Raw genomic sequence first — 55,596 nt, forward strand, 5'->3', positions numbered from 1 at the left:
ACGCATTTCCATAGACGCCTCAGATTTGAGCGCCATCATAGCGCCCGATTGAGGTGTCCAGAATCATTAGGCCAGTTCAACTTGCCAGCGATGAGGACCACAAGCCATGCATCGCTTGAGCGGACGCCATCGCCGGCAAGCCGGCTCCTACAGGGGATTGTTGTTGTGCCTGCTAAATGGGGTTCGGGCAATCGATGAACAGGTGCTCCAGGGCAAACCGCCGCGCCAGGTAGTCGCCCAGGGCCTGGACACCATAACGCTCGGTGGCATGATGACCGGCGGCGATAAAGCTGATGTCGTTTTCCCGGGCACTGTGGAAGGTCTGCTCGGAGGCCTCGCCGCTCAGGTACAAGTCGACTCCGGCCAGTACCGCCTGGTCGATATAACCCTGGCCGCCACCGGTGCACCAGCCGACCCGTCGGATCATCTCGCTGCCTTCGATCAGCAGTGGCTCGCGTCCCAGGGCATCCTGGACCTTGCGAGCAAAATCCCGCGGAGTCATCGGCTCGTTCAGGGAGCCCACCAGGCCAACGATCTTCGGGTTATCGGGATCCAGCGGACCTTCGACGGTGATATCCAACTGGCGGGCCAGTTGCACGTTGTTGCCCACCTCCGCATGCAGGTCCAGCGGCAGATGATAGGCCAGGAGACTGATATCGTGCTTGAGCAGGGTTTTCAGCCGGCGCTGCTTCATGCCCACCACACACGGGTCCTCGCCCTTCCAGAAATAACCGTGATGCACCAGGATCAGGTCGGCTCCGGCCTCCACCGCCGCGTCGAGCAGCGCCTGGCTGGCGGTGACCCCGCTGATGATGCGCGTGACCTGTGGCCGACCTTCGACCTGCAGGCCATTGGGGCAATAATCGGCAATTCGCGAACTGCCGAGGAAGCGGTCCGCCTCCTCCACCAGGGTACTTAGTGCAACGGCCATAAAAACTCCTGAATATCCCGTTCAGAGGCGCTCGCAGCCTCGTATAATGCGCGACATTATGGGCCGTCCGACATGGCCTGCAACCTCCCAGGACTTGCTCAATGCTCAAGGCTCTGCGTTTTTTTGGCTGGCCGCTGCTGGCCGGCGTGCTGATCGCTTTGCTGATTATTCAGCGTTACCCACAGTGGGTCGGGCTACCGGACCTGGATGTGAACCTGCAGCAAGCCCCGCAGACCGCGACAATCCAGCAGGGCCCGGTGTCCTACGCCGACGCGGTGGACCTCGCGGCCCCGGCGGTCGCCAACCTGTACACCACGAAAATGGTCAACAAGAACAGCCATCCCTTGTTCGAGGACCCGCAATTCCGGCGTTTTTTCGGCGATAACCTGCCCAAGCAGAAACGCATGGAGTCGAGTCTGGGCTCGGCGGTGATCATGAGTTCGACCGGCTACCTGCTGACCAACAACCACGTGACCTCTGGCGCCGACCAGATAGTCGTGGCCCTCAAGGACGGTCGCGAAACCCTGGCACGGGTGATCGGCAGCGACCCGGAGACCGACCTCGCGGTGCTCAAGATCGATCTGCCGAACCTGCCCTCGATCACCATCGGCCGCTCGGACAAGATCCGCATCGGCGATATCGCCCTGGCCATCGGCAACCCGTTCGGGGTCGGCCAGACCACCACCATGGGCATCATCAGCGCTACCGGCCGCAACCAGTTGGGCCTGAACAACTACGAAGATTTCATCCAGACCGACGCCGCCATCAACCCCGGCAACTCCGGCGGTGCGCTGGTGGACGCCAACGGCAATCTGACCGGGATCAACACCGCGATCTTTTCCAAGTCCGGCGGCTCGCAAGGCATCGGCTTTGCCATTCCGATCAATCTGGCGGTCGAGGTGATGAAGGCGATCATCGAGCACGGCCAGGTAATTCGCGGCTGGCTGGGTATCGAAGTGCAGCCCTTGACCCAGGAACTGGCCGAGTCGTTCGGCTTGAGCGGGCGTCCAGGGATCGTGGTCGCGGGGATTTTCCGTGACGGTCCGGCACAGAAGGCCGGCCTGCAACTGGGTGACGTGATCCTGAGCATCAACGGCGAGCCGGCCAATGATGGTCGTCGCTCGATGAACCAGGTGGCGCGGATCAAACCGACCGACAAGGTGGCGATCCAGGTGCTGCGCAATGGCAAGGAGTTGAAGCTGACTGCGGAAATCGGCCTGCGTCCGCCACAGCAGACGCCACCGCAGGAAGAAGAATAAGGCAACATCGCAGGAGCAGCGTCTGGCCCGGTGAGCCGGCTCAGAACCGAGTTCAAGTCTGGCCGGGACTCGTGGCGAGCGGGCTTGCCCGCTCACCACAAGACCGCGTTGGGCGTCAGATCGACCGTCAGAGATCGCCCAGCGCGTCGATCAGTGCCTGGTTCTGCTCCGGGGCACCGATGGTGATCCGCAGGAACTGCGCAATGCGCTCCTGCTTGAAGTGACGAACGATCACCCCTTGCTCACGCACCTTGGCCGCCAGCGCCGCTGCATCGTGCTGCGGGTGCCGGGCGAAGATGAAGTTCGCCGCCGACGGCAATACGTCGAAGCCCTTGGCCTGCAACTGCGCTACCAGCCACTCGCGGCTGGCGATGACCTTGTTGCAGGTCTCCCGGAAATACTCCCGGTCTTCGAACGCCGCCGCCGCGCCGGCAATCGCCATGCGGTCCAGCGGATAGGAGTTGAAGCTGTTCTTGATCCGCTCCAGGGCTTCCACCAGGTCCGGATGCCCTACCGCCAGCCCGACCCGCAGGCCCGCCAGGGAGCGTGACTTGGACAGGGTCTGGGTCACCAGCAGGTTCGGGTAACGGTCAACCAGGCCGATGGCCGTTTCGCCGCCGAAATCGATGTAGGCCTCATCAACCACCACCACCGAATCGGGGCTGGCCTTGAGGATCCGCTCGACCGCTTCCAACGCCAGCAGGCAGCCGGTCGGCGCATTCGGGTTGGGGAAGATGATCCCGCCATTGGGCCGGGCATAGTCGGCGACGCGGATCTGGAACTGCTCATCCAGCGGCAGCGCGGCGAAGTCGATGCCGTACAGGCCACAGTAGACCGGATAGAAGCTGTAGCTGATATCCGGGAACAACAGCGGCTTATCCTGCTGGAACAGGCCGTGGAAGATGTGCGCCAGGACTTCGTCGGAACCGTTGCCGAGGAACACCTGGTTGGTCTGCACCCCGTAGTACTCGGCCACGGCGTGCTTGAGCAGGTCGCCGTTGGGGTCCGGGTACAGGCGCAGGTTGTCGTTGACCTCGGCCTTCATCGCCGCCAGGGCCTTGGGTGACGGCCCGTAGGGGTTTTCATTGGTGTTGAGCTTGACCAGCCTGGTCAGCTTCGGTTGCTCACCCGGCACATAGGGCACCAGGTCCTTGACGAATTTGCTCCAGAACTTGCTCATGCCTGTTTCCCCTGTTTGTTGTCATCGGCGACGATCCGGTATTCCGCGCTGCGGGCGTGGGCGGTCAAGGACTCGCCACGGGCCAGCACCGAAGCGGTCTTGCCCAGTTCGGACGCGCCCTGCTCGGAGCAGAAGATGATCGACGAACGCTTCTGGAAGTCATACACCCCCAGCGGCGACGAGAAGCGCGCGGTACCCGACGTCGGCAGGACGTGGTTGGGACCGGCGCAATAATCGCCCAGGGCTTCGCTGGTGTGGCGGCCCATGAAGATCGCACCGGCGTGGCGGATCTGCGGCAACCAGGCCTGCGGGTCGGCGACCGACAGCTCCAGGTGCTCCGGCGCGATGCGGTTGACCACCTCGATCGCCTGCTGCATGTCGCGTACCTGGATCAGCGCACCGCGACCGTTGATCGAGGTTTCGATGATGGCGGCCCGCTCCATGGTCGGCAGCAGCCTGGCGATGCTCGCCGCGACCTGATCGAGGAACGCGGCATCCGGGCTGACCAGGATCGCCTGGGCGTCTTCGTCGTGCTCGGCCTGGGAGAACAGGTCCATGGCGATCCAGTCCGGATCGGTCTGGCCGTCGCAGACCACGAGGATCTCCGACGGACCGGCGATCATGTCGATACCGACCTGGCCGAACACATGGCGCTTGGCGGTCGCCACGTAGATATTGCCCGGACCGACGACCTTGTCGACCTTCGGCACGCTTTCAGTGCCATAGGCCAAAGCGGCGACCGCTTGCGCGCCACCGATGGTGAACACGCGGTCGACGCCGGCAACACAGGCCGCCGCCAGTACCAGTTCGTTGATCTCGCCACGCGGGGTCGGCACCACCATCACCACCTCGGTGACACCGGCCACCTTGGCCGGAATCGCGTTCATCAGTACCGACGACGGGTAGGACGCCTTGCCGCCAGGGACATACAGACCGGCGCGATCCAGCGGCGTGACCTTCTGGCCCAGCACGGTGCCATCGGCTTCGGTGTAGCTCCAGGAGTCCTGCTTCTGCTTCTCGTGGTAGCTGCGCACGCGCTCGGCGGCCTTTTCCAGCGCTTCGCGCTGGGGCGCGGTGATCCGGGTCAGGGCCAGCTCCAGGCGCTCGCGCGGCAGGATCAGGTCGGCCATCGAGGCGACTTCCAGGCCGTCGAAGCGCTGGGTGAACTCGACCACCGCGGCATCGCCGCGCTCGCGCACTGCCTTGATGATGTCCAGCACCCGCTGGTTGACCGAGTCGTCGGACACGCTTTCCCAGCTCAGCAGATGATCCAGATGATGGGCGAAATCCGGGTCGGCAGCGTTGAGTCGGCGAATAGCGGTAGACGTAGTCATAGCGAGGGCCTCAATAATTGGCGAATGCTTGGGAACAGCAAATCTCAGGCGCCAGGGACGCGCTGACGTTCGATATTGAGCGTCAGCACGCCACAACCTACCAAGCCATCCGCGTGGGCACCTGAGAATTCTGGCTATGACACGGATAGATGGGCGCGACTCAAGGCCGCGCATGTGAATCAGCTGCGGTGTCGCGACTCCACTGCCTTGCGCAGGGTGTCGATCAGGGACTGGATGCGGGCGTGCTGCATTTTCATCGATGCCTTGTTCACCACCAGGCGGGAACTGATGGTCGCGATCAGCTCCTGGGGCTCCAGGCCGTTGGCCCGCAGGGTGTTGCCGGTGTCGACGACGTCGATGATCTTGTCGGCCAGGCCGATCAGCGGCGCCAGCTCCATCGAACCGTACAGCTTGATGATATCGACCTGACGACCCTGCTCGGCGTAGTAGCGCTTGGCGACATTGACGAACTTGGTGGCCACGCGCAGGCGGCCCTTGGGCTCCACCGCGCCGATGGCGCCGGCGGTCATCAGCTTGCATTGGGCAATCTGCAGGTCCAGCGGCTCGTACAGGCCCTGGCCGCCGTATTCCATCAGCACATCCTTGCCGGCGACACCGAGATCGGCGGCACCATGCTCGACATAGGTCGGCACATCGGTCGCGCGAACGATCAGCAGGCGCACGTCGGCCTGGGTCGTCGGAATGATCAGCTTGCGGCTCTTGTCCGGATTCTCGGTCGGCACGATACCCGCTTCCGCGAGCAGCGGCAGGGTATCGTCGAGGATGCGGCCCTTGGACAGTGCAATGGTCAGCATGGGAAAACCTAGGTCCTTAAATCAGGATATAGCAACACTCTAACAGACATATCCACGTCCCGTGGGAGCCGGCTTGCCGGCGATTGCGATCTGGCAGCCGACATGCTTGTCGCCCGATAAACCGCTATCGCCGGCAAGCCGGCTCCTACAAGGACGGTGCCAGTCCATCACCAGCAGTCGGCCCGCCAGGGCCGTGTCAATCCATCACCCGCAATCGGCCCGACAGGGCCGTGTGGGACTAGCCCGGAACGCGACGGATTTTGGCACCGAGCATCTGCAGTTTCTCTTCGATGCACTCGTAGCCACGGTCGATATGGTAGATGCGGTCGATCAGCGTGTCGCCTTCGGCGGCCAGCGCCGAAATCACCAGGCTGGCCGAAGCCCGCAGGTCGGTCGCCATGACCGGAGCGCCCTTGAGGGTCTCGGTGCCGGTGACGATCGCGGTATTGCCTTCGACCTGGATCTTGGCGCCCATGCGGTGCAGTTCGTACACGTGCATGAAACGGTTTTCGAAGATCGTCTCGATCACCGCGCCAGTGCCTTCGGCAATGGCGTTGAGGGAGATGAACTGGGCCTGCATGTCGGTCGGGAACGCCGGGTACGGCGCGGTGCGCACGTTGACCGCCTTCGGCCGCTTGCCGTGCATGTTCAACTCGATCCAGTCTTCGCCGGTGGTGATCACCGCGCCGGACTCCTTGAGTTTTTCCAGGACCGCTTCGAGGATGGTCGGATCGGTGTCCTTGACCTTGACCCGGCCGCCGGTGACGGCAGCGGCCACCAGGTAGGTGCCGGTCTCGATACGGTCCGGCATGACCTTGTAGGTCGCCGAATGCAGGCGCTCGACGCCATCGATGGTGATGGTGTCGGAACCGGCGCCGGAGATCTTCGCGCCCATGGCGATCAGGAAGTTCGCCAGGTCGACCACTTCCGGCTCGCGCGCGGCGTTCTGCAGCACGCTGCGACCACGGGCCAGGGCCGCGGCCATCATGATGTTCTCGGTACCGGTCACGGAGACGGTATCGAAGAAGAAGTTCGCCCCGCGCAGGCCGCCTTCCGGCGCCTTGGCCTTGATGTAGCCGCCTTCGACGTCGATCACCGCGCCCATGGCTTCGAGGCCGCGGATGTGCAGGTCGACCGGACGCGAGCCGATGGCGCAACCGCCAGGCAGGGCGACTTCGGCCTCACCGAAACGGGCAACCATCGGACCCAGCACGAGGATCGACGCTCGCATGGTTTTCACCAGCTCGTACGGTGCCACCAGGGTCTTGATGGTGCGCGGATCGATTTCCACGGAGAGCTTTTCGTCGATCACAGGCTCGATGCCCATGCGTCCGAACAGCTCGATCATGGTAGTGATGTCGTGCAGGTGCGGCAGGTTGGCCACGGTGACCGGGCCATCGCACAGCAGGGTGGCGGCCAGGATCGGCAGGGCAGAGTTCTTTGCCCCGGAGATGCGGATTTCGCCATCAAGACGAACGCCGCCAGTAATAATCAGTTTATCCATAGGAATCTCGACGCCAATTGAGGCTCAGGTGCGCTCGGCCCAGGCCGCGCGGCTGAAAAATTTCATAGTGACCGCATGGATGCTGCCATCGGCGATCCACGGGTTCAAATGGGCATAAACGCTCTGCTGACGCTTCACCGGGCTCAGGGCCACCAGTTCGTCGCTGATCAGATTCAGCTGAAAGTTGCAGCCTTCGCCCTCAACTTCAACCTGTATATGTGGAAGAGTGTCCGCCAGTTTTTCTTCAAGGAAACTCTTTACTTCGGTGGCCTGCATGCTCAACCTCGATCGGCGCCCAACGCGCGCGGGTCGGCCATCATACAAAAAAGCCCCGCGCCTGCGAACCCCGCATTGCAGGACTCTGACGGGGGGCTTGTCTGTTTGAGGCAATCAATGGACGGCCAACAGCTCCGTCAACTCGGAAACTTCGGCGATTTCACGCATGTCCAGGGGCATCGCACGGATGCTCAACGACTTGCCATCCTGCGCCGCGTCCCGCATGAACGCCAGCAGCAGGGCCAGGCCGACGCTGCTGGACTTCTCCACGGCCGAACAGTCAACCACCAGGGCCAGCGCCTCGCTGGCCTTGATCAACGCCTGGCCCTGCTTGCGCAAGGCCGGGCCGGTGCTGTAGTCGAGCACACCCGCCAGGTGCAATTCACCCGGCTCGCCGAGGCGAACGCTGGCCTCACTCACCGCCGCTATCCTTCTGCGGGTTCTTCTCGGACTCGGCCTTGGCCTTCTCCACTTCACCCGCCCAGCCGTCAATGGTCTTGTCCAGGTTGTTGCCGTTGCGCTGCATGGCATCGGCGAACTGGTCACGGAACAGCTTGCCGATGTTGATGCCGTTGATGATCACGTTGCGCAGTTTCCATTCACCGTTGATCTTCTCAAGGGTGTAGGACACCGGGTAGACCGCGCCGTTGTTGCCCTTGACGGTCATGCCGACGCTGGTCCGGTCGCCCGACTCATCCTTCGGCGCATCGACGGTGATGCCCTGGTTGTTGTATTCCAGCAAGGCGTTGCCGTAGAACTGGAACAGCCCGCGCTTGAAGTTCTCCTGGAAGCGAGTCATCTGCTCGGGCGTTGCCTTGCGCGAGTACTTGACCGTCATGATGCTCTTGGAAATGCCTTCGGCATCCACCACCGGGCCGACGATGGTGTTCAGCGAGTTGTAGAAGTCCGACGGGTTCTGCTTGTACTTTTCCTTGTTCGCCGACAGGTCGGCCAACATGCGGTTGGTGGTGTCCTGCACCAGGTCGTGGGCAGACGGCGCCGCCATGGCATTGCCCATCAGCGGCAGCGCCGCGAGCAACACCAGCAGGCTACGGCGCAAGGTAGAGATCATGGAAAAACTCCTCATTTGGCGTCTTTATTAACGGTATTGAGCAAGAATTTACCGATCAGATCTTCCAGTACCAGCGACGACTGGGTGTCATGAATGGTTCCACCATCCTTGAGCAGGGTGTCCTCCCCGCCCACGCTGATACCGATGTACTTCTCACCGAGCAAGCCCGCGGTGAGGATAGACGCGGTGGAGTCAGTCGGCAGGTTGTTCACGCGTTTTTCGACTTGCATGGTCACCCGGCCGGTGAAACTGTCGCGGTCCAGATCGATCGCCGTGACCTTGCCGATGGTTACACCGGCCATGGTCACTTTAGCTCTGACAGTCAAACCGGCGATATTGTCGAAGTAGGCGTAAAGTTTATAGGTTTCGGTATTCGCCGTCGGGGACAGTCCACTGACCCGCAACGCCAGCAACAGCAAAGCCAGGATGCCAGCCAGCAAGAAAAGGCCGACACCGATTTCCAGGGTGCGGTTTTGCATCAGAAATCTCCAAACATCAAGGCGGTCAGAATAAAGTCCAGGCCGAGGACTGCCAGGGAGGCATAGACCACGGTCTTGGTCGTGGCTCGGCTGATCCCTTCTGAAGTGGGTTCACAGTCGTAGCCTTGAAACACGGCAATCCAGGTCACCACGAAGGCGAACACGATACTTTTGATAATTCCGTTCAGCACGTCACCACTGAAGGTCACGCTGTTCTGCATATTGGCCCAGTACGAACCGTCGTAGACACCCAGCCAGTCCACCGCCACCCACGAACCGCCCCAGATCCCGACCACACTGAAGATCATCGCCAGCAGCGGCAGGGAAATGAAGCCGGCCCACAGCCGTGGCGCGACAATATACTTGAGTGGATCGACGCCGATCATCTCCAGGCTGGAAAGCTGCTCGGTGGATTTCATGTTGCCGATTTCCGCGGTCAACGCCGAACCGGCGCGACCGGCGAACAGCAGGGCGGTCACCACCGGCCCCAGTTCACGCAGCAACGTCAGGGCGACCATCTGCCCCACCGCCTGCTCGGAACCGTAGCTGGAGAGGATATTGAAGCCCTGCAGCGCCAGCACCATGCCGATGAACACCCCGGACACGACGATGATCACCAGGGACATCACCCCGACCGAATGCAGTTGCTTGACCAGCAGGCCGAAGCCGCCACCGATCCCGCCACGACCGAACAGCACATGAAACAGAAACAGCGTCGAACGCCCGAGCACCGCGAGCACATCGATGCCCGAACGGCCGAACAGGCGAATTCTCTCGATTAATGATTTCTTGCGCATCAGCGCTTCCCCAACAGGTCTGCGCGGTAATCCGACGCCGGATAATGGAACGGCACGGGCCCGTCCGGATCGCCGGTCATGAACTGGCGGATACGCGGGTTATCGGCGTTCATCAACTCTTCGGGCGTACCCTGCCCCAGCACCTGGCCGTCGCCCACCACATAGAGGTAGTCGGCGATGCTCGCGGTTTCCGCCAGGTCATGGGAAACGACGATGCTGGTAATCCCCAGCGCATCGTTGAGCAGGCGGATCAGGCGCACCAGCACGCCCATGGCGATCGGGTCCTGGCCCACGAAAGGCTCGTCGTACATGAGTATCTGCGGATCGAGGGCAATCGCCCGCGCCAGCGCCACGCGACGCTTCATGCCGCCGGACAGCTCATCGGGCATCAGGTCGACCGCACCGCGCAGGCCGACTGCCTGCAGCTTGAGCAGGACGATGTCGCGGATCATCTCTTCCGGCAGCTCGGTGTGGACCCGCAGCGGAAAGGCGACGTTTTCGAAGACATCGAGATCGGTGAACAGCGCGCCGCTCTGGAACAGGACGCCCATATGCTTGCGGGCGTCGAACAGGTCGCCGCGGGATAACGTCGGAAGGTTCTGGCCGTTGACCCACACCTCGCCGCTGCTCGGGCGCAATTGGGCACCCATCAACCGCAACAGGGTGGTCTTGCCACATCCGGAGGGTCCCATGATACCGGTGACCTTGCCCCGCGGAATGCGAATATCGACATTATTGAAGATGCTGCGCGCGCCGCGCTTGAAGGTGACACCCTTCAGCTCGACCGCGTAGGCGTTATCGGCGCTCATCTAAACTCCTTGCGATGCAGCCTCTGACTCGGACACCAGGCCTCTGTAAAAGAGGCGCGCACTTCCTGAGCGGGCCGAACTGGTCGCGAACTATATCATTGCTGATACGAGGCGCCCAAGGCCGAAGCCGTGCTTGTTCAGGATAGGTACAGCCGGTTTTGACACACTGCAGGGTGAAAACTGACAGCAGGGTCCTACACTCAATGAGCAAAGCGCAACGATCAAGCGTGAGGGAATCGTTCATTGCCGCTATAATCGCGCCTTTTCATCAGGCTAATACGATTTCTGACATGAGCCAATCCAGCGACCTGATTCAATCGGCACAACGCACCATCCGCCTCGAAGTAGAAGCCGTAGAAGGCTTGTTGGCCCATATCGACGCAGATTTCGTACGCGCTTGCGAGATGATTCTGGCCAGCAAAGGCCGCGTGGTCGTGGTCGGCATGGGCAAGTCCGGGCATATCGGCAACAAGATCGCCGCGACCCTGGCCAGCACCGGCACCACGGCTTTTTTTGTCCATCCGGCGGAAGCCAGCCACGGCGACATGGGCATGATCACCCGGGATGACATCATCCTGGCGCTGTCGAATTCCGGCTCGACCGCGGAAATCGTGACCTTGCTGCCGCTGATCAAGCGCCTGGGCATCCAGTTGATCAGCCTGACCGGCAACCCGGACTCGCCGCTGGCCAAGGCCGCCGAGGTCAACCTGAACGTGCATGTCGAGCATGAGGCCTGCCCGCTGAACCTGGCGCCCACGTCATCGACCACCGCCGCGCTGGTGATGGGCGATGCCCTCGCCGTCGCCCTGCTGGAAGCCCGTGGTTTCACCGCCGAAGACTTCGCCTTTTCCCACCCGGGTGGCGCCCTGGGCCGTCGCCTGTTGCTGAAAGTGGAAAATGTCATGCATGCCGGCGACGAGCTGCCACGGGTCCTGCGTGGCACGCTGCTAAAAAACGCACTAATGGAAATGACTCGCAAAGGCCTGGGCATGACCGTGGTCGTGGAAGCCGATGGCCGCCTCGCCGGGATCTTTACCGACGGCGACTTGCGCCGCACCCTGGATCGCACCATCGATATCCACAGCGCCCTGATCGAAGACGTCATGACCCCTCACGGCAAGACCGCACGGGCCGAGATGCTCGCCGCCGAAGCCCTGAAGATCATGGAAGACCATAAAATCAACGCACTGGTGGTGGTCGATGACGAGGATCGCCCGGTGGGCGCCTTGAACATGCACGACTTGCTGCGCGCGGGAGTGATGTAAATGAGCACCGATCTGCTGCAACGCGGCAAGCACATCAAGCTGGCGGTCTTCGACGTCGATGGCGTACTGACCGACGGTCGCCTGTACTTCCTCGAAGACGGCACCGAATTCAAGTCGTTCAGCACCCTGGACGGCCAGGGCATCAAGATGCTGATGGCCGCGGGCGTGCAAACCGCTATTATCAGCGGCCGCAAGACTGCATTGGTCGAGCGGCGCGCCAGGAACCTCGGTATCCCGCACGTATTCCAGGGTCGCGAAGACAAACTGGTGGTGCTGGACGCCCTGCTGGCCCAACTCGGCCTAAGCTATGAACAGGTTGCCTATCTGGGCGACGACCTGCCGGACCTGCCGGTGATCCGTCGCGTCGGGCTGGGCATGGCCGTGGCCAACGCCGCGGGTTTCGTCCGCGAGCACGCCCACGGCATTACCCAGGCCCGTGGTGGCGAAGGTGCCGCCCGCGAATTCTGCGAGCTGATCCTGCGCGCCCAGGACAGCCTTGAAGCGGCACACGCCGCCTACCTGTAGAGCTATTTATGCTGAGCAAGAAAATTCGCAATATTGTGCTGTTCGCAGTGATTGCCGCCCTGTTCGCGGCCGTCGGCTACTGGAACATCAGTCCGGAACGTTTCCTGGAGCAGACGACCGCGCCGGTCGACAATACGCTCGTCGACTACTATGCGATCAACGCCCACAGTATCCAGTACATGCCCGACGGCAAGGTGCAGTACGACATGACCGGCGACAAGGTCGAGCACCTCAAGGTATCCGACGTGACCCTGGTGACCAAGCCCGACCTGCAGCTCTATCGCGGTACGGCCTTCCCCTGGCATGTCCAGAGCGAGCGCGCCGAGGTCAATCCGGACGGCACCCAGGTCGAACTGATCGACTCGGTTCGCGTCGCGCGCACCGACGAGAAGAAGCGCAATATCATCATCACCAGTAGCCGAATGACAGTATTCCCGCAGAAGCAATATGCGCAGACCGAGCAAGCCGTTAGAATCGACGGCCCCAACGGCGTGACCACGGGCACAGGCATGAAAGCCTATTTGGAAGAAAGCAGGATGCACCTGCTATCGAACGTAAGAGGACAGTATGAGTCTCGTTAAAACCCTCCCGATTTTGCTCAGCCTGGGCGCAGCACTGGGAAGCGTGAGCGCCTGGGCTCTGCCGAACGACAGCGAGCAGCCCATCCGCATTCAAGCCGACGACGCTCAACTGGATGACAAGCAAGGCATCGCCACCTACAAGGGCGACGTGATCATCACTCAGGGTTCGATGATCGTTAAGGGTAATACCGTGACGCTCACCCGTACCGCCTCGGGCGATATCGACGTGGTGACTTCCGTGGGCAACCTGGCCTACTTCGAACAGAAGCAGAAAGCCACCGACCCGCAGCCGGTCAAGGGCTACGGCAAGACCATCCAGTACCATGCCCAGCAGAACCGCATCGTCCTGATCGACCAGGCCAAGGTGATCAACGATGGCAACACCACCGAAGGCGAGAAGATCGTCTACGACACGGTGAAGCAGGTGGCTACCGCCGGTCGCGCCAATGGCACGCCGATCGCCACGCCACGGCCGCGTATCGACATGGTTATCCAACCGAAAAAGAAAACTGACGAGCAAAAGGCCCAGTAATGGCAATTTTGAAAGCTCAGCATCTGGCCAAAGCCTACAAGAGTCGCCAGGTGGTGCGTGACGTCAGCCTGTCGATCGAAAGCGGCCAGATTGTCGGCCTGCTTGGCCCCAACGGCGCCGGCAAGACCACCTGCTTCTACATGATCGTCGGCCTGGTCCAGGCCGATCAGGGCCGCGTCCTGATCGACGACCAGGACGTCAGCCACCAACCGATGCACGGCCGTGCGCGCGCCGGTATCGGCTACCTGCCCCAGGAAGCCTCGATCTTCCGCAAGCTGTCGGTGGCCGACAACATCATGGCGATCCTCGAGACCCGCAAGGAACTCGACAAGGCTGCCCGGCGCAAGGAGCTGGAAAGCCTGCTGCAGGAATTCCATATCAGCCACATCCGCGACAACCTCGGCATGAGCCTGTCCGGTGGCGAGCGCCGCAGGGTGGAAATCGCCCGCGCCCTGGCCACCTCGCCGAAGTTCATCCTGCTGGACGAACCCTTCGCCGGTGTCGACCCGATTTCCGTGGGCGATATCAAGCAGATCATCCACCACCTCAAGGCCAAGGGCATCGGTGTACTGATCACCGACCACAACGTCCGCGAGACCCTGGACATCTGCGAAACCGCTTATATCGTCAATGATGGGCAACTGATCGCCGAAGGCGATTCGGCCACCATCCTGGCCAACGAGCTGGTCAAGGAAGTCTATCTGGGCCATGAGTTCCGCCTGTAAGCCCGACGGTGTCTGACGACCTGCCTGAGTGCCGGAACATTCGATAAAGCGTCACATGCTTTTATTGTTACAGCGCTCTAGGCAAACACTCCGGTTTCAGGCATATAATTTGCTTATGTTTGGCGCTCCGGCGCCCTGTAGTGGATGGCGCATGTGCGCCGGCAAATAAGGTGTTAAGCCCCTGCCATGAAACCATCGCTAGTCCTGAGAATGGGCCAGCAGCTGACGATGACACCGCAGCTGCAACAGGCCATCCGCCTGCTCCAATTGTCGACCCTGGACCTTCAGCAGGAAATCCAGGAGGCCCTGGAATCCAATCCGATGCTCGAACGCCAGGAAGAAGGCGACGACTTCGATAATGCCGATCCACTGGCCGACAACGCCGAGCAGAAACCCAACACCGACGTCCAGGAAACTTCCTACCAGGAAACCGCGCCCACGGTCGACAACCTGGAGGAAGGTGACTGGAACGAACGCATTCCCAACGAACTCCCGGTCGACACCGCCTGGGAAGACGTCTACCAGACCAGCGCCAGCAGCCTGCCCAGCAACGATGACGACGAGTGGGACTTCACCACCCGCACATCCGCCGGCGAGAGCCTGCAAAGCCACCTGCTGTGGCAACTGAACCTGGCACCGATGTCCGACACCGACCGCCTGATCGCCGTGACCCTGATCGATTGCATCAACAATCAGGGCTACCTGGACGAGACCCTCGAGGAGATCCTCGACGCCTTCGATCCGGAACTGGACATCGAGCTCGACGAGATCGAAGCCGTCCTGCACCGTATCCAGCAGTTCGAGCCGGCCGGCATCGGCGCGCGCAACCTCGGCGAATGCCTGCTGCTGCAACTGCGCCAGCTGCCGGCCAAGACCCCGTGGCTGAGCGAAGCGCAACGCCTGGTCAGCGACTACATCGACCTGCTGGGCAGCCGCGACTACAGCCAGTTGATGCGCCGCATGAAGCTCAAGGAAGACGAGCTGCGCCAGGTCATCGAGCTGGTGCAGAGCCTCAACCCGCGCCCGGGTTCGCAGATCGAGTCCACCGAAGCCGAATACGTGGTGCCCGACGTCATCGTGCGCAAGGACAACGAACGCTGGCTGGTGGAACTGAACCAGGAGTCGGTGCCACGCCTGCGGGTCAACCCGCAATATGCCGGTTTCGTCCGCCGCGCCGACACCAGCGCCGACAACACCTTCATGCGTAACCAGTTGCAGGAAGCCCGCTGGTTCATCAAGAGCCTGCAGAGTCGCAACGAAACCCTGATGAAGGTCGCCACCCAGATCGTCGAGCACCAGCGCGGCTTCCTGGAATATGGCGATGAAGCGATGAAACCGCTGGTCCTGCATGACATCGCCGAAGCCGTGGGCATGCACGAATCGACGATTTCCCGGGTCACCACGCAGAAATTCATGCATACCCCCCGCGGTATTTATGAGCTGAAATACTTTTTCTCCAGCCATGTCAGCACCTCCGAAGGCGGTGAATGCTCGTCCACGGCGATCCGCGCGATCATCAAGAAACTGGTTGCGGCGGAAAATCAGAAAAAGCCGTTGAGTGACAGCAAGATCGCTGGTTTACTGGAGGCACAAGGCATTCAGGTCGCCCGTCGTACCGTCGCCAAGTACCGCGAGTCCCTCGGGATCGCGCCTTCCAGCGAACGGAAGCGGTTGATGTAACCGCCGGGCGTGCCACAGCGTTCCAGTGGCAGGCATACGCCTGCCGCTTTATGCACTGGCAACGAAGGAGAAGCTGTATGCAAGTCAACATCAGTGGACACCAACTGGAAGTGACCGAACCCCTGCGTGCCTACATCGGCGAGAAACTCGACCGATTAGAGCGCCACTTCGACAAGATCACCAACGTACAGGTGACAATGGCCGTCGAAAAACTGAAGCAGAAAATCGAAGCCACTCTGCACATTCACGGTGGTGAGGTGGTCGCCAACGCCGAACATGACGACATGTATGCCGCGATCGACCTGCTTACCGACAAGCTGGACCGCCAACTGAAAAAGCATAAGGAAAAGAACCTGCACCTGCTCCAAGGCACAGGTCGCTAACGCCCACCCATGATTCGACTTGAAAACATCCTGACCCCCGGCCGTTCCCTGGTGAACGTGCCGGGCGGCAGTAAAAAACGTGCTCTCGAACAAATTGCCAACCTGGTCGCCCGCGAAGTGCCCGATCTGGAAATGCAGGATGTCTACGAGAGCCTGATTGCCCGTGAAAAACTCGGCTCGACCGGTTTTGGCAACGGCATCGCCATTCCCCACTGCCGGCTCAAAGGCTGTGAGTCGCCCATCAGTGCACTGATGCACCTGGACGCCCCCATCGATTTCGACGCCATCGATGGCGCCCCGGTCGACCTGCTGTTCGTACTGCTGGTCCCGCAGGCCGCTACCGATGCGCACCTGGAACTGCTTCGGCAGATCGCCAGTATGCTCGATCGCAAGGACGTACGTGACCGCCTGCGTAGCGCGCCAAGCAATGAAGCGCTGTATAACGTTGTCCTGGACGTACAGAACGGTCAGTAATCATGCGCTTGATCATCGTCAGCGGCCGCTCCGGCTCAGGTAAAAGCACCGCCCTCGATGTCCTCGAGGACAACGGCTATTACTGCATCGACAACCTGCCGGCCGGCCTGCTGCCGGAACTGGCCGAACGGGCGCTGATCCATACCGAACTGGCGCAACCGCTGGTCGCCGTCTCCATTGACGCACGCAACCTGCCCAGCCACCTGTCGCGTTTTCCCGAGCTGCTGGACGAAGTCCGCGGCCGGCATATCCAGTGTGACGTGCTGTACCTGGACGCCGACGAGGAAACCCTGCTCAAGCGTTTTTCCGAAACACGCCGTCGTCACCCCCTGAGCAGCGCCAATCGCTCGCTGGCCGAAGCCATACGCGACGAGAGTAACCTGCTGGGGCCGATTGCCGACCTCGCCGACCTCAAGGTCAACACCACCAACCTCAACCTGTACCAGCTACGCGACACCATCAAGCTGCGCCTGCTGAACCAGCCGGAACCGGGTACCGCGTTCCTCGTCGAGTCGTTCGGCTTCAAGCGCGGCATGCCGGTGGACGCCGACCTGGTGTTTGACGTACGGTGCCTGCCCAACCCGTACTGGAAACCCGAACTGCGCGAGCAATCCGGGCTCGACGGGCCGGTGGCCGAGTACCTCGCCGCGCAACCGGATGTCGAGGAAATGTTCCAGGACATTTCCAGCTACCTGCTCAAATGGTTGCCACGCTTCGCCGCCAGCAACCGGGCTTATGTCACCATTGCCATTGGTTGCACCGGCGGACACCACCGCTCCGTCTACCTGACCGAACGTCTTGGCCAGGTCCTGCAACAATCCCTGAAGAACGTCCAGGTCCGCCACCGCGACCTTAGCTGAAAGGATCACCCTCGCGATGCCCGCTCTGGAAATTGAAATCATCAACAAACTGGGTTTGCATGCCCGCGCTTCCGCCAAGTTCGTCGGCGTTGCCGGTCAGTTCCCCTGCCAGATCCGGGTTGGTCGTACGCCCGAGAGCATGGTCGACGGCAAGAGCATCATGGCCATGATGATGCTGGCTGCCGGCAAGGGCACCGTGATCCACATGAAGACCGAAGGCGAACACGAAGACGAGGCGATGGCAGCGCTGGTCGCGCTGATCAACAACTATTTCGACGAGGGCGGCTAAGCTGCGTCTCGACTGATCGGTGACGCGGAGCGTCAAGGGCTGCATTCCCACACGGAGCGTGGGAACGATCAAATAAATGCGGCGTATTTCCCCCTACGAAACCCCGCCCATCCAGCCCAGCAGCCGGACAACAAGCAAGACCATCCCCGCCAGCAGCAACAGCCAGCCGACTCCGCAGCGAAATAGTCGCCCTCTGCTCATTGCCACGGTTTCAGTCCCCATCATCGGCTTTGGATCTTGTTGGTTATGTGGTTCACGCCAGTGCCGCGAGATAACGCCGTTCGACCTCGGGCCAATTGATCACGTTGTAGAACGCGTTGATGTATTCCGGGCGACGGTTCTGGTACAGCAGGTAATAAGCGTGTTCCCAGACATCCAGGCCAAGGATCGGGGTATTGCCGTTCATCAGAGGACTGTCCTGGTTACCGCTGCTTTCAACCACCAGCTTTTTCTGCGGCGTCACGCTCAGCCAGGCCCAGCCACTGCCGAAACGCGTCAGCGCCGCTTTGGTGAAGGCCTCCTTGAACGCCTCGAAACCGCCCAGTTGCTCGTCGATGGCCTGGCCCAGCGCCGCTTCCGGCTCACCACCGCCCAACGGACTCATGACTGCCCAGAACAGCGAATGGTTGGCATGGCCGCCGCCGTGATTGATCACCGCCGGACGCATTTTTTCCGGCAGTTGCTGGATCGCGGCCACCAGTTTTTCCACCGACCACTCAGCCCACTCCGAGCCTTCTACAGCCGCATTGAGATTGGTGATGTAAGTCTGATGGTGCCTGGTATGGTGGATCTCCATGGTCTTGGCATCGATATGCGGTTCCAGGGCGTCGTAGTTGTAAGGCAGCGCAGGCAAGGTGTAGGTCATTTCAATGAACTCCATGTTGATGACGCGACGAGGTCGATCCCGAGGAAGCCGCCTGGCTGTAGAGCAGGCGGCTGGTGCGCGGGTATTCGCCGTGTTCGCTGATAAAGGCGAGCAATTGGACGTAGGTCTTGCTGCTCTGATGCATTGCCGCCTCGCGCAACTGCGGCGCGAGGCGGGTGTCCTGCATGGTCTGCAACAGGCGCTGATGGATCGCGCACAAGTACTCGACGCTCTCTTCAGGCTGATTGAGCCGCAGGTGCAAGTCCGCCAGGTTGTGATGGGAAATCACGCAGGCGGCCACCGCCTCCTCCGCGTCCGGCCAACGCTCGTACAACACCTGTGCCAGGGCCAGGGCCTGCAGGTAATGTTCGCGAGCGTCGACCAGTTCGCCCAGGTTGAAATAGCGGTTGGCCCTTTCGATCGTGCGTTTCCAGTGTTCCATGACGAACCTCCAGGCAATGCAGTGGGTTACACGCCGCCGGCCGTGAGCTTTTCCGGATCCAGCAGGGTTTCCAGTTGGCTGCGGGGCAGATCGGTATGTTCAAGCGCGACATCAATGATCGGCCGGCCTTGCTGGTAGGCCTTCTTGGCAATCTCGGCGGCCTTCTGGTAGCCGATGATCGGGTTGAGCGCAGTGACCAGGATCGGATTGCGCGACAACGCCTCCTTGAGCTTGGCCTCGTTGACCTTGAAGCTGGCGATGGCCTTGTCGGCCAGCAGGCGGCTGACGTTCGCCAGCAGTTCGATACTGCTCAGCAGGTTCTGCGCGATGATCGGCAGCATCACGTTCAGTTCGAAGTTGCCCGACTGCCCGGCCACGGTGATCGCACTGTCGTTACCGATGACCTGGGCGGCCACCATCGCGGTGGCTTCCGGGATCACCGGGTTGACCTTGCCCGGCATGATCGATGATCCCGGCTGCAAGGCTTCCAGTTCGATCTCACCGAGGCCGGCCAGGGGACCGGAGTTCATCCAACGCAGGTCGTTGGCGATCTTCATCAGTGACACCGCGGTGGTCTTCAACTGACCGGACACCGCGACGGCCGTGTCCTGGGAGCCGATCAGCGCAAACAGGTCCTGGCCCGGGGTGAATTGCACACGGGTCAAGGCACTCAACTGGCGGCTGAACAGCTCGGCGAATTGCGGGTGGGCGTTGATCCCGGTGCCGACCGCCGTGCCGCCCTGGGCCAGGGCTTGCAGGCTCGGCAGCAGGTCCCGCAGATGCCCGACATTGGCCTTGAGCTGCGCCGCCCAGCCGTTGAGCACCTGGCTCAGGCGCACCGGCATGGCATCCATCAGGTGGGTGCGGCCGGTCTTGATAAACGAATGGACCTGCTCGGCCTTGGCCTCGGTGACCTGCACCAGGTGCGCCAGCGCCGGCAGCAGTTGCTCGTGCAACGCCAATGCGGCGCTGACGTGAATGGTGGTCGGGATGATGTCGTTGCTGCTTTGTCCGCAGTTGACGTGATCATTGGGGTTGACCGGCTCGCCGAGCAAACGGCTGGCGAGGGTCGCGATCACTTCGTTGGCATTCATGTTGGAGCTGGTGCCGGAACCGGTCTGGTAGATATCCACCGGGAAATGCGCCATGAAGTCGCCTTCCAGCAGGCCCTGGCAGGCATCGACGATGGCCTTGCCCTGTGCCGCGCTCAACTGCCTCAGTTCGACGTTGGCCTGGGCCGCTGCCGCCTTGGCCAGGATCAGCGCACGGATGAATTGTCTCGGCATGCGCAGGTGACTGATGGGAAAGTTGTTCACCGCGCGCTGGGTCTGGGCACCATACAAGGCCTCGGCCGGCACCTGCAGTTCACCCATGCTGTCGCGTTCGATACGGGTATTACTCATCGGGAAATCCTTGCACCAGTTCAGTCAGGGGAATGGAAGGCAGCAGCGAACAGGTCGCCAACTGCCAGGCAAAGCTTTGCCAGCGGCGCAACCGACAGTTGCACAGCGCCTGGCGCTCCAGATCGCGCAGCGGTCGCCAGGCTTGGTCCAGACACAACGAGCGCCAGTGCCAGGGCAGCGCGGTATCGGCGGCCGTGTCGAGCAACAGGCGAAAGGCGGTTTCGGCAATGGTCCAGGACGAGGTGGCCGTGCAACAGGCCAGGTAACGGCCTTCGGCGAGGTAGTGCTCGATCAGCCGGGGTTCATCCGGCAGCAACGCGCAGCGGATCTGGCGACTCATCCAGCGCCAGCTTTCCAGGTAGGGTTGCTCATGCAAGGCAGAACTCATGACCCAGGCTCATTCGATAATGAGATTTATTATTATATGATATTGAGAATCAAGACAAGCCAATAAATGCACACACTCGTGGCGAGTGGGCTTGCCCACAGGTTTTGTGTTCAACCATAAAAAAAGCGTGTCACCCAATGGGATGACACGCTTCTTGTGCAACGGGAAAAATGAAAATCAGCTACCCGCTACGGTCATCCGCTCGATCAGCACCGAGCCTGTGCGGATATTGCTGCGCAGCTCAAGATCGCTGCCAACGGCGACGATCTGCTTGAACATGTCGCGCATGTTGCCGGCAATGGTCACTTCCTGCACCGGGAACTGGATTTCGCCGTTCTCGACCCAGAAACCCGCCGCGCCCCGGGAGTAGTCGCCGGTGACCATGTTCAGGCCATGGCCCATCAGTTCGGTGACCAGCAGGCCACGCCCCATGCGGCGGATCAGGGCATCCTGGTCCTCGACACCATGGGTGACAAACAGATTGTGCACGCCACCGGAGTTGGCGGTACTCGGCAAGCCCAGCTTGCGCCCCGAATACGTGCCCAGGACATAGGACACCAGGGTGCCATTCTCGACAAACGGTTTGGCGTAGGTCGCCAGACCATCGCCGTCGAATGCCGAACTGCCCATGGCGCGCATCAGGTGCGGGCGCTCATCGAGGGTCAGCCATTCCGGGAACAACCGCTGCCCCATTGCGCCTTCGAGGAACGACGACTTGCGGTACAGGTTGCCGCCGGAAATCGCCGAGAGGAAATTGCCGAACAGGCCACCGGCCAGCTCCGCGGAAAACAGCACCGGCACTTCACACGTCGGTACCGGTCGCGCGCCCAGGCGGCTGGCCGCCCGTTGCGCGGCTTTCCGGCCGATGATCACGGCGTCGGTCAGCAGTTCGCCCTGGCGATTGACGTCATACCAGTAATCGCGCTGCATCTGCCCGTCACCTTCGGCGATCATCACGCAGCTCAGGCTGTGGCGGGTCGACGCGGAGCCGCCGATAAAGCCATGGCTGTTGCCATAGACACGGCAGCCCTGACCGGTCGTCAGCGTGGTGCCATCGGCATTCTTGATCCGTGGGTCGGCATCGAACGCCGCCGCTTCACAGATCAGCGCCCGCTCGATGGCCTGCTCCGGCGTGATGTCCCACTCGTGGAACAGGTCGAAATCCTTCAGTTCCTTCGCCATCAGGGCGGCATCCGCCAGGCCCGAGCTCTCATCTTCGGAAGTGTGCCTGGCAATCGCCAGCGCAGCCGCGACGGTTTCCCGAATCGCCTCCGCGCCACTGGCTGAGGTGCTGGCCGAACCCTTGCGCTGTCCCACATACAGGGTGATGCCAAAGCCCTGGTCGCGATTGAACTCGACCGTCTCCACTTCCCGCTGGCGCACCGAAGTCGACAGTCCCTGTTCCAGGGACACCGCCACTTCACAGGCACTGGCGCCTTGGCGCTTGGCTTCGGCGAGAATCTGCTCGACCTGTTCCTGCAGTGCCGGCAAAGCCTGCGGGCCGACGCTTTGTGCTGCACTCATGGTTCTCTCCAATCAAATTCAGCTTTCGGTCAAGGTCTTCGAGCGACCGGGCCGGACAAGTGGCCCCCGACTGGTTATCATGGCGGCGTTTCTTTGCGGACTGCCACCATGGTTGATTCTTACGACGACTCCCTCGATGGGGAGAAAAGCAAAACCCAGGTCAAACGCGAGCTGCATGCTCTGGTTGATCTCGGCGAGCGCCTGACAACACTCAAGCCTGACCTCGTGGCAAAACTGCCACTGACCGACGGCTTGCGCCGTGCCCTGGCCGAAGCGCCGAAGCACACCGCGAATATCGCGCGCAAACGGCATATCCAGTTCATCGGTAGACTGATGCGCGACCAGGACACTGACGCGATTCTGGTTCTGCTCGATCAACTCGACGCCTCCACCCGGCAATACAACGAACGTTTCCACAATCTCGAACGCTGGCGCGATCGCCTGATCGCAGGCACCGACGATGTACTGGAAAAATTCGTCGGCGAATACCCGGAAGCTGATCGCCAGCAACTGCGTTCCCTGATCCGCCAGGCGGGGCACGAGCTTGCGCAGAACAAGGCGCCGGCTTCCAGCCGTAAAATCTTCAAGTACATCCGTGAGCTGGACGACGCTCAACGCGGCCTGCGTTGATCTTTGTCCCCGGGTGAGCCCTTCTGGCGCTCACCCGACGCTCCACCCTCTTCCTACGACCCCGTGCCACCCACGGTGATCGCGTCGATCTTCAAGGTCGGCTGGCCAACCCCCACCGGCACCGATTGTCCATCCTTGCCGCAGGTGCCCACGCCACTGTCCAGCGCCAGGTCGTTACCGACCATCGACACCTTGCTCATGGCTTCCGGACCGTTACCGATCAGCGTCGCGCCCTTGACCGGCGCGGTGATCTTGCCGTCCTCGATCAGGTAGGCCTCGCTGGTGGAGAACACGAACTTGCCGCTGGTGATATCGACCTGGCCGCCGCCGAGGTTGGCGCAGTAGATGCCCCGCTTCACCGAAGCGATGATTTCCGCCGGATCGCTTTCGCCAGCCAGCATGTAGGTGTTGGTCATGCGCGGCATCGGCAGGTGCGCGTAGGACTCGCGACGACCGTTACCGGTACGCGCCACGCCCATCAGCCGGGCATTCAACTTGTCCTGCATATAGCCCTTGAGCACGCCGTTTTCGATCAGCGTGGTGCATTCGGTAGGCGTACCTTCGTCATCGACACTGAGGGAGCCGCGACGCCCGGCCAGGGTGCCGTCGTCGACGATGGTGCAGAGCTTGGACGCAACCATTTCACCCATCCGCCCGCTGTAGGCCGAACTGCCCTTGCGGTTGAAATCGCCTTCCAGGCCATGGCCGACCGCTTCGTGCAACAGGACCCCGGACCAGCCGGACCCCAGCACCACCGGCAAGGTACCGGCCGGCGCGGGAATCGCCTCCAGATTGACCAGTGCCTGGCGCAAGGCCTCGCGGGCATAACCCATGGCGCGGTCTTCAGTGAGGAAATAACGGTAGTCGGTACGACCGCCGCCGCCGTGGCCGCCACGCTCGCGCCGGCCGTTCTGCTCGACGATCACGCTGACATTGAAACGCACCAGCGGCCGTACGTCCGCGGCCAGGCCGCCATCGGTGGAGGCCACGAGAATGCGTTCCCAAACTCCCGCCATGCTCACCGAAACCTGCTGGATACGCGGGTCCAGGGCACGGGTGGCGATGTCGACACGCTTGAGCAGCTCGACCTTCTCGGCACGGGTCATGACATCCAGCGGGTTGTCCGGCGCGTAGAGCTGCGCCACATCCCGCGTAGTGAATGCCTGCACGGTACCGTTCTGCCCGGCACGGGAAATCGAGCGGGCCGCGCGCGCTGCAGAGCCCAGGGCTTCAAGGGTGATCGCGTTGCTGTAGGCGAAACCGGTTTTTTCACCGGACTGGGCACGCACGCCGACACCCTGGTCGAGGTTGAAACTGCCTTCCTTGACGATGCCGTCTTCGAGGGACCAGGACTCGGAAATCTGCCCCTGGAAATACAGGTCGGCGGCGTCGATGCCCGGCCCGGCCAGATCACCGAGGACCGATTGCAGGTTTTCGAGCGTCACGCCACCCGGCGCCAACAGGTGTTCACTGACTGAGGACAACAACTCGCTCATAGGTTTTGCGCCTTATTTCGTCATTCCGATGCAGGCCGCTGTGCGCCCTGCGAGAAAAAGCGCCGATGGCTCGCCACCGGCATTCGCGCCCGTATGGACGCCTGTTCAGTACTGTCGCGCTCGGCCAGCAACACCGCTTCGCCTTGATCCTGTTCAGCGACGATACGCCCCCACGGGTCGACAATCGCCGCATGCCCAAAGGTTTCCCGTGGCCCCGGGTGCACACCGCCCTGGGCGGCAGCCAACACATAACACTGGGTCTCGATGGCCCGTGCACGAATCAGGATGTCCCAATGCGCCGCGCCGGTCACCGCAGTAAACGCCGAAGGCGCGGTAATCAGTTCGGCCCCGGCCTGGCGCAACTCGCTGTACAGCTCGGGAAAGCGCAGGTCATAACATACGCTCAGGCCCAGGCGTCCCACCGGCGTATCGGCCACCACCACCCGACTACCATGAGCATAGTCATCGGACTCGCGATAACGCCCACGATTATCCGCCACGTCCACATCGAACAGGTGCAGCTTGTCGTAGCGGGCCACCATCTCACCCTGGTCATCGACCAGCAATGAGCAGGCATTGGCCTTGGCGTCCGGCTGGTCGACCGGCGGCAGGGGCAAAGTACCCGCCACTATCCATAACCTGAGGTCACGGGCGGTCTGTTTCAACCAGGGCAGGATCGGTCCTTCGCCGAGGGCTTCGGCGCGACCGATCGCCGCGGCATCCCGACGGCCCATGGCGGCGAAGTTTTCCGGCAGTACCGCCAGGCGCGCGCCACCTTCGGCCGCTTGCTCGAGCAGACGACGGGCCTGGCTCAGGTTGGCCAGCACATCGCTCTGGCTGACCATCTGGATGACAGAGAAAGTCATGGCGCACTCCTTGAAAGGTAGGCAGCCATGCTACTCCATGGCGCTCTACTTGGACGTCTCAAAAGGCTTGTCGAAGGTGATTTTCGGTTCTTTCCACGGACCGGTGACGCTGTACTTCACGCTGGCAAAGCGGGCGACCCGATCACCGATCAGCTTGTCGATCAGGAACAGCGCGCCGCCGATGGCCGGGGCGCCGACGATCAGGGCGGCGATCGGCAGGTTGTTGGTCACCGGCAAGGTCACCAGCAGCTTCGCATCGACCCGGTCGGCGACCATGTCCAGCGTGCCATTGAGCTCAAGGTTGCTCGAGGGTCCGGTCAGGGTGATCGGATCACGGGTGACATAGACGCCATCACTGGCCACCAGCAGCCCCTTGACCCGGTCATAGCTCAGGCCTTTGCCGAGCAGGTCGGAGAAGTCCAGGCGCAGGCGCCGACCGATGGAGTTGAAGTTCAGCAGGCCGAACACCCGCAGTGCCTGGGCCCCACCCTCGACTTCGACGAACTGGCCCTTGCGCAGGGTCGCATCCAGGCTGCCGGAGAAACGCTTGAGCCCGACCCAGGCCGGCGAGCCGGGCCAGCGTCCGTCGACATCCAGGTGGAAATCCTCGCTGGTCACGGTCGGCGCGAAACTCCAGGCCTTCAGCACGTCCGCCAGGTTCTTGCCTTCCACGCGACCGTTGATCCAGCTGTTGCTACTGCCCGGTACACCTTCCCAGCCGCCGTTGCCCTCCAGTTGCATGCCCTTGAGGCCGAGGTTGAGATCATTGAGCCTGACGCCCTTGGCCGTCGGCCGGGCCTTGAGCGACCAGGCCCCCACCAGGTCCTGGCCCTGGAACAGTTGATCGATGCTGATATCCAGCGCCGGAATCTGCCGCGGATCCGTCGAAGCCAATGGGTCCGGCGCATTTTCATCGGCCACCACGCTCGGATCCGGTGCCGGCAAGCGCACATAGGCCAGCTTGACACCGATCGGCGCGTCCTTGGCATCCGGCAGGGTCACACTGCCCTTGGCCTGCTGGCTGTCGATCGTCAGGCCCCAGGCCGTGGCGCTGCGGGCCATCTGCAGGCTCACCTGGTCGAAGCGGGTACCAAAGCCCGTGAGCTTGTCGACCTTGAAATCCGCGCTGCTGAGCAACTGCCTGGCGTTGCCACCGGGATCCTGGCCGGCATAACGATCAACCACCGCTTTCCACGGTTCCAGGTCCAGTTCCGAAAGCACGCCACGGACACGCAACCCCTTGATCGTCGGCAACTGGGCGTCGCCATCGCCGAGGAACAGCTCACCGCGGCCATCGCCGAACTTGCCGCTCGGCGCAGCAAAGGTGAAGTTCGCCAGCTCGCCGTAGTCGAACCAGTAGCGGCGCTCGGCGCCTTGCAGGGTCATGCGGAACACGCTGTCGCGGCCCTGGCTGGCCGGCATGCCAAAGGGCGCCGGCAGATCGACGGCGACGCCCTTGAGGTTGGAGTTGATCATCAACTGGCTGTCGGCGCCGTCCAGGTTCAACTGCAACTGATAGGGCAGGTCGCCGGACACTGGCAACGGCTGGCTGACACCCAGCCAATCGGTGAGTTTCCTGATCGCCACCTGCCCCTTGGCGGTCACCCGGGTGCCGAGATCACCGGGCTTGCCAACGGCGGCAATCTGCGCGGTGATCGGCCGGTCGAACGCCTGGGCGGTGATCGCGTCGCCGCTCAGGCCCTTGGCACTGTCAAAACGGAAGTTGCCCTTGAGCTGGGTCAGTTCCAGGGTCGGATCGGCCAGTTTCAGCCGCGCCTTGTCAGTGGCGAAGTCCACCTGGATCTTCGGCTCCTCGCCTTTCTCCAGCGGGATATCCAGCTTGACCTTGCCTTGCAGGTCGCCCTCCCCTTGCCAGCCGGCAAAGGTCGAGGCGGTGCCGATCGGGGCTTCCTGGAGAATCTTCAGGCCATCGCCGAGGCCACCGGCAAAACCGCCATCGAGAAACATATGTGGAGGCTTGCCACCCGATGAGTGGGGGATATTGACCACGACGTCCTTGACCTGAGTGTCGAGCAACTGGCCTTTGCTGGCCTTGATCCGCACGCCACTGTCCTCGATGAAGACATCACCGCTGACCTTGCTGACATGCGGCCAGCCCGGCTGGAAGGCCAGTTCGGCGTCGTGGACCTTGAAGAACAGGCTGATATTGCGCGCGGCAGCCACCGCATCATGGTCCAGCGAGCCTTGATACTGGAAGAAGCCCTGCTCCACCGCGCCGTGGAGGATGGAAGTACGCAGCCACTCGTCGAGGGATGGGCTCAGCACCGCCGGCAGGTATTTCGGAGTGAAACGCCCCTCACCGTCCACCAGGCCGACCCGCAGGTCCATGTAGTCTTCCTGGTCATGTTCGAAATGCAGGCGGATCAGGAAGTCGGCGGCGATCTTGCCTTCCTCCCCCAGCACCTTGATATAGGGGGCGATCAGGGTGAAACCCTGCTGGTCGAGTTTCCAGGTCAGGCGGGCATTGGCCTGGATGTACTGCCAGGGCTTGTTGAAGATTGGATACAGGAACAGCGAGAAGTCCTTGCTGTCCATGCGCAACTCGCCCTGGCCAAGGTCGCCGCTGATGCTGCCGCTGACATTACGCGCCGCCGGCGCGCCGTGATAGGCGTCGAAACCGACCCGCTCCAGGTTGGCCTCGAAGCTGAGACGGCGGTCGCCGGTTTCCTGCGGACGGTAATCGAGCAGCACATTGCGCAAGGCGCCGGTGACCTTCAGGTGATCGATCACGGTCGCCAGGCCTTCCGGCAGCGGCGCCAGGCCATCGAGCAACGGGGTAATCGGCGTCAGGTCGAGGCGATCGGCCTGTACGTGCCACAACTCCCCGGCCTTGTCGGTCGCCGCCGTCTGCTGCAATTGCAGATGGGATTCCCAGCGGGTCTTCCCCAGGTTCATCGCCAGGGAGTCGAGCAGCAGACTGAAACCCTGGCTGTTGCGCTGCAGATAGGCGTTGAGGGCCAGGTTCTCGATTTTCACCGGTTTTCGGTCAGCGTAGGCACCACGAAATTGTGGGGCATTAAGCCGCGCGACCGCGCTTTGCACCGTGCCATCGGCCCATTTCAACCAGAATTCGCCGCCGGCCTTGAACTCGGCGATGTTCCATTTCTGCTTCAAGCTCGCCGGCAACCAACGGGCCCAGTCGCTCTGCGGCAGGCTCAGGTAGACGTCGGCGGAGCCCTGGCGCCAGGCGCCGGCCTGCAATCGGGTACTCAGGTTGAGCGCCAGGGGCTGGCCATCGGGCAGGGTCAGGCGGGCATCCAGGCGCTGACGAGCCAGGCCGGTTTGCAGGTTCAGGCCGACATAGGTCAGGGTCAGCGGTGATTCGCCGAAGGGCTCCAGGGTCACCTGGCTGTCCAGCACCGACAGTTGCGCGATCATCTGCAGGCGGTTCAGCAGTTGCTCGGGGTCCAGCGGCTGGCCGTCCGACTGTGGCAATCCTTCGAGGGCCCACTGGCCGTCCTTGTCCTGCCGCAGGTTCAACTGCAGGCCATTGAGTTCAAGATGGGCTATGCGTACTTCACGAGCCAGCAGGCTGGCCCAGAGATCCGGGATTACCTGGACATGATCCAGGCGCAAGGCCGAAGCCCCCGCGCCGACCGTCACATCGTGGGCCAGCAGCACCGGCGCCAGGCCGCTCCAGCGCCCTTCCAGGCTACCGATGGACAGTGGCATGCCCAGTGCGGCCTGTGCCTTGCCTTCGACATCGGCGCGATACTCGGCCACCAGCGGCACGAACTGCCGCCCCAGGCTGGCATACAAGGCCACCAGCACCAGCAACAACGCACAGATACCCAGGCCCCAGCGGGTCAACGCGGCAACAAAGCGTGTCAGACGCTCCATGTCAGTGGCCCCTCAGGCAAGGTTCGATGAACAGGCCAACGCCAGCCAGCATGGACAGTGTATGTACAGAGCAGGGAATCAGAGCAGCACCACGTCGTATTGTTCCTGGGAATACATGGTTTCGACCTGGAAACGAATGGTCCGTCCGATAAACCCTTCCAGCTCCGCGACATTGCCCGACTCTTCATCCAGCAGGCGGTCAACGACTTTCTGGTTGGCCAACACTCTATAACCTTCGGCCTGATAGGCACGGGCCTCGCGGAGGATCTCGCGGAAAATCTCGTAACAAACCGTCTCCGGGGTTTTCAGCTTGCCGCGTCCCTGGCAGCTGCTGCACGGCTCGCAGAGTACCTGCTCGAGGCTTTCGCGGGTGCGTTTGCGGGTCATCTGCACCAGGCCCAGCTCGGTGATACCGATGATGTTGGTCTTGGCGTGATCGCGTTCCAGCTGTTTTTCCAGGGTCCGCAGCACCTGGCGCTGGTGCTCCTCGTCTTCCATATCGATGAAATCGATGATGATGATCCCGCCGAGGTTGCGCAGGCGCAGTTGGCGGGCGATCGCGGTGGCCGCCTCGAGATTGGTCTTGAAGATGGTTTCTTCGAGATTGCGATGACCGACGAAGGCCCCGGTGTTGACGTCGATGGTGGACATGGCTTCCGCCGGGTCGACCACCAGGTAGCCGCCGGACTTGAGCGGCACCTTGCGTTCCAGGGCTTTCTGGATCTCGTCCTCGACGCCATAGAGGTCGAAGATCGGCCGTTCACCGGGATAGTGTTCGAGACGGTCGGCGATTTCCGGCATCAGCTCGGCGACGAACTGCGTGGTTTTCTGGAAGGTTTCCCGGGAATCGATGCGGATCTTCTCGATCTTCGGGCTGACCAGGTCACGCAGGGTCCGCAGCGCCAGGCCGAGGTCCTCGTAGATGACATTGGGCGCGCCGATGGTCTTGATCTGTGCACCGATCTGATCCCAGAGCCGGCGCAGATAACGGATATCCATCATGATCTCGTCAGCCCCCGCCCCTTCGGCGGCTGTGCGCAGGATAAACCCGCCGGCTTCCTTGATGCCTTCCTGGGCCACACAGTCGCTGACGACCTTCTTCAGCCGGTCACGCTCGGCTTCCTCCTCGATCTTCAACGAGATGCCGACATGGGCGGTACGCGGCATGTACACCAGGTAACGCGAGGGAATCGACAGTTGCGTGGTCAGGCGTGCGCCCTTGGTGCCGATGGGGTCCTTGGTGACTTGCACCACCAGGCTCTGTCCTTCGTGAACCAGCGCGCTGATGCTTTCCACCGCCGGGCCTTCGCGCATGGAAATTTCCGAGGCATGGATAAAGGCCGCCCGATCCAGGCCGATATCGACGAACGCCGCCTGCATGCCCGGCAGGACCCGCACCACCTTGCCTTTGTAGATATTGCCGACGATACCGCGCTTCTGCGTCCGCTCGACATGCACCTCTTGCAACACACCGTTTTCTACCACCGCCACGCGCGATTCCATCGGCGTGATGTTGATCAGGATCTCTTCACTCATGGCTGGGTCTCGTTCAGGCGTGTTCACAATAATTGCCGTTCACTGGAGTGCGGCAATCAGCGCACGATAAGGTTTTGCCAACAGGGTATGCCGAAATGGCCGAGCAGTTCTGCGGTTTCGCACAACGGCAAGCCCACCACGCCCGAATAGCTGCCGTTCAGACCCGCCACGAAAACCGCGGCAAGGCCTTGAATGGCATAGCTTCCAGCCTTGTCACAAGGCTCGCCGCTCGACCAGTAGGCAGATGCCTCTTCTGTTTTGATCGTACGAAATTTCACTAGGCTGCGGACCACCCGCGACTCGCAGCGCTCACCGTCCAACAGCGCGACGGCGGTGAGCACTTCGTGCTCGCGACCGGACAAGGCCAGCAACGTCGCCACCGCGTCCGCCTCATCCAGTGGCTTGCCGAGGATCTTGCCGTCGAGCACCACGGCGGTATCGGCACCCAGCACACAGCACGGCGCCTGGGGGTTCGCCAGCGCGGCCCGGCCGGCTGCGGCCTTGCCGCGCGCCAGGCGCTCGACATAGGCCGTCGGCGCTTCATCCACCTGGGGCGTTTCATCGATATCCGCGCTGATCGCGGTGAAGGGCACGCCGATCTGGGTGAGCAGTTCACGCCGACGCGGTGATCCGGAGGCCAGGTAGAGCTGGGTCATGGGGACATCTCCGTGTCAGGGCGCTTTATCGGGACATTCAAGGCTTATCGCCAGCTCACCGGAAAATGGTCGCGATGCAGTCAGTTGATCTTGTAGCGTCGACGCAGTCCACGCAGCCCGAAGCTGATCCACGGCCAGAGCAGGGCACTGACCAGGGCCGGCAGCACCAGCGCCAGGGTCGGCTGGCGGTTGCCGGTCAGGGCGCTGAGCCAGAGCTGTACCAGCTGTGCAAGACCGAAAATCACCAGGATCACCAGGCTCTGCTGCCACATCGGGAACATGCGCAGGCGCTGTTGCAGCGACAGCACGAGGAAGGTGATCAGTGTCAGGATCAAGGCGTTCTGTCCGAGCAGCGTGCCGTAGAGCACGTCCTCGGCCAACCCCAGCAGGAATGCGGTGACCATGCCGATCTTGTGCGGCAGGTACAGCGACCAGAAGGCCAGCAACAGCGCCAGCCACAGCGGGCGCAGGATTTCCATGAACTGCGGCAACGGCGAGACACTGAGCAGCAGGCCGACAGCAAAGGTCAGCCAGACGATCCAGCCGTTACGCGAAAGAGTAGCGCCCGCCATTATTCCTCCTGCCGTTGGGTGGACGGTGCAGCCGCTGGCGGCTTGCTGGCCGGTGGCTTGGTCGCCGCGGGCTTGACGGTAGCCGGCTTGGGTGCCGGTGTCGCATGGGCCGGGGTGCTGGTGCCGGCGGCATGAGCCGCAGGTTTGCTCGCCGGGGCCGCCGCTGCGGGAGCCGCCGTTGTCGCCGCAGTTGCAGCCGCGGCCGGTTTCGGCACGGTAGCCGGTACGATCGGAGCGCCGTCGCCCTGCTTGTCGGCTTCCTGAGCCTGGGCCGCTTCGTTGGCACGCTCTTCCGGCGTACGACCATCGCTGAACACCAGCAACAGGTAACGGCTACGGTTCAACGCGGCGGTCGGCACGGCGCGGACAATGGCGAAAGGCTGGCCGGAGTCGTGAATCACTTCCTTGACCGTCGCCACCGGATAACCGGCCGGGAACCGCTGGCCCAGGCCGGAGCTGACCAGCAGGTCGCCTTCCTTGATGTCGGCGGTGTCGGCGACGTGACGCAGTTCCAGACGTTCGGGATTGCCGGTGCCGCTGGCAATCGCGCGCAGGCCGTTGCGGTTGACCTGCACCGGAATGCTGTGGGTGGTGTCGGTCAGCAGCAGCACGCGGGAGGTGTACGGCATCAACTCGACCACCTGGCCCATCAGGCCACGGGCATCGAGTACCGGCTGCCCGAGCACCACGCCGTCGCGCTCACCCTTGTTGATGATGATGCGATGGGTGAACGGGTTGGGATCCATGCCGATCAGCTCGGCGACTTCGACCTTCTCGTTGACCAGTGCCGACGAGTTGAGCAATTCGCGCAGACGCACGTTCTGCTCGGTGAGGGCCGCGAGTTTCTGCAGGCGCCCTTGCAGCAGCAGGTTTTCGGTCTGGAGTTTTTCGTTCTCGGCGACCAGTTCGGTACGACTGCCGAACTGGCTGGCGACACCTTGCCACAAGCGTTGCGGCAGGTCGGTGATCCAGTATGACTGCATCAGCACCAGCGACATCTGGCTGCGCACGGGCTTGAGCAGTGTGAAACGGGCATCGACCACCATCAGCGCGACCGATAGCACGACCAGCACCAACAAGCGCACGCCCAATGAGGGGCCTTTGGCGAAAAGCGGTTTAATAAGCCGCTCCTCCCGGGCAATGAGTCATTTTATTCATACGGCATCAAACCGGCCTGGATGAAGATTGACAGAAGATAAACGCAACAGGCAGCACTGCAAAGTGCTGCCTGTGAACGGAACATCATAGAGCCTGCCAGCGAACTTACTCGCTGGAAAGCAGATCCATGGTGTGTTTATCCATCATTTCCAGGGCACGGCCGCCGCCACGGGCGACACAGGTCAGCGGGTCTTCGGCAACGATCACCGGCAGACCGGTTTCCTGGGCCAGCAGCTTGTCGAGGTCACGCAACAGCGCGCCACCACCGGTCAGCACCAGGCCACGCTCGGCGATGTCCGAGGCCAGTTCCGGAGGCGACTGCTCCAGGGCGCTCTTCACCGCCTGGACGATGGTCGCCAGGGATTCCTGCAGGGCTTCCAGCACTTCATTGGAGTTCAGGGTAAAGGCACGTGGCACGCCTTCGGCCAGGTTACGACCGCGTACGTCGACTTCACGAACTTCACCGCCCGGGTAGGCGGTACCGATTTCCTGCTTGATGCGCTCGGCGGTGGATTCACCGATCAGGCTGCCGTAGTTACGGCGCACGTAGGTGATGATCGCTTCGTCGAAGCGGTCGCCGCCGACGCGTACGGATTCGGCATAGACCACACCGTTCAGGGAGATCAGTGCGATTTCAGTGGTACCGCCACCGATATCGACGACCATCGAGCCACGGGCTTCTTCAACCGGCAGGCCGGCACCGATCGCGGCAGCCATCGGCTCTTCGATCAGGAACACTTCGCGGGCACCGGCACCAAGCGCCGATTCACGGATGGCACGGCGCTCGACCTGGGTCGACTTGCACGGCACGCAGATCAGCACACGGGGACTGGGCTGCAGGAAGCTGTTTTCGTGAACCTTGTTGATGAAGTACTGCAGCATCTTTTCGCAGACGCTGAAGTCGGCGATCACGCCGTCCTTCATCGGACGAATGGCAGCAATGTTGCCCGGTGTACGGCCGAGCATGCGCTTGGCCTCGGTACCGACGGCAACGACACTTTTCTGGTTGCCATGGGTGCGAATCGCAACAACCGATGGCTCATTCAGGACGATACCGCGCTCGCGCACGTAAATAAGGGTGTTGGCTGTGCCCAGGTCGATGGAGAGATCGCTGGAAAACATGCCACGCAGTTTCTTGAACATTGGAAAGGGACCCTGGGCAACGCGTGGGTAAAAAAGTGCGGCAAACTCTAACAACGACGGGGATTTTGGGCAAGGCGCCAATATGTTAAATTAGGCGTTTTTCCGAGCACCATCCCATACAATCGCGGCCATGTGACCGTAGAAATGCGGTAGTGTTCCGACAATCTAACACACGGACAGCTTCCATTTTGTTTTCCACTGGAGATTCCCATGGCGCTTGACCGCTCCGACGTGGAAAAAATCGCTCACCTGGCCCGCCTGGGCCTGGTCGAAGCCGATCTTCCACGCACTACCGAAGCCCTGAACAGCATTCTGGGTCTGGTCGACCAGATGCAGGCTGTCGATACCGACGGTATCGAACCCCTTGCCCACCCTCTGGAAGCGAGCCAGCGCCTGCGCGCCGACGCCGTCACGGAGCGAAATAACCGCGAGGCTTATCAGTCCATCGCACCAGCGGTCGAAAACGGCCTGTACCTGGTTCCGAAAGTCATCGACTAAAGGGAAAGAGCCTGCAATGCATCAATTGACTCTGGCCGAGATCGCCCGCGGACTCGCCGACAAGAAGTTTTCCGCCGAAGAGCTGACCCGGACCCTGCTGGCGCGCATCGCCCAGCTCGATCCGCAGATCAACAGCTTTATCAGCCTCACCGAAGAGCTGGCCCTGCAGCAGGCCAAGGCCGCCGACGCACGGCGCGCCAATGGCGAGAACGGCGCCCTGCTCGGCGCGCCGATCGGCCACAAGGATCTGTTCTGCACCCAGGGCGTGCGCACCAGTTGCGGCTCGAAGATGCTCGACAACTTCAAGGCGCCCTACAACGCCACCGTGGTTGCCAAATTGGCCGCGGCCGGCGCCGTGACACTGGGCAAGACCAACATGGACGAATTCGCCATGGGTTCGGCCAACGAGTCGAGCTACTACGGCAAGGTCCGGAACCCGTGGAACCTGGAACACGTGCCGGGCGGTTCGTCCGGCGGTTCGGCGGCCGCCGTGGCCGCGCGCCTGTTGCCGGCAGCCACCGCGACCGATACCGGCGGCTCGATCCGCCAGCCGGCGGCGTTCACCAACCTCACCGGGCTGAAACCGACCTACGGTCGCGTTTCGCGCTGGGGCATGATCGCCTACGCCTCCAGCCTCGACCAGGGCGGCCCGCTGGCTCGCACCGCCGAAGACTGCGCCCTGCTGCTGCAAGGCATGGCAGGCTTCGACCCGCAGGACTCCACCAGCATCGATGAACCGGTGCCGGACTACAGCGCCAGCCTCAACGGCTCGCTCCAGGGCCTGCGCATCGGCGTGCCGAAGGAATACTTCAGCGCCGGCCTCGACCCGCGCATCGCCGAACTGGTGCACAACAGCGTCAAGGAACTGGAGAAGCTCGGCGCGGTGATCAAGGAAATCAGCCTGCCGAACAACCAGCACGCGATTCCGGCCTACTACGTGATCGCCCCGGCCGAGGCCTCGTCCAACCTGTCGCGTTTCGACGGCGTGCGCTTCGGCCATCGCTGCGAAAACCCGATCGACCTCGAAGACCTGTACAAACGCTCCCGTGGCGAAGGTTTCGGCACCGAAGTGCAGCGCCGGATCCTGGTCGGCGCCTACGCCCTGTCGGCCGGCTACTACGACGCCTACTACCTCAAGGCACAGAAAATCCGTCGCCTGATCAAGAACGATTTCATGAGTGCCTTCAATGAAGTCGACGTCATTCTCGGCCCGACCACGCCCAACCCGGCCTGGAAGATCGGCGCCAAGAACAACGACCCGGTCGCCGAGTATCTGGAAGACTTCTACACCATCACCGCCAACCTCGCGGGTCTGCCGGGCTTGTCCATGCCTGCGGGCTTCGTCGACGGCTTGCCGGTCGGCGTGCAATTGCTTGCCCCGTATTTCCAGGAAGGCCGCTTGCTCAACGTTGCGCACCAGTATCAGTTGAACACTGACTGGCACACCCGCACCCCAACCGGCTTCTGAGGAGTAACACCATGCAATGGGAAGTCGTGATCGGGCTGGAGATTCATACCCAGCTCGCCACCCAATCGAAGATTTTCTCCGGCAGTTCGACCACCTTCGGCTCCGAGCCCAACACCCAGGCCAGCCTGGTTGACCTGGGCATGCCCGGCGTGTTGCCGGTGCTGAACGAAGAAGCCGTGCGCATGGCCGTGAAGTTCGGCCTGGCGATCGACGCCGAGATCGGCCAGCACAACGTGTTCGCCCGCAAGAACTACTTCTATCCGGACCTGCCCAAGGGCTACCAGATCAGCCAGATGGAACTGCCGATCGTCGGCAAGGGCCACCTCGACATCACCCTGGAAGACGGCACGGTCAAGCGTGTCGGCATCACCCGGGCGCACCTGGAAGAAGACGCCGGCAAGAGCCTGCACGAGGAATTCAACGGTTTCACCGGTGTCGACCTGAACCGTGCCGGCACGCCGCTGCTGGAAATCGTCTCCGAGCCGGACATGCGCAGCGCCAAGGAAGCCGTGGCCTACGTCAAGGCGATCCACGCGCTGGTGCGCTACCTGGGCATCTGTGACGGCAACATGGCCGAAGGTTCGCTGCGTTGCGACTGCAACGTGTCGGTACGGCCGAAAGGCCAGGTCGAGTTCGGCACCCGCTGCGAGATCAAGAACGTCAACTCGTTCCGTTTTATCGAGAAGGCGATCAACACTGAAGTCCAGCGTCAGATCGAACTGATCGAGGACGGCGGCAAGATCATCCAGCAAACCCGCCTGTACGACCCGAACAAGGACGAGACCCGGGCCATGCGCAGCAAGGAGGAAGCCAACGACTACCGTTACTTCCCCGATCCGGATCTGTTGCCGGTGGTCATCGAGGATGCGTTCCTGGATGAAGTGCGCGCCAACCTGCCGGAACTGCCGCCGCAGAAACGCGAGCGCTTCCAGTCCCAGTACGGCCTGTCGCTGTATGACGCCAGTGTCCTGGCCTCGAGCCGCGAACAGGCGGACTACTTCGAGCAGGTGGCGAGCATCGGCGGCGACGCCAAGCTGGCGGCCAACTGGGTCATGGTCGAGCTGGGCAGCCTGCTGAACAAGCTGGGCGTGGAAATCGACCAGGCGCCGGTATCGGCCGAGCAACTGGGCGGCATGTTGTTGCGGATCAAGGACAACACCATCTCCGGCAAGATCGCCAAGACCGTCTTCGAAGCCATGGCCAACGGCGAAGGCAACGCCGACCAGGTGATCGAGGCACGCGGCCTGAAACAGGTGACCGACAGCGGTGCCATCGAGAAGGTACTGGACGAAGTCCTCGCGGCCAACGCCGAGCAGGTCGAGCAGTACCGTGCGGCGGATGAAGCCAAACGCGGCAAGATGTTCGGCTTCTTTGTCGGCCAGGCGATGAAGGCCTCCAAGGGCAAGGCCAACCCGCAACAGGTGAACGAACTGCTGAAAAGCAAGCTCGAAGGCTGATAACGCTCAAGTGTGCTGGCACCACCCTTGTGGCGAAAGGGCTTGCCCCCGTTGGGCCGCGAAGCGGCCCTGAAACCAATACTCTCGGTACCTCAGACAGAACGAGGTGCCTGGTTTTACGACTGCTTCGCAGCCGAACGGGGGCAAGCCCCCTCGCCACAGATGCGTAATCGCAGCTCCACCGAGGATATCCGATGAAACGCCTGTTCGGCGCCTGCGCCCTCCTCAGCCTGCTGGCCGGTTGTGCCACCCACGACATCGACCCGCGCGGCTACGACGAAACCGGCGTGGCGTCCTACTACGGTGCCCGGCACCACGGCAAACGTACCGCCAGCGGCGAGCCGTTCGACCAGCACGGCCTGACCGCCGCCCATCGCCAGCTGCCTTTCGGCACCCGGGTAAAAGTCACCAACCTCGCCAATGACCGCAGCGTCGTGGTCCGTATCAACGACCGTGGCCCCCATACCCGCGGGCGCCTGATCGATCTTTCACGGGAAGCGGCCGAGCAGTTGGGCATGCTGCAAAGCGGCACCGCGCGCGTTCGTGTGCAAAGCCTCAACGACTGACTTCGGGAGCCCCGCCATTTTCGGATTGACCGCCCTGCCGCTGCTGAGCCTGATTCAACTGCTCGGCGGCCTGTTACTGCTGATCGTCGGCGCCGAACTGCTGGTGCGCGCGGCCGTGCGCCTGGCGGCGAGCCTGCGGGTGCGCCCGCTGCTGATCGGCCTGACCATCGTCGCCTTCGGCAGCAGCGCGCCACAGATGGCCGTCAGCTTGCAGGCGGCTTTCTATGAAAACGCCGATATCGCGGTTGGCAGCGTGATCGGCGGCAATATCTTCAACACCCTGGTGACCCTGGGCCTATCGGCGCTGATCATCCCCCTGCGGGTCTCACGCCAGTTGGTGCGGCTGGATATCCCGCTGATGATCGTCGCCAGCCTGCTGGTCTTCGGCCTGGCCCTCAACGAGGAACTGAGCCGTTTCGATGGCGTGCTGATGCTGGTGATCTTCGCCCTGTACCTGGGCTTGCTGCTGCGCACCTCGCAGCACAGCCATCATGCCCATCAACATCCCGAGCACCACCCTGAGCGCCCGCGCGCACCATGGATCAGCAGCGTGATCTGGATGCTGCTGGGCCTGGGGCTACTGGCGCTCGCCGGTCACCTGCTGCTGGATGCGGCGGTGGAGGTCGCCACCGAGCTGGGCCTGTCCGAGCGCATCGTCGGCCTGACCGTGGTCGCCGTCGGCACCTCGCTGCCGCAACTGGCAACCTCATTGATCGCCGCCTTCCGTGGCCAGCGGGATATCGCCGTCGGCAACGTGATCGGCGGCAACCTGTTCAACCTGCTGGGGGTGCTGGGCGTCACGGCCCTGATCGCCCCGGCCCCCTTGTCGGTATCACCCAACGCCCTGTCGTTCGACCTGCCGGTCATGCTCGGCGTCGCGGCGCTGTGCTGGCCGGTGTTCTACTCCGGTTATCGCATCACCCGCGCCGAAGGCCTGCTGTTTCTCGGCCTGTACCTGGCTTACGGGCTGCACGTGGTGTGGTTCACCACCGGCATGCCGATGGCGGTGCGGCTGGAACACCTGATGCTGTTTTTCATCCTGCCGGCGCTGCTGGCTTATTTACTTTTCAGTACGCTGAGAGCCTGGCGTCGCCAACATTCCTAGGAGCCACTGTAATGACCGATCAGAAAAAAGCCGGTGTCGAGATGCGTCGTCAGGTGATGGGCGATGTGTTCGTCGACCGTGCCCTGGGCAATGCCACCGAGTTCAGCCAGCCGCTGCAGGATTTCGTCAACGAACACGCCTGGGGCAGCGTCTGGAATCGCGAAGGCTTGCCACTCAAGACCCGCAGCCTGATTACCCTGGCCGCGCTGACAGCGCTCAAGTGCCCGCAAGAACTCAAGGGCCATGTACGCGGCGCCTTGAACAATGGCTGCACCGTGGAAGAGATTCGCGAAGCGCTGCTGCATTGCGCGGTGTATGCCGGCGTACCGGCGGCGATCGATGCATTCCGCGCAGCCCAGGAAGTCATCGACGCCTACCAGAAGGCTGACTGACACCCCGCAATACGGTAGGAGCCGGCTTGCCGGCGATAACGATCTCGCCAGCGCCAGAAACTTCAATCAATGGCCGCCTCGGCGGATCGCCGGCAAGCCGGCTCCTACCTAGAGCGTGATCGGCTCGGGCCTGGAACTGCATCCGCAGATGTCAGATCCAACCGCCCCATTGCAACACGAAGATGCCGATATTGGTCGTGATCGCCGCCATCAGCGTGGTGATCACGATAATCGCCGCTGCCAGCTCATGATTGCCGTTGGCCGCCCGGGCCATGACAAAACTGGCCGCTGCCGTCGGGCTGCCGAAGTAGAGAAACAGAATCCCCAGTTCCGCTCCGCGAAAACCGCACAGCCAGGCACCAAAGGTCGACAACACGGGCATGCCGACCATTTTCACCAGGCTCGCGCTCAGCGCCATGTCGCCGCTCTTGCGCAGTGCCGCCAGGGACAGCGTGCCACCAATGCAGATCAGCGCCAGCGGCAGGGTCATCTGCGCCAGGTAATTGCCGGAAGTCTCCAGCCAGCCGGGCAGGCCGATCTGCCAGTAGGCAAAGGGCGCGGCGGCGATCACGCTGATGATCAGCGGGTTGCTGAAGACACTCTTGCAGATGCTCCAGGGATCGGACTTGATCACCGGGCTGTAGACCGCCAGGACAATGGTCGAGAGGGTGTTGTAGAAGAGAATCACCAGCGCGGCGAGAATCGCCCCGAGGGAAATTCCGTAGTCGCCATACATGCTGGCCGCCAGGGCCAGGCCGATCACCCCATTGTTACCGCGAAAGGCTCCCTGGGTGTAGATGCCGCGATCGACCTTGGGGCAACGCCAGATCGCCCAGCCCCAGGCACCGGCGAACATCGCCAGGGTGGCGACGCTGAAGTACCCCAGCACCGCGGGCTTCAGGGCCGAATGCAGGTCGGCGTGGAGGATCCCGAGGAACAGCAGCGCCGGCATGGTGACGTTGAACACCAGTGCCGAGGCCGTGTGGATAAAGTTGTCGTTGATCCAGCCAACGCGCTTGAGCGCCACGCCCAGAAACAGCATGGCGAACACCGGCGCGGTGATGGTCAGGGTGCCGAGGAAGATGGCCAGCATGCCGTAGAAACCCATAGCCTGTCGTTAGTCGGCTAATGATACGGCAAAGCATGGGACTTCAGTCGAACTGCGCGCGCATCCAGGCCTGGTACGCGGCGACACCCGCCTCGCCTTCACGCGGCGCCCAGGCCGCCATCTCGCCTTCGCCCACCGGACGATAGGGACCCGCCTTGCACTCGAACATGACGCTGTCGGCTTCCAGCACCACCAGGCCATGGAACACCCCGGCCGGCAGGTCCACACCCGGGCAATCGCCACCGGCCTGCAGCACCCGCTTGTCCAGCAACGCACCCGTTTCATCGAACACCAGCAGACCCAGGCAACCCTTGAGTACCAGCAGGGTTTCCGCCTTGTCCGCACTCAGGTGCCGATGCGGTGGAATATAAGTGCTTGGCTGCAAGCCAACCGCCATGCGGTGGCACGGCTCGTCCATCTGGTGAAAGTTGTGGTGCGTGCGCCCGCGAGGGCTGTCCGTGGCCTTGCCGGCCAGGTCGGCAAACAACGCTTGATCGAGAAAGCTCGGCGCGGCCATGGGTTACATGCCCTTGACGGCAAAGATGCCGGCGGCGTTGCGCCAGTAGCCCTTGTAGTCCATGCCGTAGCCGAAGATGTAACGGTCGATGCACGGCAGGCCGACATAATCCGCCTTCAGGTCCGGGCGCGCCTTGCGGTCGTGATCCTTGTCGATCAGTACGGCGGTGTGCACCTGGCGGGCACCGGCATGCTTGCAGAAGTCGATGATCGCACCCAGGGTGTGGCCTTCGTCGAGGATGTCATCGATGATCAGCACGTCGCGGTCGATGAACGAGACTTCCGGCTTGGCTTTCCAGAACAGGTCGCCGCCGCTGGTTTCGTTGCGATAGCGGGTGGCATGCAGATAGGACGCTTCCAGCGGGAAATCGAGGTAGGTCAGCAATTTGCCGGAGAAGATCAGGCCGCCGTTCATCACGCAGAACACCACCGGATTGCGCTCGGCCAGTTCGGCATTGATCTGCGCGCCGACCCGGGCGATGGCCGCTTCGACTTCGTCGTTGGTGTACAGGCAGTCGGCTTCGCGCATGACTTGACGGATATGCTCGAGATCAGCGGACATGGCGCTCTCCATAGGGGGCTTGTATAGGATAGGGGGCGTGTATAGGGCTCGTGCACGGAGCTGCGCAAGAAAAGCCGGCAAAGGTACGCACCCCGAAGGGCCAGATCAAGGGTTTCTGGACTAACGTATTAGCGTTCTATAGGACATCTTCCCCGGATAGATTAATCTAGGCCGGTTTTTTTGCCCGCCGTCGGAGCCTTTCCCCATGCCCATCCGTGAGATCCGCCATCCGCTGATCCGTCACAAGCTCGGCCTTATGCGCCGCGCTGACATTAGCACGAAGAACTTCCGTGAGCTCGCCCAGGAAGTCGGTGCGTTGCTGACCTATGAGGCGACCAAGGACCTGCCCCTCGAAACCTACGATATCGAAGGCTGGTGCGGCACCGTGCAGGTCGAGAAAATCGCCGGCAAGAAAATCACCGTGGTGCCGATCCTGCGCGCTGGCATCGGCATGCTCGAAGGCGTGCTCAGCCTGATCCCGGGCGCCAAGGTCAGCGCCGTGGGCGTAGCCCGCAACGAGGAAACCCTCGAAGCCCACACCTACCTGGAAAAGCTGGTCCCGGAAATCGACGAACGCCTGGCAATGATCATCGACCCGATGCTCGCCACCGGCGGTTCGATGGTCGCGACCATCGACCTGCTGAAGAAAGCCGGCTGCAAGGATATCCGTGCGATGGTCCTGGTGGCGGCTCCCGAAGGTATCGCCGCGGTCGAGAAAGCCCACCCGGACGTGACCATCTACACCGCCTCCATCGATCAGAAACTCAACGAGCACGGCTACATCATCCCGGGCCTGGGCGATGCCGGTGACAAGATCTTCGGCACCAAGCAGAAGGACGCCTGAACATGCCGGATGAGTTCAACGACCCGCTCTGGCGCACGGTGCTGTCTGGCGCACAGATGCTCTTCGTGGCTTTTGGCGCCCTGGTGTTGATGCCGCTGATCACCGGCCTCGACCCCAACGTCGCGCTGTTCACGGCGGGCCTGGGGACTCTGCTGTTCCAACTGGTCACCGGGCGTCAGGTGCCGGTGTTCCTCGCCTCGAGCTTCGCCTTTATCACCCCGATCATCCTCGCCAAGGGCCAGTTCGGCCTGGCGGCGACCATGGGTGGGGTGATGGCGGCCGGTTTCGTCTACACCTTCCTGGGCCTGGCGGTGAAGATCAAGGGCACCGGTTTCATCGACCGGCTGCTGCCGCCGGTGGTGATCGGTCCGGTGATCATCTCCATCGGCCTGGCGATGGCGCCGATTGCCGCGAACATGGCGATGGGCAAGGCCGGTGACGGATCCGAACTGATCCATTACCAGACCGCCATGCTGATCTCGATGCCGGCCCTGCTGACCACGCTGATCGTGGCGGTGTTCGGCAAGGGCATCTTCCGCCTGGTGCCGATCATCTCCGGGGTCCTGGTGGGGTTTGCGATGTCGTTCTACTTCGGCGTGGTCGATACCGCGAAGATCGCGGCCGCGCCCTGGTTCGCCCTGCCGCACTTCACCGCACCGGAGTTCAACTGGCAGGCAATCCTGTTCATTGTTCCGGTGGCGCTGGCCCCGGCCATCGAGCATATCGGCGGGGTGATCGCCGTGGGCAGCGTGACCGGTCGCGACTACCTGAAAAAGCCGGGCCTGCATCGCACCCTGCTGGGTGACGGCATTGCCACCACCGCGGCCGGCCTGTTCGGCGGTCCGCCCAACACCACCTATGCCGAAGTGACCGGCGCGGTGATGCTGACCAAGAACTACAACCCGAAAATCATGACCTGGGCGGCGATCTTCGCCATCAGCCTGGCCTTTATCGGCAAGTTCGGCGCCCTGCTGCAAAGCATCCCGGTGCCGGTGATGGGCGGGATTCTCTGCCTGCTGTTCGGTTCGATTGCCGCGGTGGGGATGAATACCCTGATCCGCCACAAGATCGACCTGGGCGAGGCGCGCAACCTGGTGATCGTCTCGGTGACCCTGGTCTTCGGTATCGGTGGCGTGCTGGTGGGCACCGGCACCGGGCCGGACGACTTCGGCCTCAAGGGCATCGCCCTGTGCGCCGTGGTGGCAATTGCGCTGAACCTGTTGCTGCCGGGCAATGACGGCTGGAAACACAAGAAAGGCGACGAGCCATTGTTGTAAGGCTCATGTTTGCTCTTACGGTGCCGTGTTGTACGCAGATCTGCGATTCAACACAGAACTGCAGGAGCCGGCTTGCTGGCGATCCAGGCGACGCGGTTTGACAGAAAACCGCACCGCTGCCATCGCCAGCAAGCCGGCTCCTACAAGGTTCAGCAGGGTTTCCACGATTTGCCTCTACAGGGCCAGCGGCGCCCGCTCACAGAGCGTATTCAACGCCGCCGCCCACTGCGGTTCATCGTTCAGGCACGGCACCAGCACCAACGCCTCGCCCCCCGCCGCGATAAACTGCTCGCGTCCGCGATCGCCGATCTCCTCCAGCGTCTCGATGCAATCGGCGACAAATGCCGGGCACATCACCAGGATCTTCTTCACCCCGGACTTGGCCAGCTCGTCCAGACGTGCCTCGGTGTAGGGTTCGATCCACTTCGCACGACCCAACCGCGACTGGAACGATACCGACCACTGCCCTTCGGCCAGCCCCATGCGCTCGGCAAACGCCGCCGCTGTGCGCAGGCACTGGGCGCGGTAGCAGGTCGCGAGCACTTGCGGCGAGGCGTTCCTGCAGCAATCGGCGTCCTTGAAACAATGACTGCCGGTGGGGTCGAGCTTGGTCAGGTGGCGCTCCGGCAAACCATGAAAGCTCAGCAGCAAGTGATCGAAGCCCTGCTGCAGATGCGGCCGTGCGCTCGCCACCAGCGCATCGAGGTACTCCGGCTGGTCGTAGAACGGTTGCAGGATGGAAAACTGCACATCGAGCCTGCGCTCGCGCACCACCCGCCGGGCCTCTTCGATCACGGTGGTCACCGTGCTGTCGGCAAACTGCGGATACAGCGGTGCCAGGGTCACCTTGCGGATGCCCTGGCCGGCCAGCCGGGTCAGCACCGTCTCGATCGACGGCTCGCCATAACGCATGGCCAGCTCCACCGGCCCCTGACTCCACTGGGCGCTCATCTGCTGCTGCAGGCGCCGGCTCAGCACCACCAGCGGCGAGCCCTCGTCCCACCAGATCGAGGCATAGGCATGGGCCGACTGCTCGGGACGCTTGATCAGGATCAGCGACACCAGCAAGCGCCGGATCGGCCACGGCAAGTCGATCACATACGGATCCATCAGAAACTGATTGAGGTAACTGCGCACGTCCGCAACCGAAGTGGAAGCCGGCGAACCCAGGTTGACCAGTAGCAGCGCGTGATCGGTCATGCAATGTCCTATGTCAGAGGCGACCCGACAGATCGTCGAGGGCCGCGGGCAGATCGGTAAACTGAAATACAAAGCCCGCCGCCAACAGGCGATGGGGCACCGCGCGCTGGCCGCCGAGCAGCAACAGCGACAACTCGCCCAGGCCAACCCGCAACGCCAGGGCCGGCATCGGGATCACCGCCGGGCGATGCAGCACCTCGCCCAGGGCCTTGGCGAACGCACGGTTGCGTACCGGTTTCGGGGCACAGGCATTATAAGGACCGCTGGCGTCGTCGCGGTGCAGAAGAAAATCAATCAGGGCGATTTGATCCTGCACATGAATCCACGGCATCCATTGCCGACCATTGCCGATAGGCCCGCCCAGGCAGAGTTTGAACGGCAGCAGCAGGCGCGACAAAAAGCCGCCCTCGGCAGCCAGCACCAGGCCGGTTCGTACCAGCACCACACGGATACCCAGGGACTGCGCGCGTTGCGCGGTTTCCTCCCAGGCGATGCACAACTGGCTGGCGAAATCCTCACTGACCGGCGGCGAATCCTCCGTCAATTCACGTTCGCCGCCATCGCCATACCAGCCCACCGCCGAGCCGGAGATCAGCACCGCCGGGCGTTGCTCACGCCCCTCGAGCCAGGCCAGCAGGGTTTCGGTCAGCTGGATCCGGCTGCTCCACAGCAACGCCTTGCGCCTGTGGGTCCAGGGGCGGTCGGCAATCGGTGCACCGGCCAGGTTGATCACCGCATCCAACGGCTCACCAGCCAGGTCTTCCAGATGGCGCACGCCACGTACCTGCGACCCGCACAGACGGGCCACTTCGTCGGGCCGACGGCTCCAGACCGTCAAGCGGTGTCCTTGTGCCGACCAGTGCTTGCACAACTGGCGCCCGATCAAACCAGTACCGCCTGTCAGCAATATGTGCATGAAAGCGTCCTCGCGTAACGTTTTGTCGGGAGCGTTAGTCTATTTTTATAAACAGGGCTCTTTTCTTCTCGACAGAATATGTGTTTAACAATAGGACAGCTTCAGACGACAGGAAGGTCGCAACTTATACCTAAAATCAAGATTGTACAGGTTTTACCGACGGCGTAGTCTGTGCAGACAGGTAACGAGGCCCCTATGACTGTACCTATCGCAATAATTGGTGCCGGTATCGCCGGACTCTCAGCCGCCCGCGCCTTGCAGGATGCCGGGCACGCCATCGAACTGTTCGATAAAAGCCGCGGCAGCGGCGGACGCATGTCGAGCAAACGCAGCGACGCCGGATCGCTGGACCTGGGCGCACAGTACTTCACCGCCCGCGACCGGCGTTTCGTCAACGAAGTGCAACGCTGGCAGAGCCAGGGCTGGGTCGCCGAATGGGACCCGACGCTCTACACCTGGCAGAACGGCCAGTTGAATCTGTCGCCGGACGAGCAGACCCGCTGGGTCGGCGCCCCGCGCATGAGCGCCATCACCCGCGGCCTGCTGGGGGACCTGCAAACCCATTTCAGTTGCCGCATCACCGAAGTGTTCCGCGGCAAACAGCACTGGCACCTGCAGGACGCCGAAGGTTTCACCCACGGCCCGTTCAGCCACGTCATCATCGCCACGCCGGCGCCCCAGGCCACCGCCTTGCTCGCCGCCGCGCCGAAACTCGCCGGGGCCGCCGCCGGGGTACAGATGGAGCCGACCTGGGCCATTGCCCTGGCATTCGAGACCCCGCTGGATACACCGATGGAAGGCTGCTTCGTACAGGACAGCCCGCTCGACTGGCTGGCCCGCAACCGCAGCAAACCGGGACGCGACGACAAGCTCGACACTTGGGTCCTGCATGCCACCAGCAGTTGGAGCAAACAGCACCTGGACCTGTCCAGGGAAGCCGTGATCGAACACCTGCACGGGGCATTCGCCGAACTGCTGCACATCACCATGCCCGCCCCGACCTTCACCCTCGCCCATCGCTGGCTCTACGCCCGCCCGGCCGGTGCGCGCGAATGGGGTGCCCTGGCCGATGCCGACCTGGGCCTGTACGTGTGTGGCGACTGGTGCCTGTCCGGTCGTGTCGAAGGCGCCTGGCTCAGCGGCCAGGAAGCCGCCCGCCGGCTGCTGGAACACCTGGCGTGAATCGGATCAATCCACGCAAGCTGCTGCTGTCGAAGTGGACAGCAGCCCGCCCGCAAAACCGTGAAAAACATTTCCTGGTCACCGAATTGTTCTGCGATGAGATCGGCACGGTACTGGAACTCGAACTGCAAGCGGTGCTGACCCGACGCAATCAACGCGTCGCCTGGCAGACCCTGCAGGACGCCGCCAGCTGGCGGATGGGCTGGAAATAGCTGCCCCAAGGAAAACCTGTACAAAAAAATTGACTTGTACAATACAGAACCTATGATGAAATTTAGTTGTACACGCCAACCAGCTTGTACAAATAAATCTCCGAGGTTCGCCCATGTCCCTGCCCACCACAACTCTGCGCAAACCGAAGATCGCCATCAGTGCCTGCCTGATGGGCGCCGAGGTGCGCTACAACGGTGGGCACAAGGAGTCGCGACTGTGCAGCCGCTCCCTCAACGAGTATTTCGATTTCCTGCCGGTCTGCCCGGAAGTCGCGATCGGCCTGGGCACACCCCGCGAACCGATTCGCCTGGTGGGTGATCCGCAGCGCCCCAAGGCCGTCGGCACGGTTCATCCCGACAACGACGTGACCGAGGCGCTGGCCGACTACGGCACGCGGATGGCGGGCGAGCTCACGGATATCTGCGGCTATATCTTCATGCAGAAATCGCCGTCCTGCGGGCTGGAGCGGGTCAAGGTATACCAGGATCGCGGCCGCCCCGCCGAACACGCCGGCCGCGGCATATTCGCCCAGGTCTTCTGCGCCCGGCACCCCGACCTGCCGGTGGAAGAAGAAGGCCGTCTGAACGATCCGGTGTTGCGGGAAAACTTCCTGACCCGGGTCTTCGCCTATGCCGCCTGGCAGGAGCTGTGCGCCAGCGGCCTGAGTCGCCGTGGCCTGACCGACTTCCACTCGCGCTACAAGTACCTGCTGATGGCGCACAACCCGTTGCAGTACAAGGTCCTCGGCCATCTGCTGGGCAGCATGGGCAAGTCGGATCCGAACGAGATCGGCCCGCGCTACTTCAGCGAACTGATGGCCGCGCTGAAGAAATGCGCGACCCGCCGTACCCATACCAATGTCCTGCAACACCTCAGCGGCTACCTGAAGCAATCCCTCAGCGCCGCGGACAAGCAGGAAATGCAACAGCTCATCGGCCAGTACCGCCTCGGCATCATCCCGCTGGTGGTGCCGCTGACCCTGCTCAAGCACCACTTCCGCCAATACCCCGATCCCTACGTGGCCCTGCAGGTCTACCTGCAACCCCACCCGGAAAACCTCAGCCTGCGGAACGCGATCTGACCATGTCCATTGCCGAAGACGACGAAGCCAATCCCGACTATGCCGGCGCACTGGCCGCCGGCTGGCTGCCGATCCGCGAAGTGGCCCGGCAGACCGGCGTCAATGCCGTCACCTTGCGGGCCTGGGAGCGGCGCTACGGGCTGATCGTGCCGCACCGCACGCCCAAGGGCCATCGGCTGTTTTGTGCCGAACACGTGCAACGCATCCAGGCGATCCTCACCTGGTTGAATCGCGGCGTGGCCGTGCGCCAGGTCAAGCAGTTGCTCGACGCCCCGCAGCCGCTCGCCGAAGCCCCGGAAAACGACTGGCACCGCCTGCACCACAATCTGGTGCGGGCCATCACCCGACTGGATGAACGCCAGGTCGATGAAAGCTTCAACCAGGCGATGTCGCTGTACCCGCCCCGCACGGTCTGCGAGCAGTTGCTGATCCCGCTGCTGGCGGAACTCGAACAACGCTGGCAGAGCCAGTTCGGCGGGCAGATGGAGCGGGCCTTCTTCTACTCCTGGTTGCGCAGCAAGCTCGGCGCGCGGATCTATCACAACAATCGCCAGCTCAAGGGCGCGCCACTGCTGCTGGTCAACCAGTCGGACCTGCCACTGGAACCGCAGCTGTGGTTGACCGCCTGGCTGGCCAGCAGCGCCGACTGCCCGGTGGAGGTCTTCGACTGGCCGCTGCCGCCCGGCGAACTGGCCCTGGCCGTCGAGCACCTGAAGGCCCGGGCCGTGGTCCTGTATTCCAGCAAGGCGTTGAACCTGACCGGCCTGCCCCGGCTGCTCAGCGGTATCGGTCGCCCCAAGCTGATCGCCGGTGCCGCGGTGTGCATCCACTTTGCCGAACTGTCCGTATATAGCGACGAGAACCCTGATGTGAGCCTGGCCGAAGACCCGTTATCAGCCCACCAGGGCCTGACCCGGCTCGGACTGCTCTAGTGCTCTCGCCCATGGCCCAAGGAATGACTATGCAATTGTTCTGGCTGCGCACCGACTTGCGCCTGCATGACAACACCGCCCTGACCGCCGCTGCCCGGCGCGGCCCCACGGCGGCGGTGTACCTGCTGACACCCGCCCAGTGGCAAGCCCACGACGATGCCCCGTGCAAGATCGACTTCTGGCTGCGCAACCTGCGCGAACTGAGCCAGGCCCTGGCCGCCCTCCATATCCCCTTGCTGATCCGCCATGCCGATACCTGGGACCAGGTCCCCGCGGTCCTGCTCGAGTTGTGCCAGGACCTGCGAATCGAAGCCCTGCATCTCAACGAAGAATATGGCGTACACGAAACCCGTCGCGACCAGGCCGTGGCCAAGGCCGTCGAAGCCCACGGCATCGGCTTTCACAGCTATCTGGACCAACTGTTCTTCAAGCCCGGTAGTGTACTGACCCGCACCGACAGCTACTTCCAGGTCTTCAGCCAGTTTCGCAAGGTCTGCTACAGCCGCCTGCACGGCGCGCTGCCGGCCATGGTCGAAGCACCCAGGGCGCAGTTGCCGCTGAGCCTGGGCAGTGACCCGATTCCCGCTGAAATCGCCGGTTTTCCAACACCGCCCCAGGCCCTGCGTGACCTCTGGCCCGCAGGAGAAGCCGAAGCCCGGCGGCGCCTGGACAGCTTTGCCGACCAGCAGATCGACTATTATCAGAGTGAACGGGATTTCCCGGCCAAACCCGGCACCAGCCAACTGTCCGCCTACCTCGCCGCCGGCGTGGTCTCTCCGCGCCAGTGCCTGCACGCCGCACTGCAGAACAACCAGGGCGAATTCGACAGCGGCAATATCGGCGCCGTCACCTGGATCAACGAGCTGCTCTGGCGCGAGTTCTACAAACATATCCTGGTGGGCTATCCACGGGTTTCGCGGCACCGGGCATTCCGCCCGGAAACCGAAGCCGTGGCCTGGCGCGATGCCCCACAGGAGCTGGCGGCCTGGCAGGAGGCCCGCACCGGCCTGCCGATCATCGACGCGGCCATGCGCCAACTGCTCGACACCGGCTGGATGCACAACCGCCTGCGCATGGTCGTGGCGATGTTCCTGACCAAGAACCTGCTGATCGACTGGCGCGAAGGCGAGCGCTTCTTCATGCGCCACCTGATCGACGGCGACCTGGCGGCCAACAACGGCGGCTGGCAGTGGAGTTCGTCCACCGGCACCGACTCGGCGCCCTACTTCCGCATCTTCAACCCGATCAGCCAGTCGGAGAAATTCGACAGCGAAGGCCTGTTCATCAAGCACTGGCTGCCGCAACTGGCGGGGCTGAACAAGAAGGAGGTGCACAACCCGGCAGCCCTTGGCGACCTGTTCGGCGTCGCCGACTATCCACGGCCGATCGTCGACCTGGGAAAAAGCCGCGAACGCGCCCTGGCCGCTTTCAGAAACCTGCCGTCGCGGCTGGATGCCGGAGGCGTGCATGAGTGACTTCCTGCACCACTTCGTCCAGCGCTTCAGTGCCCTGGACAAGAACAACCTGCACCTGCTCGACCAGTTGTACAGCACCGACGTGCTGTTTACCGACCCGTTGCACGAGGTCAGCGGCCTGGCGGACCTGCAGCGTTATTTCGCCGATATGTACAGCAACATCTGCGAGCTGAACTTCGATTTCCATGGGCTCGACCAGGTCCGCGAAGGCGAAGGCTATCTCCGCTGGAGCATGAACTATCGCCATCCCAGGCTGGCCAGGGGCAAGCCGATCCATGTCGAGGGTTGCTCCCATCTGCTGTGGATCCACAAGGTCTATCGCCACCGGGACTATTTCGATGCCGGGGCCCTGCTCTATGACCACCTGCCCTTGCTCGGACACGCCACCGCGTGGCTGAAAAGGAGAGTCGCATGAGCCGCCCCCCCGCAAGGCGGATCTGGCTGACCGGCGCCAGCAGCGGGATAGGTGCCGCCATGGCCGAAGTGTTGCTCAAGAGCGGTGCCCAACTGGCCGTCAGCGCCCGCAATGTGCAAACGCTGGAAGCCCTCGACAGGCGCTATCCGGGCCAGGTGCTGCTGGTTCCCGGCGACCTGACCGACAGCCGGCAGGTGCGCGAGATCGGCGAACGCATCAAGCAGGCCTGGGCCAATCTCGACACGGTGATTCTCAACGCTGGCACCTGTGAATATGTCGATGCCCAGGCGTTCGATGCCTCGATCGTCGAAAGGGTGGTGCGCACCAACCTGCTTGCCAGCAGCTACTGTATCGAGACCGCACTGCCCCTGCTCAGGGGCGGGAGCGAACCGCACCTGGTGGGTATCGCCAGCGCCGTGACCTTCCTGCCGCTGCCCCGCGCCGAAGCCTACGGGGCCTCGAAAGCCGGCATGCGCTACCTGTTCGAATCCCTGCGTATCGACCTGGCCCACGAGGGTATCGACGTCACCATCGTCAGCCCCGGTTTCGTCGACACACCGCTGACGCAGAAGAACGATTTCCCCATGCCCGTGAGCTGGCCGGCCGACAAGGCCGCCGACTACATCTGCGAGAGACTGCACAAACACCCGCTGGAAATCAGCTTCCCGGCGTTGTTCATGGCCGGGCTCTGGCCACTGTCGCGCCTGCCCAAGCGCCTGCAACTGGCGATCGGCAAGCGCATGGCGCGCAATGGCGGCAAGGACAAGGACCCCTCATGAAAATCGCCCTGATCGGCAGCGGCATCGCGGGCCTGACCTGCGCCTACCTGCTCAACCGCAATCACCAGATCACCCTGTTCGAAGCCGCCGACTGGGTCGGCGGGCATACCCATACGGTGGACGTCACGGTGAATGGCAAGCAGTACGCCATCGATACCGGCTTCATCGTTTTCAACGACTGGACCTACCCGAATTTCATCCGCCTGCTCGGCCAGCTCGGCGTGGGCTACAAAGCCACCGAGATGAGTTTTTCGGTACGCGATCCGGCGGCCGACCGCGAATACAACGGCAATACCCTCAACAGCCTGTTCGCCCAGCGCCGCAATCTGTTGTCACCCGGTTTCTGGGGCATGTTGCGCGACATCCTGCGCTTCAACCGCCAGGCCCTCGACGACCTGCAACAGCAACGCATCGCCGCCGACACCACGCTCGGCGCCTACTTGCATGACGGCGGTTATGGCGAGCGCTTCATCCAGCACTACATCGTGCCCATGGGCGCGGCGATCTGGTCGATGTCGCTGGCGGACATGCTCGGTTTTCCGCTGCAGTTCTTCGTGCGGTTCTTCAAGAACCACGGCCTGCTGTCGGTCAGCAACCGACCGCAATGGCGGGTGATCGACGGCGGTTCGAGTCGTTATGTCGAGCCGTTGATCGCCGGCTTCCGCGAGCGCATTCGTCTCAACTGTGCGGTGACCCGGGTCGAGCGTGACGGCCAGGGCGTGGTTATCCACAGCGCCGCCGGCAGCGAACGCTTCGACAAGGTGGTGTTCGCCTGCCACAGCGACCAGGCCCTCGGGTTGCTGGCCGAGCCGAGTGCCGCCGAGCAGCAGATTCTCGGGGCGCTGCCCTACGCCGACAACGAGGTGGTGCTGCACACCGACACCCGCCTGCTGCCGGACCGCCCGCTGGCCTGGGCCAGCTGGAACTACCGCCTCGGCGGCGATGGCCTGCGCCTGGCCGCCGTGACCTACAACATGAATATTCTCCAGGGCATCCGCAGCGACACCACCTTCTGTGTCAGCCTCAACCAGACTGCCGCTATCGATCCGAGCAAGGTTCTGGCCCGCTACACCTACGCCCACCCGCAATACAGCCTGGCCGCCGTTGCCGCGCAGAATCGCTGGGAGCAATTGTATGGCGAACGACATACCTACTATTGCGGTGCCTACTGGGCCAACGGCTTCCACGAAGACGGCGTGAACAGCGCCCTGCGCGTGGCCGGGGCCTTCGGTGAATACCTGTGAACAGCGCCCTGTACAGCGGCTGGATCGCCCACCGCCGGTTTGCGCCACGGGCCCATGCCTTCCGCTACCGCATCGGTCTGCTGTACCTGGACCTCGCCGAACAGAACCAGGTGTTCGGGCTGTCGGCGCTGGCCGGACGCAGTCGCTTTGCGCCCTTCGCCTTCCGCGAAACCGACTACCTGCGCACCTGGACCCGTCAGGGCATGCCGCTGATCGAGGCGGTACGCGAACAGGTCGCCCAGGCTCTCGGGCGTACTCCGCAAGGTGCCGTGCGCCTGCTGACCCAGGCCCGCAGTTGGGGTCTGGCGTTCAACCCGGTGAGCTTCTTCTATTGCTTCGATGCCGACGGGCGCCTGGCGGCGATCCTCTGCGAAGTCACCAACACGCCCTGGGGCGAGCGCTACCACTATGTGCTGCCCGCCGATGGCGAGGGCCACCAGCATGTCGCGGTGGCCAAGGCGTTCCATGTCTCGCCGTTCCTGCCACGGGACCTGGAATACCGCATGAGCTTCAGCCAGCCCGCCGAACGGCTGGGCGTGCACATGGCCGACTGGCAGGGTGAACGGAAGGTCTTCGACGCCACCCTCAACCTGCAACACGAAGCCCTCAGTCGCGCCAGCCTGCACCGCTACCTGTGGCGCTTTCCCTGGATGACCGCCAAGACCTGCCTGGCGATCTACTGGCAGGCCCTGCGTCTGCTGCTCAAACGGACGCCGATCTTCTCCCACCAGGCCGCCGATGGCCCCTTTGGTATTGCCGCCGCGCAAAACAAGGAACACTTCAAGGAAAAGCGTCATGAAAAGTTCTAGCCTGGTGACCAAAGCCAACCTGTTCAGCACCAACACCCTGACCACCAGTCTGTTGCGCCGGGGCGTGCTGCGCCAGCTCGGTACCCTGCGCCACGGCCAGTTGCTGCTGGTGGAGGACGGCGAGCGCCAGTTGTTCGGGACCGTCGGCGAAAGCCTGCTGGGGGAGATCCATATCCACGACCCGGCGGCCTGGGGCATGGTCGCCGGCAATGGCTCGATCGGTGCCGGCGAGGCCTTTATCCACGGCTACTGGAGCACCCCTGACCTGACCGCCGTGGTCCGGGTGTTTGTCAGCAATCTCGACGTGCTCGATGCCATGGAGGGCGGCCTGGCCAGGCTCGCTCGCCCCTTCGTCCAGGCCCTGCACTGGCTCAACCGCAATACTCGCAAGGGTTCGCGCAAGAACATCGAGGCGCACTATGACCTGGGCAACGCGCTGTTCGAGCAGTTTCTCGACCCGACCATGATGTACTCCGCCGGGCAGTTCCTCAGCCCCGAGGACTCCCTGGAACAGGCGCAGTTGAACAAGCTCGAACGCATCTGCCAGAAGCTCGACCTGCAACCGGGCGATCACCTGCTGGAGATCGGCACCGGCTGGGGCAGCATGGCGATCTATGCCGCGCAGCATTACGGCTGCAAGGTCACCACCACCACGTTGTCGAAGGAACAGTTCGCCTACACCCGGAAACGTATCGACAGCCTGGGCCTGCAAGACCGGGTCACCCTGCTACTGGAAGACTACCGCGATCTCGGCGGCCAGTACGACAAGCTGGTGTCCATCGAAATGATCGAAGCGGTCGGCCACCAGTTCCTCGCCAACTACTTCAAGCAGTGCGCGCACCTGCTCAAGAGCGACGGCCTGATGCTGTTGCAGGCCATCACCATCCGTGACCAGCGCTACGAGCAGGCGAAGAACACGGTCGACTTCATCCAGCGCTACATCTTCCCCGGCGGAGCCCTGCCCAGCGTGCAGAAAATGCTCGACGTGGTCAGCCGCGAAACCGACATGAACCTGCTGCACATGGAGGACTTCGGCCTGCACTACGCGCGCACCCTGCGCCTGTGGCACGAAAACTTCCGCCGGGCCCACGGCCGCCTGGGCGAACTGGGCTACGACGACTACTTCCTGCGGCTGTGGGAGTTCTACCTGTGCTACTGCGAAGGCGGTTTCCTCGAACGCACCATCGGCACCGCCCAGCTGCTACTGGCCCGACCGACAGCTCGAACGCAGCCGCTGCTCGGGCGCT

At 62.7% G+C, this 55,596-nt stretch carries 59 protein-coding genes (1 of these 59 only partly in view); 30 read left to right on the forward strand and 29 right to left on the reverse strand.

Annotated features, from left to right (window positions below; all coding sequences use genetic code 11):
- Positions 1-172: 172 nt before the first annotated feature.
- Positions 173-931 (reverse strand): Nif3-like dinuclear metal center hexameric protein, encoded by a 759-nt coding sequence (locus tag HX851_RS44115; protein WP_177056226.1) that lies wholly within the window; start codon positions 929-931, stop codon positions 173-175.
- A 101-nt stretch (positions 932-1,032) separates the two neighbouring features.
- Here HX851_RS44115 and algW point away from each other — a divergent pair, with 101 nt between their 5' ends.
- Complete coding sequence (algW, locus tag HX851_RS44120) at positions 1,033-2,190, forward strand: Do family serine endopeptidase AlgW (RefSeq protein WP_177056227.1); 1,158 nt, start codon at positions 1,033-1,035, stop codon at positions 2,188-2,190.
- Positions 2,191-2,317: 127 nt separating this feature from the next.
- Here algW and hisC read toward each other — a convergent pair whose 3' ends face one another.
- The 10 genes from hisC to HX851_RS44170 form a co-directional block, all read right to left on the reverse strand.
- A complete protein-coding gene (gene hisC, locus HX851_RS44125) occupies positions 2,318-3,370 on the reverse strand; it encodes a histidinol-phosphate transaminase (protein ID WP_177065982.1) in 1,053 nt (350 codons plus the stop codon).
- A complete protein-coding gene (gene hisD, locus HX851_RS44130; protein WP_177065983.1) occupies positions 3,367-4,704 on the reverse strand; it encodes a histidinol dehydrogenase in 1,338 nt (445 codons plus the stop codon). Before hisD ends, hisC begins: the two co-directional genes overlap by 4 nt.
- Before the next feature lie 179 nt (positions 4,705-4,883).
- A complete protein-coding gene (gene hisG / locus HX851_RS44135) occupies positions 4,884-5,519 on the reverse strand; it encodes an ATP phosphoribosyltransferase (protein WP_017126517.1) in 636 nt (211 codons plus the stop codon).
- Positions 5,520-5,757: 238 nt separating this feature from the next.
- The gene (gene murA, locus HX851_RS44140; protein ID WP_177056230.1) at positions 5,758-7,023 is read right to left on the reverse strand and encodes a UDP-N-acetylglucosamine 1-carboxyvinyltransferase; all 1,266 of its coding nucleotides are present in this window, start codon (positions 7,021-7,023) and stop codon (positions 5,758-5,760) included.
- A 24-nt stretch (positions 7,024-7,047) separates the two neighbouring features.
- Positions 7,048-7,299: a BolA family protein gene (locus HX851_RS44145; RefSeq protein ID WP_177056231.1), complete on the reverse strand. Its 252-nt coding sequence runs from the start codon at positions 7,297-7,299 to the stop codon at positions 7,048-7,050.
- Positions 7,300-7,413: 114 nt separating this feature from the next.
- Positions 7,414-7,719, reverse strand: coding sequence for an STAS domain-containing protein (locus tag HX851_RS44150; RefSeq protein WP_177065984.1), 306 nt, complete (start codon positions 7,717-7,719; stop codon positions 7,414-7,416).
- Complete coding sequence (locus tag HX851_RS44155) at positions 7,712-8,371, reverse strand: MlaC/ttg2D family ABC transporter substrate-binding protein (protein ID WP_177056233.1); 660 nt, start codon at positions 8,369-8,371, stop codon at positions 7,712-7,714. Before HX851_RS44155 ends, HX851_RS44150 begins: the two co-directional genes overlap by 8 nt.
- A gap of 11 nt (positions 8,372-8,382) precedes the next feature.
- Positions 8,383-8,850, reverse strand: a complete 468-nt coding sequence (gene mlaD / locus HX851_RS44160) for an outer membrane lipid asymmetry maintenance protein MlaD (protein ID WP_017126522.1) — start codon at positions 8,848-8,850, stop codon at positions 8,383-8,385.
- Positions 8,850-9,647, reverse strand: coding sequence for a lipid asymmetry maintenance ABC transporter permease subunit MlaE (gene mlaE / locus HX851_RS44165; RefSeq protein WP_177056234.1), 798 nt, complete (start codon positions 9,645-9,647; stop codon positions 8,850-8,852). Before mlaE ends, mlaD begins: the two co-directional genes overlap by 1 nt.
- On the reverse strand, positions 9,647-10,456 hold the full coding sequence (locus HX851_RS44170) for an ATP-binding cassette domain-containing protein (RefSeq protein WP_017126524.1): 810 nt from the start codon (positions 10,454-10,456) through the stop codon (positions 9,647-9,649). The genes mlaE and HX851_RS44170 overlap by 1 nt, the downstream gene beginning before the upstream one ends.
- 290 nt (positions 10,457-10,746) lie before the next feature.
- Here HX851_RS44170 and HX851_RS44175 point away from each other — a divergent pair, with 290 nt between their 5' ends.
- The 10 genes from HX851_RS44175 (at position 10,747) to HX851_RS44220 (ending at position 17,770) form a co-directional block, all read left to right on the forward strand.
- Complete coding sequence (locus HX851_RS44175) at positions 10,747-11,721, forward strand: KpsF/GutQ family sugar-phosphate isomerase (RefSeq protein ID WP_177065985.1); 975 nt, start codon at positions 10,747-10,749, stop codon at positions 11,719-11,721.
- Positions 11,722-12,246, forward strand: coding sequence for a KdsC family phosphatase (locus HX851_RS44180; protein ID WP_177056235.1), 525 nt, complete (start codon positions 11,722-11,724; stop codon positions 12,244-12,246).
- 8 nt (positions 12,247-12,254) lie between these two features.
- Complete coding sequence (gene lptC, locus HX851_RS44185; RefSeq protein ID WP_177056236.1) at positions 12,255-12,827, forward strand: LPS export ABC transporter periplasmic protein LptC; 573 nt, start codon at positions 12,255-12,257, stop codon at positions 12,825-12,827.
- Positions 12,814-13,359 carry a lipopolysaccharide transport periplasmic protein LptA gene (gene lptA, locus HX851_RS44190; RefSeq protein ID WP_177065986.1) on the forward strand — a complete coding sequence of 182 codons (546 nt, stop codon included), beginning with the start codon at positions 12,814-12,816 and terminating at the stop codon, positions 13,357-13,359. Before lptC ends, lptA begins: the two co-directional genes overlap by 14 nt.
- The gene (gene lptB / locus HX851_RS44195; protein WP_177056238.1) at positions 13,359-14,084 is read left to right on the forward strand and encodes an LPS export ABC transporter ATP-binding protein; all 726 of its coding nucleotides are present in this window, start codon (positions 13,359-13,361) and stop codon (positions 14,082-14,084) included. The genes lptA and lptB overlap by 1 nt, the downstream gene beginning before the upstream one ends.
- A 186-nt stretch (positions 14,085-14,270) precedes the next feature.
- Positions 14,271-15,764 carry an RNA polymerase factor sigma-54 gene (locus HX851_RS44200; RefSeq protein ID WP_177056239.1) on the forward strand — a complete coding sequence of 498 codons (1,494 nt, stop codon included), beginning with the start codon at positions 14,271-14,273 and terminating at the stop codon, positions 15,762-15,764.
- Between the two features lie 77 nt (positions 15,765-15,841).
- A complete protein-coding gene (gene hpf, locus HX851_RS44205) occupies positions 15,842-16,147 on the forward strand; it encodes a ribosome hibernation-promoting factor, HPF/YfiA family (protein ID WP_017126531.1) in 306 nt (101 codons plus the stop codon).
- 9 nt (positions 16,148-16,156) lie between these two features.
- Entirely contained in the window at positions 16,157-16,621 is a 465-nt protein-coding gene (gene ptsN, locus HX851_RS44210) for a PTS IIA-like nitrogen regulatory protein PtsN (RefSeq protein WP_177056240.1), read from the forward strand.
- 2 nt (positions 16,622-16,623) lie between these two features.
- A complete protein-coding gene (gene rapZ / locus HX851_RS44215; protein ID WP_017126533.1) occupies positions 16,624-17,481 on the forward strand; it encodes an RNase adapter RapZ in 858 nt (285 codons plus the stop codon).
- A 16-nt stretch (positions 17,482-17,497) separates the two neighbouring features.
- Positions 17,498-17,770, forward strand: coding sequence for an HPr family phosphocarrier protein (locus tag HX851_RS44220; RefSeq protein ID WP_177056241.1), 273 nt, complete (start codon positions 17,498-17,500; stop codon positions 17,768-17,770).
- Positions 17,771-18,023: 253 nt separating this feature from the next.
- Here HX851_RS44220 and HX851_RS44230 read toward each other — a convergent pair whose 3' ends face one another.
- The 5 genes from HX851_RS44230 to pmbA form a co-directional block, all read right to left on the reverse strand.
- Positions 18,024-18,635 carry a superoxide dismutase gene (locus tag HX851_RS44230; RefSeq protein ID WP_177056242.1) on the reverse strand — a complete coding sequence of 204 codons (612 nt, stop codon included), beginning with the start codon at positions 18,633-18,635 and terminating at the stop codon, positions 18,024-18,026.
- Position 18,636: 1 nt separating this feature from the next.
- Positions 18,637-19,077: a DUF2753 family protein gene (locus tag HX851_RS44235; RefSeq protein WP_177056243.1), complete on the reverse strand. Its 441-nt coding sequence runs from the start codon at positions 19,075-19,077 to the stop codon at positions 18,637-18,639.
- Between the two features lie 26 nt (positions 19,078-19,103).
- A complete protein-coding gene (locus HX851_RS44240) occupies positions 19,104-20,480 on the reverse strand; it encodes a class II fumarate hydratase (RefSeq protein ID WP_177065987.1) in 1,377 nt (458 codons plus the stop codon).
- Positions 20,473-20,868, reverse strand: a complete 396-nt coding sequence (locus HX851_RS44245) for a FagA protein (protein ID WP_177056245.1) — start codon at positions 20,866-20,868, stop codon at positions 20,473-20,475. The genes HX851_RS44240 and HX851_RS44245 overlap by 8 nt, the downstream gene beginning before the upstream one ends.
- A gap of 177 nt (positions 20,869-21,045) precedes the next feature.
- A complete protein-coding gene (gene pmbA, locus HX851_RS44250; RefSeq protein WP_177056246.1) occupies positions 21,046-22,392 on the reverse strand; it encodes a metalloprotease PmbA in 1,347 nt (448 codons plus the stop codon).
- A gap of 108 nt (positions 22,393-22,500) precedes the next feature.
- On the opposite strand from pmbA, the gene yjgA reads away from it, so the two are divergent.
- On the forward strand, positions 22,501-23,022 hold the full coding sequence (yjgA, locus tag HX851_RS44255) for a ribosome biogenesis factor YjgA (protein ID WP_177056247.1): 522 nt from the start codon (positions 22,501-22,503) through the stop codon (positions 23,020-23,022).
- A gap of 53 nt (positions 23,023-23,075) precedes the next feature.
- Here the strand turns inward: yjgA and tldD are convergent, their stop codons facing one another.
- The 8 genes from tldD to mreB form a co-directional block, all read right to left on the reverse strand.
- Positions 23,076-24,518, reverse strand: coding sequence for a metalloprotease TldD (gene tldD / locus HX851_RS44260; RefSeq protein WP_177056248.1), 1,443 nt, complete (start codon positions 24,516-24,518; stop codon positions 23,076-23,078).
- Between the two features lie 20 nt (positions 24,519-24,538).
- Complete coding sequence (locus tag HX851_RS44265; protein ID WP_177056249.1) at positions 24,539-25,384, reverse strand: carbon-nitrogen hydrolase family protein; 846 nt, start codon at positions 25,382-25,384, stop codon at positions 24,539-24,541.
- Positions 25,385-25,429: 45 nt separating this feature from the next.
- Positions 25,430-29,245, reverse strand: a complete 3,816-nt coding sequence (locus tag HX851_RS44270; RefSeq protein ID WP_177056250.1) for a YhdP family protein — start codon at positions 29,243-29,245, stop codon at positions 25,430-25,432.
- Positions 29,246-29,323: 78 nt separating this feature from the next.
- Positions 29,324-30,781, reverse strand: a complete 1,458-nt coding sequence (rng, locus tag HX851_RS44275; protein WP_017126544.1) for a ribonuclease G — start codon at positions 30,779-30,781, stop codon at positions 29,324-29,326.
- Positions 30,782-30,837: 56 nt separating this feature from the next.
- Positions 30,838-31,437, reverse strand: a complete 600-nt coding sequence (locus tag HX851_RS44280) for a Maf family protein (RefSeq protein ID WP_177056251.1) — start codon at positions 31,435-31,437, stop codon at positions 30,838-30,840.
- An 80-nt stretch (positions 31,438-31,517) separates the two neighbouring features.
- The gene (mreD, locus tag HX851_RS44285; protein ID WP_177056252.1) at positions 31,518-32,009 is read right to left on the reverse strand and encodes a rod shape-determining protein MreD; all 492 of its coding nucleotides are present in this window, start codon (positions 32,007-32,009) and stop codon (positions 31,518-31,520) included.
- Entirely contained in the window at positions 32,009-33,130 is a 1,122-nt protein-coding gene (gene mreC, locus HX851_RS44290; protein WP_177066016.1) for a rod shape-determining protein MreC, read from the reverse strand. The genes mreD and mreC overlap by 1 nt, the downstream gene beginning before the upstream one ends.
- 142 nt (positions 33,131-33,272) lie before the next feature.
- Positions 33,273-34,310, reverse strand: coding sequence for a rod shape-determining protein MreB (gene mreB, locus HX851_RS44295; RefSeq protein WP_002555108.1), 1,038 nt, complete (start codon positions 34,308-34,310; stop codon positions 33,273-33,275).
- Between the two features lie 210 nt (positions 34,311-34,520).
- On the opposite strand from mreB, the gene gatC reads away from it, so the two are divergent.
- From gatC to HX851_RS44325, 6 genes are all read left to right on the forward strand, one after another.
- The gene (gene gatC, locus HX851_RS44300; RefSeq protein ID WP_017126548.1) at positions 34,521-34,808 is read left to right on the forward strand and encodes an Asp-tRNA(Asn)/Glu-tRNA(Gln) amidotransferase subunit GatC; all 288 of its coding nucleotides are present in this window, start codon (positions 34,521-34,523) and stop codon (positions 34,806-34,808) included.
- 16 nt (positions 34,809-34,824) lie between these two features.
- Complete coding sequence (gatA, locus tag HX851_RS44305) at positions 34,825-36,276, forward strand: Asp-tRNA(Asn)/Glu-tRNA(Gln) amidotransferase subunit GatA (protein ID WP_177056253.1); 1,452 nt, start codon at positions 34,825-34,827, stop codon at positions 36,274-36,276.
- Positions 36,277-36,287: 11 nt separating this feature from the next.
- Positions 36,288-37,733 (forward strand): Asp-tRNA(Asn)/Glu-tRNA(Gln) amidotransferase subunit GatB, encoded by a 1,446-nt coding sequence (gatB, locus tag HX851_RS44310; protein ID WP_177056254.1) that lies wholly within the window; start codon positions 36,288-36,290, stop codon positions 37,731-37,733.
- A 194-nt stretch (positions 37,734-37,927) separates the two neighbouring features.
- Entirely contained in the window at positions 37,928-38,299 is a 372-nt protein-coding gene (locus tag HX851_RS44315; RefSeq protein WP_177056255.1) for a septal ring lytic transglycosylase RlpA family protein, read from the forward strand.
- Positions 38,300-38,348: 49 nt separating this feature from the next.
- Positions 38,349-39,404 carry a calcium/sodium antiporter gene (locus HX851_RS44320; RefSeq protein WP_177056331.1) on the forward strand — a complete coding sequence of 352 codons (1,056 nt, stop codon included), beginning with the start codon at positions 38,349-38,351 and terminating at the stop codon, positions 39,402-39,404.
- Positions 39,405-39,415: 11 nt separating this feature from the next.
- The gene (locus HX851_RS44325) at positions 39,416-39,796 is read left to right on the forward strand and encodes a carboxymuconolactone decarboxylase family protein (protein WP_177056256.1); all 381 of its coding nucleotides are present in this window, start codon (positions 39,416-39,418) and stop codon (positions 39,794-39,796) included.
- A gap of 151 nt (positions 39,797-39,947) precedes the next feature.
- On the opposite strand, the gene HX851_RS44330 is transcribed toward HX851_RS44325, so the two are convergent.
- From HX851_RS44330 to HX851_RS44340, 3 genes are read right to left on the reverse strand one after another with little or no spacing between them, the layout of a single operon-like run.
- The gene (locus HX851_RS44330; protein WP_177056332.1) at positions 39,948-40,889 is read right to left on the reverse strand and encodes an AEC family transporter; all 942 of its coding nucleotides are present in this window, start codon (positions 40,887-40,889) and stop codon (positions 39,948-39,950) included.
- A 58-nt stretch (positions 40,890-40,947) separates the two neighbouring features.
- A complete protein-coding gene (locus HX851_RS44335; protein ID WP_177056257.1) occupies positions 40,948-41,421 on the reverse strand; it encodes a WbuC family cupin fold metalloprotein in 474 nt (157 codons plus the stop codon).
- 3 nt (positions 41,422-41,424) lie between these two features.
- Entirely contained in the window at positions 41,425-41,982 is a 558-nt protein-coding gene (locus tag HX851_RS44340) for a hypoxanthine-guanine phosphoribosyltransferase (RefSeq protein ID WP_177056258.1), read from the reverse strand.
- Positions 41,983-42,187: 205 nt separating this feature from the next.
- On the opposite strand from HX851_RS44340, the gene upp reads away from it, so the two are divergent.
- Together upp and HX851_RS44350 are read left to right on the forward strand one after the other, a co-directional pair.
- Positions 42,188-42,826: a uracil phosphoribosyltransferase gene (upp, locus tag HX851_RS44345; protein WP_177056259.1), complete on the forward strand. Its 639-nt coding sequence runs from the start codon at positions 42,188-42,190 to the stop codon at positions 42,824-42,826.
- A 2-nt stretch (positions 42,827-42,828) separates the two neighbouring features.
- Positions 42,829-44,103 (forward strand): uracil-xanthine permease family protein, encoded by a 1,275-nt coding sequence (locus HX851_RS44350; RefSeq protein WP_177056260.1) that lies wholly within the window; start codon positions 42,829-42,831, stop codon positions 44,101-44,103.
- Positions 44,104-44,277: 174 nt separating this feature from the next.
- On the opposite strand, the gene hemH is transcribed toward HX851_RS44350, so the two are convergent.
- Both hemH and HX851_RS44360 read right to left on the reverse strand, forming a co-directional pair.
- Positions 44,278-45,303: a ferrochelatase gene (hemH, locus tag HX851_RS44355; protein WP_177056261.1), complete on the reverse strand. Its 1,026-nt coding sequence runs from the start codon at positions 45,301-45,303 to the stop codon at positions 44,278-44,280.
- A gap of 13 nt (positions 45,304-45,316) precedes the next feature.
- On the reverse strand, positions 45,317-46,219 hold the full coding sequence (locus HX851_RS44360; RefSeq protein ID WP_177056262.1) for a TIGR01777 family oxidoreductase: 903 nt from the start codon (positions 46,217-46,219) through the stop codon (positions 45,317-45,319).
- A gap of 195 nt (positions 46,220-46,414) precedes the next feature.
- On the opposite strand from HX851_RS44360, the gene HX851_RS44365 reads away from it, so the two are divergent.
- From HX851_RS44365 to HX851_RS44410, 10 genes are all read left to right on the forward strand, one after another.
- On the forward strand, positions 46,415-47,401 hold the full coding sequence (locus tag HX851_RS44365; RefSeq protein WP_177056263.1) for an NAD(P)/FAD-dependent oxidoreductase: 987 nt from the start codon (positions 46,415-46,417) through the stop codon (positions 47,399-47,401).
- The gene (locus HX851_RS44370) at positions 47,398-47,613 is read left to right on the forward strand and encodes a TIGR02450 family Trp-rich protein (protein ID WP_177065988.1); all 216 of its coding nucleotides are present in this window, start codon (positions 47,398-47,400) and stop codon (positions 47,611-47,613) included. The genes HX851_RS44365 and HX851_RS44370 overlap by 4 nt, the downstream gene beginning before the upstream one ends.
- 113 nt (positions 47,614-47,726) lie before the next feature.
- Complete coding sequence (locus tag HX851_RS44375; protein WP_177065989.1) at positions 47,727-48,695, forward strand: YbgA family protein; 969 nt, start codon at positions 47,727-47,729, stop codon at positions 48,693-48,695.
- Between the two features lie 2 nt (positions 48,696-48,697).
- Entirely contained in the window at positions 48,698-49,627 is a 930-nt protein-coding gene (locus tag HX851_RS44380; protein WP_177056266.1) for a MerR family transcriptional regulator, read from the forward strand.
- A 29-nt stretch (positions 49,628-49,656) separates the two neighbouring features.
- On the forward strand, positions 49,657-51,102 hold the full coding sequence (gene phrB, locus HX851_RS44385) for a deoxyribodipyrimidine photo-lyase (protein ID WP_177056267.1): 1,446 nt from the start codon (positions 49,657-49,659) through the stop codon (positions 51,100-51,102).
- Positions 51,095-51,517, forward strand: a complete 423-nt coding sequence (locus HX851_RS44390) for a nuclear transport factor 2 family protein (protein ID WP_177056268.1) — start codon at positions 51,095-51,097, stop codon at positions 51,515-51,517. The genes phrB and HX851_RS44390 overlap by 8 nt, the downstream gene beginning before the upstream one ends.
- On the forward strand, positions 51,514-52,296 hold the full coding sequence (locus tag HX851_RS44395; RefSeq protein WP_177065990.1) for an SDR family NAD(P)-dependent oxidoreductase: 783 nt from the start codon (positions 51,514-51,516) through the stop codon (positions 52,294-52,296). The genes HX851_RS44390 and HX851_RS44395 overlap by 4 nt, the downstream gene beginning before the upstream one ends.
- Positions 52,293-53,540 (forward strand): NAD(P)/FAD-dependent oxidoreductase, encoded by a 1,248-nt coding sequence (locus tag HX851_RS44400; RefSeq protein WP_177065991.1) that lies wholly within the window; start codon positions 52,293-52,295, stop codon positions 53,538-53,540. Before HX851_RS44395 ends, HX851_RS44400 begins: the two co-directional genes overlap by 4 nt.
- Positions 53,537-54,349, forward strand: a complete 813-nt coding sequence (locus HX851_RS44405) for a DUF1365 domain-containing protein (RefSeq protein ID WP_177056271.1) — start codon at positions 53,537-53,539, stop codon at positions 54,347-54,349. Before HX851_RS44400 ends, HX851_RS44405 begins: the two co-directional genes overlap by 4 nt.
- Positions 54,336-55,596: the 5' portion of an SAM-dependent methyltransferase gene (locus tag HX851_RS44410; RefSeq protein ID WP_177065992.1), read on the forward strand. Its footprint extends 11 nt past the window's final position; 1,261 of the gene's 1,272 nt are visible here — the first part of the coding sequence; it begins with the start codon at positions 54,336-54,338; its stop codon lies off the right edge, out of view. Before HX851_RS44405 ends, HX851_RS44410 begins: the two co-directional genes overlap by 14 nt.

The sequence above is a fragment of the Pseudomonas gingeri genome, from assembly GCF_013385635.1.
Taxonomy (GTDB): Bacteria; Pseudomonadota; Gammaproteobacteria; order Pseudomonadales; family Pseudomonadaceae; genus Aquipseudomonas; species Aquipseudomonas gingeri_A.

What these genes read in the sequence shown, in the direction of transcription:
- mlaE (WP_177056234.1), bottom strand. Translation starts at nt 9,647, where the DNA reads ATGCGCAAGAAATCATTAATCGAGAGAATTCGCCTGTTCGGCCGTTCG.
- HX851_RS44145 (WP_177056231.1), bottom strand. Translation starts at nt 7,299, where the DNA reads ATGCAGGCCACCGAAGTAAAGAGTTTCCTTGAAGAAAAACTGGCGGAC.
- HX851_RS44170 (WP_017126524.1), bottom strand. Translation starts at nt 10,456, where the DNA reads ATGAGCGCCGATAACGCCTACGCGGTCGAGCTGAAGGGTGTCACCTTC.
- HX851_RS44325 (WP_177056256.1), top strand. Translation starts at nt 39,416, where the DNA reads ATGACCGATCAGAAAAAAGCCGGTGTCGAGATGCGTCGTCAGGTGATG.
- lptC (WP_177056236.1), top strand. Translation starts at nt 12,255, where the DNA reads ATGCTGAGCAAGAAAATTCGCAATATTGTGCTGTTCGCAGTGATTGCC.
- pmbA (WP_177056246.1), bottom strand. Translation starts at nt 22,392, where the DNA reads ATGAGTGCAGCACAAAGCGTCGGCCCGCAGGCTTTGCCGGCACTGCAG.
- hisG (WP_017126517.1), bottom strand. Translation starts at nt 5,519, where the DNA reads ATGCTGACCATTGCACTGTCCAAGGGCCGCATCCTCGACGATACCCTG.
- phrB (WP_177056267.1), top strand. Translation starts at nt 49,657, where the DNA reads ATGCAATTGTTCTGGCTGCGCACCGACTTGCGCCTGCATGACAACACC.
- lptA (WP_177065986.1), top strand. Translation starts at nt 12,814, where the DNA reads ATGAGTCTCGTTAAAACCCTCCCGATTTTGCTCAGCCTGGGCGCAGCA.
- ptsN (WP_177056240.1), top strand. Translation starts at nt 16,157, where the DNA reads ATGATTCGACTTGAAAACATCCTGACCCCCGGCCGTTCCCTGGTGAAC.
- HX851_RS44115 (WP_177056226.1), bottom strand. Translation starts at nt 931, where the DNA reads ATGGCCGTTGCACTAAGTACCCTGGTGGAGGAGGCGGACCGCTTCCTC.
- HX851_RS44375 (WP_177065989.1), top strand. Translation starts at nt 47,727, where the DNA reads ATGTCCCTGCCCACCACAACTCTGCGCAAACCGAAGATCGCCATCAGT.
- murA (WP_177056230.1), bottom strand. Translation starts at nt 7,023, where the DNA reads ATGGATAAACTGATTATTACTGGCGGCGTTCGTCTTGATGGCGAAATC.
- rapZ (WP_017126533.1), top strand. Translation starts at nt 16,624, where the DNA reads ATGCGCTTGATCATCGTCAGCGGCCGCTCCGGCTCAGGTAAAAGCACC.
- upp (WP_177056259.1), top strand. Translation starts at nt 42,188, where the DNA reads ATGCCCATCCGTGAGATCCGCCATCCGCTGATCCGTCACAAGCTCGGC.
- mlaD (WP_017126522.1), bottom strand. Translation starts at nt 8,850, where the DNA reads ATGCAAAACCGCACCCTGGAAATCGGTGTCGGCCTTTTCTTGCTGGCT.
- HX851_RS44265 (WP_177056249.1), bottom strand. Translation starts at nt 25,384, where the DNA reads ATGACTTTCTCTGTCATCCAGATGGTCAGCCAGAGCGATGTGCTGGCC.
- HX851_RS44245 (WP_177056245.1), bottom strand. Translation starts at nt 20,868, where the DNA reads ATGAGTTCTGCCTTGCATGAGCAACCCTACCTGGAAAGCTGGCGCTGG.
- HX851_RS44360 (WP_177056262.1), bottom strand. Translation starts at nt 46,219, where the DNA reads ATGCACATATTGCTGACAGGCGGTACTGGTTTGATCGGGCGCCAGTTG.
- HX851_RS44395 (WP_177065990.1), top strand. Translation starts at nt 51,514, where the DNA reads ATGAGCCGCCCCCCCGCAAGGCGGATCTGGCTGACCGGCGCCAGCAGC.
- HX851_RS44220 (WP_177056241.1), top strand. Translation starts at nt 17,498, where the DNA reads ATGCCCGCTCTGGAAATTGAAATCATCAACAAACTGGGTTTGCATGCC.
- HX851_RS44175 (WP_177065985.1), top strand. Translation starts at nt 10,747, where the DNA reads ATGAGCCAATCCAGCGACCTGATTCAATCGGCACAACGCACCATCCGC.
- HX851_RS44280 (WP_177056251.1), bottom strand. Translation starts at nt 31,437, where the DNA reads ATGACCCAGCTCTACCTGGCCTCCGGATCACCGCGTCGGCGTGAACTG.
- yjgA (WP_177056247.1), top strand. Translation starts at nt 22,501, where the DNA reads ATGGTTGATTCTTACGACGACTCCCTCGATGGGGAGAAAAGCAAAACC.
- mreD (WP_177056252.1), bottom strand. Translation starts at nt 32,009, where the DNA reads ATGGCGGGCGCTACTCTTTCGCGTAACGGCTGGATCGTCTGGCTGACC.
- HX851_RS44235 (WP_177056243.1), bottom strand. Translation starts at nt 19,077, where the DNA reads ATGGAACACTGGAAACGCACGATCGAAAGGGCCAACCGCTATTTCAAC.
- gatA (WP_177056253.1), top strand. Translation starts at nt 34,825, where the DNA reads ATGCATCAATTGACTCTGGCCGAGATCGCCCGCGGACTCGCCGACAAG.
- rng (WP_017126544.1), bottom strand. Translation starts at nt 30,781, where the DNA reads ATGAGTGAAGAGATCCTGATCAACATCACGCCGATGGAATCGCGCGTG.
- hemH (WP_177056261.1), bottom strand. Translation starts at nt 45,303, where the DNA reads ATGACCGATCACGCGCTGCTACTGGTCAACCTGGGTTCGCCGGCTTCC.
- lptB (WP_177056238.1), top strand. Translation starts at nt 13,359, where the DNA reads ATGGCAATTTTGAAAGCTCAGCATCTGGCCAAAGCCTACAAGAGTCGC.
- hpf (WP_017126531.1), top strand. Translation starts at nt 15,842, where the DNA reads ATGCAAGTCAACATCAGTGGACACCAACTGGAAGTGACCGAACCCCTG.
- HX851_RS44180 (WP_177056235.1), top strand. Translation starts at nt 11,722, where the DNA reads ATGAGCACCGATCTGCTGCAACGCGGCAAGCACATCAAGCTGGCGGTC.
- tldD (WP_177056248.1), bottom strand. Translation starts at nt 24,518, where the DNA reads ATGAGCGAGTTGTTGTCCTCAGTCAGTGAACACCTGTTGGCGCCGGGT.
- algW (WP_177056227.1), top strand. Translation starts at nt 1,033, where the DNA reads ATGCTCAAGGCTCTGCGTTTTTTTGGCTGGCCGCTGCTGGCCGGCGTG.
- HX851_RS44240 (WP_177065987.1), bottom strand. Translation starts at nt 20,480, where the DNA reads ATGAGTAATACCCGTATCGAACGCGACAGCATGGGTGAACTGCAGGTG.
- HX851_RS44155 (WP_177056233.1), bottom strand. Translation starts at nt 8,371, where the DNA reads ATGATCTCTACCTTGCGCCGTAGCCTGCTGGTGTTGCTCGCGGCGCTG.
- mreB (WP_002555108.1), bottom strand. Translation starts at nt 34,310, where the DNA reads ATGTTCAAGAAACTGCGTGGCATGTTTTCCAGCGATCTCTCCATCGAC.
- HX851_RS44335 (WP_177056257.1), bottom strand. Translation starts at nt 41,421, where the DNA reads ATGGCCGCGCCGAGCTTTCTCGATCAAGCGTTGTTTGCCGACCTGGCC.
- HX851_RS44340 (WP_177056258.1), bottom strand. Translation starts at nt 41,982, where the DNA reads ATGTCCGCTGATCTCGAGCATATCCGTCAAGTCATGCGCGAAGCCGAC.
- HX851_RS44390 (WP_177056268.1), top strand. Translation starts at nt 51,095, where the DNA reads ATGAGTGACTTCCTGCACCACTTCGTCCAGCGCTTCAGTGCCCTGGAC.
- HX851_RS44230 (WP_177056242.1), bottom strand. Translation starts at nt 18,635, where the DNA reads ATGACCTACACCTTGCCTGCGCTGCCTTACAACTACGACGCCCTGGAA.
- gatB (WP_177056254.1), top strand. Translation starts at nt 36,288, where the DNA reads ATGCAATGGGAAGTCGTGATCGGGCTGGAGATTCATACCCAGCTCGCC.
- HX851_RS44315 (WP_177056255.1), top strand. Translation starts at nt 37,928, where the DNA reads ATGAAACGCCTGTTCGGCGCCTGCGCCCTCCTCAGCCTGCTGGCCGGT.
- HX851_RS44350 (WP_177056260.1), top strand. Translation starts at nt 42,829, where the DNA reads ATGCCGGATGAGTTCAACGACCCGCTCTGGCGCACGGTGCTGTCTGGC.
- HX851_RS44270 (WP_177056250.1), bottom strand. Translation starts at nt 29,245, where the DNA reads ATGGAGCGTCTGACACGCTTTGTTGCCGCGTTGACCCGCTGGGGCCTG.
- HX851_RS44330 (WP_177056332.1), bottom strand. Translation starts at nt 40,889, where the DNA reads ATGCTGGCCATCTTCCTCGGCACCCTGACCATCACCGCGCCGGTGTTC.
- gatC (WP_017126548.1), top strand. Translation starts at nt 34,521, where the DNA reads ATGGCGCTTGACCGCTCCGACGTGGAAAAAATCGCTCACCTGGCCCGC.
- hisC (WP_177065982.1), bottom strand. Translation starts at nt 3,370, where the DNA reads ATGAGCAAGTTCTGGAGCAAATTCGTCAAGGACCTGGTGCCCTATGTG.
- hisD (WP_177065983.1), bottom strand. Translation starts at nt 4,704, where the DNA reads ATGACTACGTCTACCGCTATTCGCCGACTCAACGCTGCCGACCCGGAT.
- HX851_RS44200 (WP_177056239.1), top strand. Translation starts at nt 14,271, where the DNA reads ATGAAACCATCGCTAGTCCTGAGAATGGGCCAGCAGCTGACGATGACA.
- HX851_RS44380 (WP_177056266.1), top strand. Translation starts at nt 48,698, where the DNA reads ATGTCCATTGCCGAAGACGACGAAGCCAATCCCGACTATGCCGGCGCA.
- HX851_RS44365 (WP_177056263.1), top strand. Translation starts at nt 46,415, where the DNA reads ATGACTGTACCTATCGCAATAATTGGTGCCGGTATCGCCGGACTCTCA.
- HX851_RS44400 (WP_177065991.1), top strand. Translation starts at nt 52,293, where the DNA reads ATGAAAATCGCCCTGATCGGCAGCGGCATCGCGGGCCTGACCTGCGCC.